This is a genomic window from Amphritea sp. GJ51-11 (genome assembly GCF_055808735.1).
In genome coordinates, this window is record NZ_CM147881.1 from 2,219,175 (window position 1) to 2,276,845 (window position 57,671).

The following is a 57,671-nucleotide window of genomic DNA, read 5'->3' on the forward strand; positions in this document are numbered from 1 at the left end:
CGGGTAGCGGCACCGACCTGTATTCGGGTCTGTCACTGGGGTTAAAGAATATCGATGCAGATCGCAGTACCGCCATGATTTTAGTAACCGACGGCGTCGCCAATGTCGGTGTCACCGAGAAGAAACGCTTTCTTGATCTCATGGAAGCCGCCGATATCCGCTTATTTACCTTTGTCATGGGTAACAGCGCCAACCGCCCCCTACTGAACAGCATGACCGAAGCATCCAATGGTTTTGCCATCAGTGTCTCTAATGCCGATGATATTGTTGGCCAATTAATGCTGGCCACCAGCAAGATGACCCACCAAGCACTGCGTGATGTGCAACTGAAGATAGACGGAGGAAACGTCACCGACCTCACTCCGGATCAGATCGGCTCACTCTATCGCGGCGAGCAGCTAACTGTTTTAGGCCACTACCGCACCCCTGGGCCGGTGAAACTGACCCTCACCGCTAAAGTCGGCGGGCAAAGCCGTCACTACAACACCGAAATAACGCTGCCACAACAAAGCCTGTTACATCCCGAACTGGAACGGATCTGGGCCTTCGCCAGTATCGAAAACATACAGGCAGCGATGGATTATCTTGGCGAAAGCGAAGCGGCCAATGCCGATAGTATTCAAGCGATTACCGATCTCGCAATTCAGTATGACCTTGTCACCGAATACACCTCGATGCTGGTTGTTAGAGACGAAGTGTTTAAGCAATTGAATATTGAGCGTAATAACCAGCAACGGATCGCAACCGAGCAACAGGCGAGACAACAACGTCTGCAGCCCTCAGCGCAAACAGCAGCACAACCCCTGGCCAACAGCCATCGTGCAGACAAGCAGAAGCCAATGTTTAACCCGTCACAAAACAGAGCATCGTTAGGTAGTGGGTCAGGCGCCATCGGTCACTGGGTGTTGCTATTAATCGGTGCGTTACTGCTGGTACATGTTGGCAACCAACGTAAACGTCAATCTGCCTGAGGTCGTTATGATTCAGCGATTAACACAGATACTGAAGCCACAAGAGCCTCCCGTTAACGCGGGAGGTGCATTTAACGGGCCCTGGATTACTTTAATCATCATCCTACTGAGTCTCCCCCTTAGCTTAGTGCCTTCATTTTTTGAGCTGGGCTATTTTGATCAACAATTGATTCAACAGGGGCAGCTGTGGCGCTTACTTACCGGCCATCTCAGCCATACCTCTCTCAGCCACCTCCAATGGGATCTGCTCGCCTTTGCGATCGCTGCAGGTTATTTGGAATTGCACTCACGTCGGTTACTGCTAGCCACCCTATTAACCGGTTTAATCATGCTAGACACTCACCTGCTCTCACCAGCGGCAGGCATCAGTCAGTATGCCGGTCTGTCAGGGCTATTGTTTGCCCCACTGCTGATCAGCTTGGTGATTTTTGCCCGTAAACAGTCGGCAATTAACGGCTGGTTACCGTTGTTAATCTGTTTGGGTAAGTTGATCTGGGAACAATTTAGTCAGCAAGCCCTGTTAAGCCAAAGCGCTTGGCCAGCCTATCCGGTTGCCCATCTATTAGGCGCACTGGCGGGGCTTATGGTGTTGATAGCGGTTTTACTTTATCCCGCCCAAAGAGGAGATCACCAAGACCGGTTTTGATAGGCGCCGTCTCAAGGTAACTGTTAAGTGCAGCCATTGAGGTCAGTGCCATTGGGGTGATGTGTAAGGTTAACGATAATTCAAAACAGCGCAATCTCAGCTGCCGTTAACGCTCGAAACTCACCCGGAAGCAAGCTAGGGTCGAGGTTAAGATCACCCACTTTTTCCCGGTGAAGCTCAGTCACCTCATTATCGAAATAACCAAACATTCGTTTGACCTGATGATAGCGCCCTTCATAAAGCGTCAAGCGGGAGTGATGGCTATCGAGGCGTTCGAATTCGGCTGGCTGAGTGGTAATGTCTTCATAACCAAAGTAGATCCCCTGACGAAACACCTCGGCGGTATTAGCCGCCACTGCGTCTTGAGTCGTCACCCGATAAACTTTGGCAATCTTCGAGGTCGGCTGAGTGATACGGCGCGACCAGTTGCCATCATTGGTTAGCAACATTAGCCCGGTTGTTTTCAAATCCAACCGACCGGCAAGGTGCAACCCTGGACGTAACGCCGGCGGTAACAGATCGATAACGGTTTGATGTTCAGGATGAGTTGTCGCACTCACGACCCCTGCGGGCTTGTGCAACATCAGATAGTAACCTTGGCACTCTTGTAGCAACTGATCATCTAATTCAATCCGCACAAAGCGATCCACCGATAAGCGACCATCGGTGACCGTGTTACCGGCCACCCTCACCCGCCCTTCAGCCAGCAGCCGCTTAACCCGGCTCCGACTATAGGGGGTGTTGAGCTGAATAAATCGATCCAGTTGCATTAGCTAACAGTGCACTCAGCCGTGCAATCATAAAACAGAAGGCTGCCACATAGATAACGGTATAAAATCAAAGTGATTTATTATCTTCGTTAGCGAGGAAGAACCAGGTTTCCAACACCGTATCGGGGTTTAACGAAACCGAGTTAATACCCTGCTCCATCAGCCAGTTGGCGAAGTCTGGGTGATCCGAAGGCCCCTGGCCACAGATACCAACATATTTGCCCTGCGCCCGGCACGCTTGAATGGCCATCTCCAGCAACTTGCGTACCGCTTCATTACGCTCATCAAACAGATGGGCGATAACGCCGGAATCTCGATCTAGCCCCAAGGTCAGTTGGGTTAGGTCGTTTGAGCCAATAGAGAAACCATCAAAGTACTCGAGGAATTGATCAGCCAACAATGCATTGGACGGGATCTCACACATCATAATCACCCGCAAACCATTCTCGCCGCGCATTAAGCCATTTTCAGCCAGTAACTCAACGACCTGCCGAGCCTCGCCGACGGTGCGTACAAAGGGAATCATCACTTCAATATTGGTGAGTTTCATCACATCGCGCACATATTTCAGCGCCCGGCACTCTAAATCAAAGCACTGACGAAAGGATTCAGATATATAACGACTCGCTCCACGGAAACCCAACATCGGGTTTTCTTCATGGGCTTCATAGGCATCACCGCCAATGAGATGGCCATACTCGTTGGATTTGAAATCCGACATCCGCACAATCACCTTCTTGGGATAGAAAGCAGCGGCTAGCGTTGAGATACCTTCCACCAGCTTAGCCACATAAAACTCAATGGGGCTATCATAGCCAGCGATACGTCGCGCGATGGTGTTTTGAATAGCGCCGTCTTGCTGATCGAACTCAATCAACGCTTTCGGGTGAATACCGATCATACGGTTAATAATAAATTCGAGCCGCGCCAGACCGACACCGGCATTCGGCAGCGCTTGAAAATCAAAGGCTCGGTCGGGGTTACCCACGTTCATCATAATATCGAGCGGCAGCGGTGGCATCGAATCGACTTTATTCGTTTGATGTTCGAAGTCCAGGTGGCCCTCATAGGCTCGCCCGGTATCTCCTTCTGCACAGGAGACAGTGACTTCCTGGCCATCATGTAACCGCTCGGTCGCATCACCACAGCCAACAATCGCGGGAATACCCAACTCACGGGCAATAATCGCCGCGTGGCAGGTACGGCCACCGCGGTTGGTAATAATCGCCGAAGAACGTTTCATCACCGGCTCCCAGTCGGGGTCGGTCATATCCGTCACCAACACGTCACCCGGCTGAATCTTATCCATATCACTGAGGCTATCAACAATACGCACCGGGCCACTGCCAATACGGTGGCCAATCGAGCGCCCTTCCAATAACACCTTACCGGTTTCAGTCAGCAGATAGCGTTCAATAACCGCCGTCTTATCCCGGCTTTTGACCGTTTCAGGACGGGCCTGAACGATATACAGTTCGCCATCATCACCATCTTTAGCCCACTCTATATCCATAGGCCGACCGTAGTGTTGCTCAATCGTCATGGCGATCTCTGCCAACTTCTGCACATCATCGTCATTGATCGAGAACTGTAACCGCTGCTCCAGCGGCACCTTAACAGTTTCAACAGCACCCGCAGTGGTGCCATCGGCGCCGTAGACCATCTTGATCGCTTTAGTGCCTAAACTACGGCGTAGAATCGCCGGTGCGCCCTGACGCAAGGTGGGTTTATACACATAGAATTCATCGGGGTTAACGGCACCCTGCACCACCGTTTCGCCCAAGCCATACGCGGCGGTGATAAACACCACATGCTTAAAACCAGATTCCGTATCGAGGGTAAACATCACACCACTGGCACCGGTTTCACTGCGCACCATGCGTTGAATACCCGCAGACAGTGCAACCTCATGGTGTTCAAAGCCGTGATGTACCCGGTAAGAGATCGCCCGGTCGTTATAGAGTGACGCAAACACTTCATGGATAGCAGCCTTAATATTAGCCAAACCACGAATATTCAAAAAGGTTTCTTGCTGACCGGCAAAGGATGCATCCGGAAGATCCTCAGCGGTGGCAGAGGAGCGAATCGCAACCGCCTGCTCTTCATCGCCGCCCATATCAGCAAACGCCTGCTCAATAGCAGTATCGAGCGCTTCAGGAAAAGGCGTATCGAGGATCCACTGACGTACTTGAGTTCCCGTAGCCGCCAACGCATTAACATCTTCAGGATCAAGCTGAGCCAGAATATCGCTGATCTTTTGATCCAGTTGATTATGTTTTAAGAAGTCTCGGAATGCAGTGGCGGTGGTGGCAAATCCGCCAGGCACCTTAACACCTGCATCCGACAGCTCTGTGATCATCTCGCCGAGTGAAGCGTTTTTGCCGCCCACTTGCTCAATGTCATCCATACCCACCTGATCCAGACGAACGATATATTCCTGCAAAACCGTACACTCCTTAAATAATGTGTGATGGCGCTAATCATACTGCAATTCTGCACGTAAGTTCAGTGGCTTAGCCAACTTCCTGTTTTATACGATAGTTTCCTATACAGTACGCCCCAATATCGTAATAATAACCACCTTCTAATACACTTCGATGACGCAGGACAGCCTAAGCTTATGAAACGAACAGCTTTTTTTATATCCGATGGCACCGGCATTACCGCTGAAGCACTGGGTAATAGCTTGTTGGCACAGTTCGGTTCGATTCAATTCAATAAAATCACGCTGCCCTATATCGACACCATTGAGAAAGCCGTAGAGGCGGTCGACACCATTGATCAAGCCGGCAAAGAAGACGGTTATCGCCCTATCGTATTCGACACCGTGGTGGATGAAGCCATTCGTGAAGTCATCAGCACCAGTAGCGCTTATAAAATCGATGTTTTCTCGGCATTTCTCAAACCGCTGGAATTAGAGCTGGGCAGTCACTCATCGTATAGCGTCGGCAAATCCCACTCGATCAATGAAGTAAACACCTATATGGATCGTATTGAATCGGTCAACTTTGCCATTGCAAATGATGATGGTGGAAAAACGCAGCATTACGATAAAGCCGATATTATTCTGACCGGCGTATCCCGGTGCGGTAAAACCCCTACCTGCCTCTATATGGCACTGCAGTTTGGTATTCGTGCCGCTAACTATCCGCTCACCGATGATGATCTTAATCGCACCCATCTGCCGGACTCACTGGAAGCCTATCGGGATAAACTGTTTGGCCTAACCATCGACCCGTTTCAGTTAGCCTCTATCCGCCATGAACGTCGCGCTAACAGTCGTTATGCCTCACTGGATCAGTGTGAAGATGAAGTTCAATCGGTCGAGCGAATGTTCCGCCAACAGCAACTGCCCTTCATCAACACTACCCACTTTTCCATCGAGGAGATTGCCACTCGTATCATTGCTCAAAAAGGCCTGCAAAGGCGGATCAAATAAACCGGCCTCGATAGCAAAGCCGAATGATCCCCGATAGCCCTAACTACAGCCCTTAACGGGTCACCTTACCCCGACTATATGAGAACCATGCCGCGACGAAGCTATACGCACAGGCGCTGGCAAAGCCTAGTTTCACCACTAACAACAGATCGGGATAACGTTCCGGGCGAATCTGTTCGCTGTGTAACAACTGGCTCATCAGCAACATAATCACCGCCATGCTAAACATATTGCCACTCGTGCGTGAGAGATTGAGCAGAGCCGAGGCAATACTCAAGCGGTCTTTAGGCACGGAGCCAAGTGCCGCATTGTTGTTTGGCGTAGAGAATAAGCCAAAGCCAACCCCGAGTAGCGACAACGCGATAATCACAAGATTCAGTGGGCTATCGGATTCCAAGAACACCAACACGGCAAATCCCGAGCTGAAAAATAGACAGCCAATGGTGGCGATCAAACGCGGTTCATAGCGATCAGAGAGACGACCAGCAATCGGCGCAAGAATCGCCATAATAAAAGCCTGCAACAAAATCATCTGCCCTGCCTCACTCGGCGACAAGCCCTGTAAATATTGCAAATAGAGGCTCAGCAGGAACAGCACCGGATAATGGGCCGCATACATCAAGAAGCTGGCCATCAATGAGCGACTCATGACCCGGTTAGACGCCAGCAAACTAAAGCGCACTAAAGGATAGGCACTGCGGTTCTGGTAACGGACAAACACAAATACCAGCGCGATGCCGGCCAACAGCATCAAGATATTATAAAGATTAGGTAAGCCTGAAAGACCAAACAGCAGCAGCGTCGCGATAGCCACAAAGATCAACGAACCGATCCAATCGAGGGGCTGAGCCGGTTGACCTGACTGACCATCATTACGGATATAGATAACCGCCAACACAATGGCAATCAACGCTAACAGCACTGGCCCCCAAAACACGCTTTGCCAACCCAAGTGCTCAGTTAACCAACCACCGATTAGAGGCCCACAGGTCAGCCCAAGGTAGACCGAGGTCGCGGTAAAGCCCAATGCCGAACCACGATTACTATCGCTAAACACCGTGGCGATAATGGCCATTGCGGTGGCAAACACCAGACTACTGAACAGTCCCTGTAACACCCGCACTAACAGCAATACTTCAACCGATTGCACCACAAACACCAGCAAAGAAGCCAGCGAGAACCCTATAACCCCTAATAGGAAGATCGGCTTACGACCAACAGTATCCGCCACCCGGCCCGCCGGCAGTAATAGCACGATACTGCCCCAGAGGGTCGCGGTTGGAATCCAACTCAGCCATACCGCATCCGCCTGCAGCGCATCGGCAATGGCGGGCAAGGCCATGTTCACGCCGGACATCGACATCGGTACAATGAATAACGTGATACAGATACTCACCAGCACAAACCAGCGTGCCCGTGGGTTTACTTGATAGAATGTCGCTTCCGTGGAGGCAAGAGCGGCAGATGTAGAAGAGTCAGTCACGGCGATACCTTTTTAATTAAGGCGAACGAGTATAGCAGGAGAAACTTCATACATTCACTACTTTAGTCGCGTGCCACTTACCCGGATAATCACATTCGCTCATGCATCAATAACGACAAAGGTTAGGGTTATTTGACCTCGACGCAGTTAATTTCGGCATCAAAGGCCCAGTCTTATCGTCCCATACTGATTTTCGCCTAGCATCATGATCCATCCCCGCCAATAACCCGTACACCTCAGCTTGGTGATGCGGATTATGCTCAAGGAGTTTAAGCAACCGCGGCATCCGGTTACCGTGATGAAAGCACCGTGTTTAACTATCCAATGACAACCGCCTATGAGTTTTAGGCGATCAAAGGAATATACCCATGCGTACTAAGCTAATAACCAGAAACGCCGCTTCACTGCAGCACCCTAATAAAGCCACCGACCCGCGACGATAGGCAAATCCAGCGGTCAAAATGTAGCGGGTTATTACAAATCTGTGTAATATCCCTGTTCCAGAATCTGGCAGAAAAAATAAGCGTTCAACGCTGTTATGACGCCAGCTCTGCACTGCCACCCTTTCAGGTCAATGCTGTGGTTCTGGAACGTTATTATTAATCTATTTTTGAGATACAGGACAAAGTGCAATGAGTCTTGCTGATAAGGTTTTGGCAGTAAACAATGATCTGCCGATTCGTACCGACCTACCGGTACACAGTGGAAAAGTACGTTCCGTTTACTGGTTGACCGAAGCCGATAGTCGCCGTCTGATTCAAGAGAAAGGCTATGATGTGGCCGCCGATGCGCCGTTGGCCATTATGGTTATCAGCGATCGTATCTCAGCGTTCGAATGCATCTGGCATGGTGAAGGCGGTATGAATGGCGTGCCCGGTAAAGGCGCGGCACTGAATGCCATCTCTAATCACTGGTTTAAACTGTTCCGTGATAACGGACTAGCCGATAGCCACATTCTGGATATCCCTCACCCGTTTGTGTGGATCGTCCAGAAAGCTAAACCGGTTATGATTGAAGCGATCTGCCGCCAGTATATTACCGGCTCCATGTGGCGTTCATACGCCAAAGGCGAACGTGAATTCTGTGGCATTCAGATTGCCGATGACCTGCAAAAAGATCAAAAACTGCCCGAGTTGCTGATCACCCCATCAACCAAAGGTATTCTCAGCGGTATTCCCGGCGTGCCTGAAGTGGATGATGTCAACATCACCCGTGAAGATATCAGCAATAACTACCAAGCCTTCCACTTCCGTTCTAAGGACGATATCGCGGTTTACGAAAAACTGCTGAAAGAAGGTTTTGATGTTATTAGCAGCGAACTTGAAAAAATCGACCAAGTATTTGTCGATACTAAATTTGAGTTTGGCTATGTGACCGATGCTGCTGGCAATGAAAAGCTGATCTATATGGATGAAGTCGGTACACCTGACTCATCACGGATATGGGACGGCCCGTCTTACCGCGAAGGCAAGGTCGTTGAAAACTCAAAAGAGGTGTTCCGTCAGGAGCTGCTTAACTTCTTCCCTGATCCCGATATCCTGATCAATAAAGATCGCATGGAAGAGCGCTATGCGTTGGCAAAGGATAACGCCCTGCCCGCCGCGCTGTTGCAAAAAGTCTCTGATACCTATGTGGGAATTGCCGAAAAAATTATCGGTAAAAAACTGCCCTTATCAGAGAATCCAAAAGCGGAAATCATCGATATTCTGCGCAACGATTACGGCCTGATCGACTAAACAGTCGGGCTACCCCCTCGACGAAGCAAAGGCGCTATCAAGCCGCCCTTGCCGCAAACAACGTCGCATGACCTCATGCGGCGTTTTTTATACCTCATTTTCGGTTTTAAGCAACACCTCAGGTTCACTGCCATCGAGCTTCAGCTCAACGGTGATCGGTTTACAGCAAACCTGACAGTCTTCGATATATTGTTGATCACCGGCACTACAATCCACGAGTAACACGATTGGCTCGCCGCAATAGGGGCAAGATTGGGAAATCGTTTCGATACTTTGCATAATTGAAACCTCTCGATTGAAGTGTACAACGTCACTCGACACTTGCTTGCGTGGCACTTAAAACAGCCACACGGACTACCACAGCACGGCTTGCCCTCTGGTTCCTGCCGTATCGCTGTAATATAATTCACTTATCAGCTTAGGTGCATTTTACCAATCGTGCCGAATTCATAAGCAACTGCCATTTTCACACATCCTTGCTAGAGACACCCCATGACCTTAACTGCTTGGTTCTCATTACTTGCTATCTGCTGCCTTGGGGCGATGTCGCCCGGCCCTAGCCTCGCCGTCGTCCTTAAACAAACCGTCAGTAACAGTCGTAGCCACGGTTTAGCTGCTAGCTGGTTTCACGCTGCCGGTGTTGGCTTATGGGCCTTTGCCACCATCTCCGGGCTGGCCATTCTGGTAGCCGAATCACAACTGGCATTTCAGGTGATTACTTGGTTAGGTGCAGCCTATCTGGCGTGGATCGGCGTTAAAGCGATTCGTGCCGGTAAAAACTCGGCCTTTGGTGTGAATGAAGGTCAAAAGGTATCCATACTGACAGCCGGTGTTGAAGGCGCAACCATTTCATTGCTCAACCCAAAATTAGCGATCTTCTTTATCGCCCTGTTCTCACAATTTGTCAGCCCCGATGCCAGCGCCACTGATCATCTGATTATGACCGCCACCGCCGCACTGGTCGACGGCCTCTGGTATACCCTAATGGTGTTCTTGCTCTCCCACGGCCCAGTCTTAAAAACCCTACAGAAACGCAGCCAACTGGTTAACCGCCTCACCGGTGGCGTTCTAATCGCACTGGCCGCTCGGGTTGTCACGCTGTAAGGTGCTGGTGAGCTTTGCGAACCGCACCGTTCACCGCATACCAAAAGCAACATTTGTCACGCCATAATCGCAAGGTGCTGGTGAGCCTGCGAACCGTACCTATATTGACACGGCAGTTGTAATGAAAGCTGTAATGAAAGTTCTGGGGAATAATGGATGCCCATGGTGCGGTTCATTCTTCACCGCGCCCTACTCATCGACAATCCATGCACCCAACCGCACCAAAAACGCGGCAATCCGTAAAGTGCCCGGTGAGGAACGAACCGCACCGCTCTCCTAAGGAACAGCAAGTACAGCACAGTTACATAAATCATCGCTTTCGAAAACAGTTAAATCACCGGCATTTAGTTTAGGGACTGGAAATAAACGAACAGTCAACGGCTTATCTAAACGAAAGGCCATTGTTCCTGTATCCCTCATAAAAGCACTTATTTTTTCTATTGATGTATCCCCAGGGATAGGAACAGTGTCCAGACCAATGCCACAAACTGCACTATAGGTTAATAGGGAACGAATATCATAATTTGATTTAAGTGTACCAGCCGCGAGCCCAGCATCTTCTGTTAATGCAAGCATGAGCCCTGAAAAACCAACTAAATCAACACCTTGTAATGACTTAAATACTTTTGTTAATAACGAAGACGCTTCAACTGTCCCAGATGCGCCAAAATACTCAACCCCCATTTTTTCATAAACAGTCGTCATACTCTCGCAGTCTTTTGATGGAGCGGCGGAACTATCAAACCCCGAAAATTTAAAATGGTTACCTAAATCTGCAAGATCAATAATGCTATTGATGGCAGAAACATGATATTGAAGTGCTTCACTCATTACAGTGTAGTAATGATTATATTGTTCATTATGATTAGTAAAATGAGTATTTTTATTGGTTTCAGATAAGACGTTAACAAGTAAATCCGGTGTTTCTAAGCCAATAACAAAACGATTCCCTAACTCTGTTTGGTGGTAGCTTGCAGGAAAATATGGGATAAGCGGATCGCAGTTAAAGTTAACAGTGAAATTAAAATTACCTTCCCCTCTTGGGGTTATTTCACTGATTGTCTTTACAGCTTCAGCAGATTTAGTGATTTTTTCATTATCAAGCATTCCATTTTTGTCAAGACCAACATTTACACAGACATTGCATAGATCACCAAACTCTTTGATTAATTCGGGGACAAGTGATATTTCATGGTTTGTTTGAGCCTCTCCAACAGCGAACCTTATACGTATATCAGAAGACTTTAAGTTATGAAGAATATTATTAAGGTAACTTAAATCATCTCTTGCACTTTCTATACTCTCTGTATTTAAATATTTACCAAAAGGGTTTGTTACGATTCTATTTGTTTGAACCTTATAACCATACTTTTGAAAGATAGATGTTAATTTACCACAGAAAAAAGCGGCGCTTTCAATTTGTTCTTTCCAACGATGACGATCACCACTCAGTGATATAAAAGTGGTTATCGTTCTTATTTTACAGAGATTTTTATCTTCAAAAATTATGGACATAACTAATACTCAATTCATATTTACCTAACACACACTAAGCATACAAAACAGAGGATTAAAATTTTTAGAAAAATCTAATCCACTGCTTTTCCTGTTTAAGTGTTTGTTATATTTACGCTGGAAAACCTGGCACTTTAGTTACTTGCAACCCCTGTTGATGCCACGCAGTCTGCTCTGAGCAAAATATTTGAGCATCCAATGCTATTGATGGCTCTCCATTTAAACTACCTGCCGGCACAATTAATGATTTACCACTTTGCGATATAAACGGTAACCCAGAGCCACAATTCTCACAGAAAGCTTTAGAAAAAGTACGCTCTTGATGATCATAGCGTTTTACTTTTTCAGCACCCTTAACCCAATTGATATTATCAGGTGATGTGAATAAATTAGAGGCATGTGCAGTACCCGTTAATTTTCTACATTGTTCACAGTGACAAAAGTAAAAATTACTAACGTTATCTGCCAGCGTGAATTCTACGTCTCCACAGCAACAGCTACCTGAAATCATATTAGCCATAGTGGCCTCCGGTGAATAATTGATGGTAAACTTAACGCCTTGCTATGCAACTTTAAGCCTATTTGCGCCCTTGTTTGAACTTGAGTAAATCATCTTGTAAATTACACCAATTGGCTTTGTCATCAGTAAAGATATGCGCATCGATTACAACAGGAATATCGCTATCAAACGTTGAAATTGCCAATTCAATGTCTTTTAAAAAGCCCCCTTCACACGAAAACCTAAACTAGAACCACACTCAGAACAAAAAGTACGAACAGTGCCATTTCGCGCGATGAACTCTTTTAGGTAACCTTTACCCGAAATCCATTTCAACCCTGATACGCCTACTAATGTCCCATATGCAGCACCATGAAACTTACGGCACATAGTGCAATGGCAATTCGCAGCTTGCCCGCTAAAACCCTCAACAGCGAAAGTAACAGCACCACACAAACAACTACCTTTATATAGATCACTCATAGAAACTATCACTCGTTGCAAAAAACCCGCGATAAACGATGGTTTTGTTATAGCTTTGGATATGCCCAAATCTTCATACTACCCATTACTGCTTTGCCAGTAAGGATATATGGTAGCTCCAGTAAAACCGGCTTTTACACATAATCTAACAACCTAAAACGCTGCTTTACTGGCAAGCTGACTTTAAAAACTAGCTGCTTGACAGAGCTCCTAACTCTTCATCAAGTCAGCATACTTCAAATTCACCCCCTCTTGAACCATTGTGAAGACGCACTGTAAATAGTCAGCGTTGAGAGGAAAGATGAAGGGTAACCTCAGGGGCAGTCGCTTTCATTAACCATGAACCTGCTAAATATCAAATAAAAGAGCCCAAAGCTAGAATCCGTAACCGAGATCAACGCTGCTGATAACGTCCGTTAATACAAAAAAAGGCCGATGTTTACACACCAGCCCTTTTTATTCAGCTAACCTGCGCAGTAATTACTCGTCAGGCATCTCAACGTTATGGTAAACCTCCTGAACGTCTTCTACATCGTTCAGCATCTCTAAAAAGGTCTCGAACTGTTCAAGGTCTTCACCGGCCAGCTCAACATAGGTTTGAGGGATAAAGGTGATCTCTTCGACCTCGACCACAAGATCGGGATAGGCTTCATGCAAAGCGGTCTTGGTTTTAAAAAACTCGGTGTGCGGTGCGTAAACAGTGATGTTGCCATCTTCGCTTTCGACTTCCGTTACATCAACATCCGCTTCCATCAATGTTTCGAGAATTTCATCTTCATCGTCATGGGGAAAGACAAAGACGGCCTGATGGTCAAACATATGGGCAACCGTGCCCTGGCCACCCAGTTTAGCTTTACCCTTGTTGAACGCTACCCGAACATCACCGAAAGTACGGTTGTTGTTATCGGTCAGACAATCGGCGATAACCATGCAGCCACCGGGACCAAAACCTTCATAACGGGTTGGTAGGAAGTCTTCACCACCGCCGCCTGCAGCCTTGTCGATCGCTTTTTCAATAACGTGGGCCGGCACTTGATCTTTTTTGGCCTTCTCGATGAGGCGACGCAGCGATAGGTTGCCCTCGGGGTCGACGCCACCATTTTTGGCAACGACATAGATCTCTTTGCCATACTTGGCATATACCTTGGATTTAGCTCCCTGAGTCTTAGCCATGGAAGCCTTACGTACTTCAAACTTTCTTCCCATTGGAAAATCTCTTTCTTACATTAAGGCAGGGGCCATTTTAATTGCTCACCCGCCTAAGCTCTAGTGTGTGCATCCTATTTATTCGCCCAATGGCGCTTAACATAGAATTATTGGTGCAGCATACAAAAAACGCGCCGGGGGCGCGTTTTCATAATGGTGACAGCTTCAATCTTCTGAAGCCGCTTTTGGCGCATCTTGATTTTCGTAGATTAGGATAGGATCAGAGTCTCCTGTGATCACACCCTCATCAATGACAACCTTAGAGATGCCTTTCTGAGATGGCAGACTGTACATAATATCCAGCAGATGCTCTTCGAGGATAGACCGCAACCCCCGGGCACCGGTTTTACGCTCCAACGCCTTCGTAGCAACAGCCTTGAGCGCATCTTCACGGAAATCCAGCTCAGCGCCTTCCATACCGAACAAAGCAGCATACTGCTTAGTCAGTGAGTTTTTAGGCTCGGTCAGGATCTGAATCAGGGCATCTTCATCCAGTTCTGTCAGCGTTGCAATCATCGGCAAACGGCCCACAAACTCAGGAATCAGACCATATTTAACCAGGTCTTCAGATTCTAAATCAGCCAACACATCGGTGATCTTCTTGGTTTCTTCTTTGCTGACAACCGCCGCATTGAAGCCAATCGAACTCTTTTCACTACGATGCTTGATGACTTGATCAAGCCCGGCAAAGGCACCGCCACAGATAAACAGAATATTCGAGGTATCAACCTGTAAAAATTCTTGCTGCGGATGCTTACGCCCACCCTGGGGTGGCACAGAAGCAACAGTCCCTTCAATCAGCTTCAACAGCGCTTGCTGTACACCTTCACCGCTAACATCACGAGTGATCGATGGATTGTCTGATTTACGTGAGATCTTATCGATCTCATCGATGTAGACAATGCCCAGCTGCGCTTTCTCAACATCATAATCGCACTTCTGTAGCAACTTCTGGATGATGTTTTCAACATCCTCACCCACATAACCGGCTTCGGTCAGAGTGGTTGCATCTGCAATCGTGAAAGGCACATTTAACATGCGCGCCAATGTTTGAGCCAACAGGGTCTTACCACTACCGGTTGGGCCGATTAAGAGAATGTTACTCTTACCCAGCTCGACATCGGTGTCGCCTGCGGTTTGTTGAAAGCGCAGTCGCTTGTAATGGTTATAGACGGCAACAGACAGTACTTTCTTAGCCCGTTCCTGACCAATAACGTAGGCATCCAGATTATCTTTGATCTCAGCCGGAGTCGGCAGGTGATCCCCTTCTTCTTGGGGCTCTTCCGCGTCTTGAATCTCTTCTTTGATGATGTCGTTACACAGATCGACACATTCATCACAGATAAAAACAGACGGACCTGCAATCAGTTTTTTAACTTCTGTCCTGGCTTTTACCACAGAAAGAGCAATACAGCAGTTTGCTGTCATCGCCTCCCTCTTTACCGTTGATATCGTCGGACATTCAACTTCCTCTATTTGTCCCAACCATGCCTGGCCAGGCCCTTTAATTTCTTTATCGCGTTAGCCACATTATAGCGAACAATGTGCCCCGCTTTACAGCAAACTTCAAGTGGGTGTCCGATCGAAACACTCGCATAAAATATCGAAGCGACACCGACACAGCGCGGTACGCGTATTAACGGCTAGTCATTACCTTATCGATCAGACCGTACTCAACCGCTTGTTCCGGAGACATGAAGTTATCACGATCAGTATCTTTACTGATGGTATCCATATCTTGACCGGTGTGATGCGACATAATGCTGTTCAATTTGTCACGAATACTCAGAATTTCTTGAGTATGAATCTCGATATCGGTTGCTTGGCCCTGATAACCACCCAACGGCTGATGAATCATCATCCGAGAATGTGGCAGACAGAAACGCTTACCTGCGGCACCACCGGTTAACAACAACGCACCCATGCTCGCCGCTTGACCGATACACATGGTGCTAACGTCAGGCTTGATGAACTGCATGGTGTCGTAGATAGACAGACCCGCTGTCACCGAACCGCCGGGGGAATTGATATACAGGTGAATATCTTTATCGGGATTTTCAGACTCAAGAAACAACAACTGAGCAACCACCAGATTAGCCATATGATCTTCTACCTGGCCAATCATGAAAATAACCCGTTCTTTCAATAATCGAGAGTAGATGTCGTAAGAACGCTCACCACGTGCTGTTTGTTCAACAACCATGGGTACCAGACCACTGCTAGTAATTACGGTAGGGCCATTATAAAAATCCGACATTGAATTCTCTCCTAAATCCTTAACAACGTGTTTGCCACACGTCCAGAAAAAAACGGCGGCCGACCTTAAGCCGACAACCGTTCTTTTATAAACGCAATTAAGGCGAAGGGCAATTACGCCTCTTCTGCTTCTTCAGCAACAGGTGCTGCTGCAGGCTTGATTGCGTCTTCGTAGCTTAGTTCGGTTTCGCTAACCTTAGCAGAATCGAGCAGCAGGTCCAAAACCTGATCTTCCAGAACGAGGTTCTGAATCTGGTTCAGCATCTCTTGATTGCTGTAGTACCAGTCGATCACTTCTTGTGGCTCTTGATAAGTCGCTGCCAGCTCTTCAACGGTAGTGCGAACACGATCGTCGTCCACTTTCAGTTCGTTAGCTTTAACAACCTCAGACACCAACAGGCCGACTTTAACACGCTTCTCAGCTTGCTCAGAGAACATCTCTTTAGGCAGCATGTTAGGGTCGATATTGGCATCAGCACCACCGAACTGCTGAATAGCTTGACGACGCATCGCATCGATCTCACCATCAATCAGTGCAGTTGGCACGTCAATCGCGTTAACTTCAACCAATTTACCGAAGACCGCTTCTTTCAGCTTAGACTTCAGCGCTTGGTTCAGTTCACGCTCCATGTTTTTGCGTACTTCAACTTTGAAGCTTTCAACGCTCTTCTCTTCGATACCGAATTTAGCGAAGAACTCTTCGTTCAATTCTGGCAATACTTGAGCAGATACTGTGTTCACCTTAACGTTGAACTTAGCGTCTTTACCTTTCAGGTTTTCAGCATGGTACTCTTCTGGGAAAGTAACGTTAACTTCTTTCTCATCACCGGCTTTAGCACCTTCAAGTGCAGTTTCAAAGCCAGGAATCATTGTATTAGAGCCTAATACCAGATCCATACCGGTTGCAGTACCACCGTCAAATGCTTCACCATCGATGAAACCTTCGAAATCGATGTTCAGCTGGTCGCCTTCGGCAGCCGCTTTGTCAGCTTCTTCAAAAGCAGCTTGCTGCTTCTGTAGAGTATCAACCATCTGATCAAGATCAGCATCTTTTACTTCAGCGGAATTCTTTTCGATTTCAACGCCGGAAAAGTCAGCCAGTGTAATTTCTGGGTACACTTCAAAAGTTGCAGTGTAAGAGAAATCTTCACCCTCTTTGTCGGTTTTGAATTCAACATTTGGGCCACCAGCAGGTGTCAGGCTTTCTTGCTGTATCGCTTCATAGAAGCTCTGCTGCACAACTTCACCGATGACTTCCTGGCGAATGCCTTGGCCGTAGCGCTTTTTAACCACTTTAACTGGCACTTTACCGGGACGGAAACCGTCCAGACGAACGGTACGAGCCGTCTCTTGAACACGCTTGGCTACATCGCTATCAACACGATCAGCAGGTACAACAACAGTCAGTTGACGCTCAAGACCAGTAGTGGTTTCTACGGATACTTGCATGGAATTCCTCACAAAATTATTTGTATCGTAACAAATCTGAAAATTGACCTGTCGCTCACCCTCTTACGTTAGTAGAGGCCTATCACTACAGGTGCCAGAATTTCTAAAGGCGGAAATTGTCCGGGAAGCGGTGCTATTAGTCAAGCAAAAGCGTTGAATATCAACGTATGCAGCATAAATGCACGGATCACTGACAAAAGGATTAAAAAAGAGATAAATAAAGGGAATAAGAAGAATTAAGAAATGGGGTGGACGATGGGGTTTGAACCCACGACCGCCGGAATCACAATCCGGAGCTCTACCAACTGAGCTACGCCCACCACAGGCGTACTTCCGAGGAAGTTAATGGTGCGAGTGGGGAGACTCGAACTCCCACACCGTAAGATACTGGTACCTAAAACCAGCGCGTCTACCAATTCCGCCACACTCGCATAAAACATGGTAAGTTATCGTTGCAATGACATTAGAATATCATATTCAGATAACGATGTATTGGGGTGGACGATGGGGTTTGAACCCACGACCGCCGGAATCACAATCCGGAGCTCTACCAACTGAGCTACGCCCACCATAACAATACATTTAACTCTTTGACACTTTTTTGTCAGACCTTACTGGCGCGCCCGGCAGGGGTCGAACCTGCAACCGCTCGCTTAGAAGGCGAGTGCTCTATCCATTGAGCTACGGGCGCCTGACACTGCCCGATCTCGTTGAAGTTCAATTCACACTTAGGTGCTTCGTGCCCCTCTTCAAGATGGAGCGCATAATATATATCGCTTTATATTCCGTCAACACCCTTTTTAAAATTTAAGCAAAATAAACCACTTAGATGTCGATAACCGCACTAACCGATCACTTTTTATACATAACTAAGGATATCGGCTGAGTGAGTCGACGTAGTAACGTTCATGCTTAGCTAATCCCCTCACCTATTTATCAATCGATGCCTTGCCTTTAGTTACCGTCTTTCCTCTATCTAGCCTAAAAACCAAAACCACCTATATATAGGACATCCATTAAGCATTTAGCACCCCACGTGCTCTAAAGCACTCTCATCCCATAGCGAGCCGCGATAGCCCTTGGAGGAATAGCGCAACCATGAGACAATCCGCGCCATCAAAATTAATGACTGGGGAAGACATTCGTAAGATGAGCGCTCAGATAATTGACGGCAAGCAGATTGCCCAAAATGTTCGCGAACAGGTAGCCGTGGGTGTTAAAGCCCGCCTTGATGCGGGTAAACGCGCCCCATGCTTGGCTGTTATCCTCGTTGGCTTCGATCCCGCCTCGCAGGTATATGTCCGAAACAAGAAAAATGCCTGTAAAGAGGTTGGCATTGAATCGGTTTCTTATGACCTACCGGCAGATACCGGCCAGCAACAGCTGCTAGATCTGGTCGATAGCCTTAACAGTAATGACCAGATCGATGGCATTTTAGTGCAGCTACCCCTGCCCGCCCACCTCGAAGCGAACGAGATTCTTGAGCGCATCCGCCCAGAAAAAGATGTTGATGGTTTCCACCCCTTCAACTTGGGCCGTCTGGCGCAACGCTTACCCGCACTGCGTCCTTGCACCCCCAAAGGGGTTATGACATTGCTGGAATCGACCGGCGAAGCGATTCGCGGTAAAGATGCGGTCATCGTTGGGGCGTCCAACATTGTTGGCCGCCCAATGACACTCGAACTACTACTGGCGGGCTGCACAACTACTACCACCCACCGCTTCACGAAGGACCTCGCTGCCCATGTACAGCGCGCCGATATCGTGGTAGTCGGTGTTGGCAGACCCGGACTGGTTAAAGGGGAATGGATTAAGCCCGGCGCTATCGTTATCGATGTGGGCATTAACCGTCTTGAAGATGGCCGCTTAGTGGGTGATGTGGATTACGCCGTTGCCGCCGAACGGGCCGGTTGGATCACCCCTGTTCCCGGAGGTGTCGGCCCAATGACCGTTGCGACACTGATGGAAAATACCCTGGAAGCGGCCAACAACAATAGCTAAGTCGCTACACTTCAACGCTGTTCCACCAAACAAGCCTTTTTCTCTCTGCCTGAGCGATAAAGGCTTTTTATGCCTAGCCAGCCGAACACCCACCATCTAACCGCCCATACTCTAACCCACTGCTGTAAAATAAACTGAACCACCCCCCGCTGAAACAATCAGTCTTTCAGGATATTTTCAGTTTACTGTGCGATTATCCCTAGCACTTACCCCACTCTTGCCAAGCAGAGCTGTTTATGAATAGTAAAAAAATCATCTTAATCGTTGTTATTGCCGCATTAATAGGTGCTTTCTTCCTGTTAGATCTCGGTAGTTACCTCAATCTAGAATATATAAAAACGCAACAAGACAGCCTGCAAAGCTGGGTCGCGGCCAATAAAGTATTAGCCATCGCGGCCTTTGTCGTGTTCTACGTACTGGTTACCGCACTGTCATTACCCGGCGCCGTCATTATGACGCTGGTCGGCGGCGCTATCTTTGGCCTCGCGACGGGCTTGATTCTGGTCTCCTTTGCTAGCGCGACCGGTGCCACCCTCGCCTTCCTGATGGCTCGCTACCTATTACGGGCACCACTGACGAATAAATTCTCTAATTACATTGACCCGATTAACCGCGGCATCGAGAAAGATGGTATCTCCTATCTCTTTACCCTGCGCTTAGTACCGCTGTTTCCGTTCTTTGTCATCAACGCGGTCATGGGCCTGACTCGCATGAAGGCAACCACCTTCTACTGGGTAAGCCAACTGGGCATGTTGCCGGGTACTGCGATCTTCGTAAACGCCGGTACACAGCTGGCCCTGATCGAACAGCCTAGCGATATCCTGTCACCAGGGCTGATTCTCTCCTTCTGCTTGCTAGGCATCTTCCCTTGGATCGCCAAGGCTATTGTCGATAAAGTGAAACAACGTAAGGTTTACAGCGGTTATACCAAGCCGAAAAAATTTGACACCAACATGGTCGTTATTGGTGCCGGTGCCGGCGGTTTGGTTACCTCTTATATCGCAGCGGCCACCAAGGCCAAAGTCACACTGATCGAGCGCCATAAAATGGGCGGCGATTGCCTTAACACCGGCTGCGTACCTTCTAAAGCCTTGATTCGTACCACCCACTTCCTTGCCGATGTCCGCGACGCGAAAGATCTGGGTATTCGCAACGCCGCTGTCGAATATGAATTTTCAGAAGTCATGGATCGGGTTCAGCGGGTTATCGAAACGATTGAGCCACACGACTCCATCGCCCGCTATGAATCCCTCGGCGTCGATTGCGTTACCGGTGATGCCTTTATTCGTAGCCCGTGGGAGGTCGAGGTCAACGGCAAAACCATTACCACGCAAAATATTGTTATCGCCACCGGCGCACGGCCTACGCTGCCAAGCATCCCCGGCATAGAACAAGTAGAGCCACTCACTTCCGATACTATTTGGGGCCTACGTCAGCGTCCTGAACGCTTACTGGTACTCGGTGCCGGCGCGATCGGCTGTGAACTGGGCCAATGTTTTGCCCGCCTCGGCAGCCAAGTCTCTATCCTCTTTCGTGGCACCCAGGTGCTGACCAAGGAAGATCAGGATGCTGCTGCGGTAGTTGAAAAACGCCTACAACAAGACGGCATCCAGATCTGCGCCAGTCATACCCCTGTGCGCTTTGAAGTCACAGACGCCGGTTTTGAGCTTGTCTGTCGCCATAACGATCAAGAAAAACGTATCGGGTTCGACAAACTACTGGTTGCCACTGGCCGTACCGCCAATGTGACCGGCTTCGGTCTCGAAGCGATGGGCATCACAGCTAAACCGGGCGGCACAATCCAAGTCGACCCTTACCTACGCACTCGCATGCCAAACATCTTAGCCTGCGGTGATGTCATTGGGCCTTTTCAGTTCACCCATGCCGCGGCTCATCAAGCGTGGTTTGCTTCAGTTAACGCGCTATTCGGCCAACTGAAGAAGTTTAAAGTAGACTACTCCCTCATTCCTTTTACCACTTACACCAGTCCAGAGGTTGCGCGTATTGGCCTGAATGAGAAGCAAGCGATTGATGAGGGTATTGCCTATGAAGCGGTGCGCTACAATCTCGAAGAGCTGGACCGAGCCATCACCGATGAAGCCGCCTACGGTTTTGTTAAAGTCTTGCTTAAACCCGGCAGCGATAAAATTATTGGTGTCACTCTTGTCGGCGAGCATGCCGCAGAGATGCTGCCAGAATTCGCCTTAGCGATGAAAAACAAACTGGGCTTAAATAAGATTCTCGGTACTATTCATGCCTACCCAACGCTCAACGAAGCCAACCGTTTTGTTGCCGGAGAGTGGAAGAAAAAACATGCGCCACAAAAGATTCTCGCCTGGTTAGAAATCTTCCATCGCTGGAAGCGCGGTTAACTTAGAGACCACAACCTAGATACTGAAAGCGCCGCTAAACGGCGGCTTATATTGGCTTATCAAAGACTGATATTCGGACTGATAGAAACGCTGATGCGAGGGCTGTCACAAAGGCCTAGAAAGGGGCCTAGATCAGCACAAAAAAGCAGGTGTATTAAATGTTGTATTAAAAATACACCCGTATCGAACCTTACTGTTGACCAAAGCAACGGTATTAAAAAAGCCCTGCCGTTATGACAGGGCTTTTTATTTTTAAGCACTTAATTATTATATATCAGAAGGTTATCTATATAACCTAACAAAATTAATGAGCTTTAAAGTTGGCTTTTTTCGTTGGTTTCATTCACCAAAATCACTTTCCGATGGGGGAATGGAATCTCGATATCATGTTCATCCAAGGCTTTCTTGATCTGCTCTGGTACTGAGTACAGCACATCAAAATAGTGCTCACCCTGACAGAAAGGTCGTACCAGAAAATCAACCGAACTGTTATTCAATGTCTCCACTTCAACAAAGGGTACTGGTGTTTTCAACACATGGGGATGGTTAGCCAAAACCGTTTCGATTACAGCCCGGGCAGCATCGATACTTTCGCCATAAGCCACCCCAAAATGCATATCCACACCACGCACATCATAGTGCGAATGATTGATAATCTGATCACCCCAGATCTGTGAATTAGGCACAATAATTTGCTGGTTATCGAATGTTTGCAGCACCGTGGTAAACATATCGATCTCCGTCACTTTACCAAACCGCCCTGCCGCATCGATAAAATCATTCACCTTGTAAGGTCGAAAAATCAGCAACATGACACCGGCGGCCAGATTCGACATCGCCCCCTGAAGCGCTAAACCAATCGCTAAACCGGCGGCACCGAGCAAGGCAACAATCGATGCGGTTTGTACGCCAAACCGATTAAGCACGGCAATCATGACAAAAGCGATAATGATATAGCGCGCCATGCTGCCTAGAAAACGAAACAGCGTATCATCGAGATGCTGATTTTTCTGACTACCAGCAACAATCATTTTGTTAACCTTGCCGGCAAACCATAATCCCAATAGCAAAATAATGATAGCCAGCAGAACATTGCTGGCCCAATCAAGCGCCACCGGAAAGTATTGGTTAATATCTAATTCATCAAGCATTTTTGACATCTTGTTATTGCCTCTAGTCATTAGTGTGTACAGCTGATGCTATTATTGCGTGATTGCGCCATCTGCAAGCCCAAAATAGCGAATAACCCACGCAATAGCGAGTTAGGTCAATAAAACCCTGCGCCTGACGCTTTTCTTACCAAAATAGCTAGGCGTATAATTAACTTGTTAACTGCTTTGCTTAACGATGACGCTAGCGACTTTACCTAGCACTACCCTGAGCGGTAACACCTTGGTGTTATCTTGACCCAAAGATTCAAGCATGACGCTCGACTAGGGTTAAACAATACCCTATGTAAACACCTTGAATCGGGGCCGCTATCAGACGGTGACTTAATTACCTTATCCAGCCTTCAGGAACGCCATTGAATAACAACGCCCCACTATCCCGACTTTACAACAGCATTAAGCCACTACTTGAGCTAAGCGATCATAAGCGACCGATTGGCTTTATACTGATCTCGGCACTGGCGGTGGGGCTACCGGGTTTGTTTGGCGCCTGGGTCGGCGATTTCCCTACCTCTATGCTGGCCTGTATGGGTGGGCTATCGGTTTTGTATATGCGGCAGACCAATATTCCCCGCCGAATGATGACTCTAGCCACCTGCGCGTTTGGCTTTGCCGTTAGTTTTGCATTAGGCGTGTTAACCAGCTTTGACCCTTACCTATCCGCCGCGACACTGACGCTGAACGTGTTTATGGTCACGGTGATCTGCCGCTTTTATTCTGTGCCGCCACCCGGAACACTGTTTTTTGTAGTCGTCGCATGCTTGGCCAGAACACTTCCCTATGATCTCTCACTGGCAGCAGAACGGGTCGGCATACTGATGTTCGGCGCGATGGGCGGGTGTTTTCTCGCGCTAATCTACAGCGTCTATCAGGTTTATATATCGAAAACGTTTGTTGACCGCCCTACCGAAGCCATTGACCATCACATTCTGGCTATCAGTATCGAATCATTAGTGATCAGTCTGTTTGTGGGTGGTGGTTATTGCTTAGCCCTATTTCTACAGCTGGATAACCCCTACTGGGTTCCCATCTCCACCACTGCGATTATGCAAGGCGCGACATTCAGGGCGATCTGGCACCGCAATGTGCACCGCATCTTCGGCACGACGCTGGGCATGGGGATCGCTTGGATGATCTTTTCGCTGTCGCCCGGCCCATGGGAAACCGCTGTATTGATTTTACTACTGAGCTTTTTTATTGAGGTACTCATTACCCGTAACTACGGCCTAGCCGTACTGTTTATCACACCACTGACCGTAATCTTCGCTGATATCAATGTCCCGGCCAGTGAAACCGATCAGCTAATGCTCGCTCGCCTATTCGATATCGTTCTTGGCTGCCTCATTGGCTACCTTGGCGGCTGGGTGATACATCACCCTAAGTTTGTCGCGGCAGTAAAAAAACGGCTATCACAACGATAACCATTGCAAGGTTTACACTGGAGAACAGATTGCCCCGAAGGGGCTCTAGTCTTACTTAATCGGCAAAGATCCCTTAATCTGTCTGGCAATCCCGGGCATGAAACCCTAAAGTTATAACTAACCGGCATGCTGACACCTCCTCTTTGGTGTCATTGAATCGCTAAAGAGACCGGTTTGCGCCAAGCCCCATTGCCATTGCAGCGCGGGCTGACGTTAGGGAGTTAAGATTAGGAGTTAAGATGAAACATTTTCTCGACACCATTTCCTCTTCTAAGCAACTCGAACGCTTTCTTAACCAACCGCAGATTCAAGCGGCACTTCAGCGATCCCAGTCCGTGCTGGTGCAGGTCTTCACTGCAAGTACCGATATCGATTGGATTAACCTACTCAGCACACAGATCAAAATCCTGATCCCCCATGCCACTGTTGTCGGCACCTCCTCCGGAGGCGAGATTGCCGCCGGTAAAATCGTTGTCGAATCGACCCTGTTATCGTTGCTGTGCTTTAGCGATACAGACCTACACCTCGAACTCGTTAGCCAACCGAGTAATGAATACAGCAGCGGCGCCGATGTTGGTTCACGCCTGAGCCAGCTAGCTAACCTAAAAGGCGTCTTGCTGATGGCCACACCCACCAGCCTAGATTGTGCCCGACTGTTAGAGGGGCTAGACGACAAGCTACCGGATATCCCCGTTTTCGGCGGTGGTGCAGGCTCGGAAGGAGCCAAGGCTGAAGCCTTTATTTTTACCACTGAGGGGATCTTCAAATCGGGTTTATTAGCGGTTGGACTGCAAAGCACCTCGCTGCACCTTAAAGTCACATTACAGTTTGGCTGGGAAGCGCTAGGCCCACGCATGACCCTCACGAAGGTTGAACACAACATCATACATACCATTGATCGCAAGCCTGCTTTTAAGGTCTATAGCCAACATTTCAATATCACCTCCGATGATGAGTTATTCCTGCTAGAGTTCCCATTACTCATCGAGCGCAATGGCCATACCTTGGCACGCAACCCCACCGCCACCAATCGATCTGGCGAGGTGTCGATGATCGCCGATGTTAAACAGGGTGAAACGGCACGGTTAGGTTATCTTAATGTCGATACTGTCATAACAGACACCGAAACCACACTCAATGTGCTCCACCTGTTTCAACCGGATGCGATTCTGCTCTATTCCTGCGTCTGTCGGCGCTTCTTTTTGCAACAAGAAACCGAGCTAGAAACCCGCCCCTTTCAGCATCTAGCCCCTACTGCCGGTTTATTTACCTACGGCGAATTCATCCGCCTAAGCGGTAAAATTCAATTACTCAACTCTAGCCAAGTCGCCGTGGCCTTGCGTGAGGATGATGACTCCCTGCCTATGAAGGCCCCGAGCGCCCTGAAGCACAAAACCATGAATCAAAGCAGAACGCGACATGCTCGCATCACCAGTCGATTACTGCAGTTCGTCAACACCTTGACCGAAGAAGTCGATGAGGCGAATCGTTTACTCAAACACCAAGCGGAGCACGACCCGCTCACCGGCGCGTTTAACCGCCAGGGCTTACTCGGCAAACAACTTGAAGAGATGTCGAGAGCCGTGCGTCATGGACACTCACTGTCCATCCTGATGCTCGATATCGACCACTTTAAACGGATTAATGATCAGTTTGGCCATATTACCGGTGACTTTGTACTGAAGAAGGTCGTGGACACCCTGCATAACAATTTGCGCAAACACGATCTGCTGTTCCGCTACGGAGGCGAGGAGTTCGTTATTCTGCTTCCTGAGATCGATCTTAGCTGTGCTTTGATGGCCGCCGAAAAACTGCGCAGTAAAATTGAGGACCTATCGCTGACCTATAATGACCAATGCCTGCCCCCCGTGACTGTCTCTATCGGCGTAGTCTCTACACCCCAAGATGGCACTGTGTTACCGGATTTAATGGAAGCCGTCGATAGCGCCCTCTATCGCGCTAAGGAGAACGGTCGCAACCGCGTTGAACATATCGACTAAATTGCCCTGCCAATAGGCAGAGCAAAAGAAGCTTTCACACATACGAGGCACAAAAAAAGGGGCGTATCGGCACGCCCCTTTAATCATCTAACTATCACCGTAACCGGGTTGAATCAGTTCCAACCACTGACCGCTTTAACTTCAAGGAAGTCTTCAAGCCCCCAAACACCGCCCTCACGACCGTTGCCTGATTGCTTATAACCACCAAAGGGTGAGCCAGCACCTAAGAATGTGCCATTGATCTGCACCATACCGGCACGCAATTTACGCGCCACACGATTGGCTTTTTCACTATCCTGTGACTGCACATAGTGAGTCAGGCCATAAGGGCTGTCATTGGCAATGCTGATCGCTTCCTCTTCGGTATCAAAAGGAATCAGCACCAAGACAGGCCCAAACACCTCTTCACGGGCGATGGTCATCTGGTTATGAATATCCGCAAACACGGTTGGTCTAACGTAATAGCCCTTTTCTAGCCCTTCAGGCTTACCCAGACCGCCCGCTACCAGCCGGCCGCCTTCATTAATACCCTGCTCAATCAAACCTTGGATCTTGTCATACTGTATCTGTGAGACCACCGGACCAATATGGTGTCCTTCCAGTGATGCGGTATTCACAGCGGTTTTATTCGCCGTTTCTGCAGCAATAGCAACCGCTTGCTCGTAAAGGCTACGCTCCACCAGCATACGGGTCGGCGCATTACAGGATTGTCCACTGTTATTAAAGCAGTGACGCACGCCCCGCATAACCGCCTTCTCATCAGCATCGGCAAAAATAATATTAGCGCCCTTACCGCCCAACTCTAACGCTACCCGCTTAACGGTATCGGCAGCGTTTTTAGTAATGGCGATGCCCGCCCGAGTCGATCCAGTAAAGGACACCATATCCACTTCAGGATGGCCCGACAGCTGCGAACCCACACCCAGTCCATCACCGTTTACTAAATTAAAAACACCCGCAGGGAAACCGGCCTGATCGATCATCTCAGCAAACAGCAGCGATGACAGTGGCGCAATTTCAGAGGGTTTTAATACCATAGTGCAACCGGCAGCGAGTGCCGCCACAACTTTCAATGTCACCTGATTCATCGGCCAGTTCCACGGCGTAATCAGGGCACACACACCGATCGCTTCGTGCAAGATACGGTTATCCGGCGCATGATCACCCAACGGCTGATCAAATTCATACCCTTTCAGCGCACGAATCAGGTTTTTAATATGGGAAGAACCAGCGCCACACTGGGAAGTACTCGCCAGCGCAATTGGTGCACCCATTTCGGTAGAAATAGCACGCGCCATCTCGTCGGCACGCTCGTTGTAAATCGTCTGTAATTTTTCTAACAGTACCAGTCGCTCGGCCTTGCTCGTTTGGCTCCAGCTATCGAATGCCTGACGCGCAGCAGCAACAGCGGTGTTGGTATCAGCCTCGTCCCCTAAAGAGATCACCGCACACACTTCTTCGGTGGATGGATCAATCACATCAAAATCATGGCTCGCCTGCGGAGCAACCCACTGACCATCAATATAAAACTGACGTTTATCTAACATCTTTGTTCTTCCTTATTGCGACACAACCAAAAATTAACGCTTAAACATCAACTAGCTAGACAATATTTTAGCCAATTTAACTCAATACTCTATTCACACAACCGAGTTAGACACCCTGAATCGACAAACGTTACCCTGCGGCGGAACGAGCTAAACAATCACGTACCAAAATCACCATCACAGCAACCTAAAACGGCCACTACGGTTTAACGGATATTTCCGCGCTACGCAAGTAAATACCGACCAAAGGTCCTATAAAGCGTTCTAAAAGTCGTAATCCCTATTTTCTTATCCCCTAGAACGTTTTATCTATTGTATTGACCTCCTACAAAAGTACAAAATAGCCGCCTTATAAAATTTAAACGTGGGACTAACAATGCATTCTCTGCTATTGGGCCTGATTATCCTCGCCTTTGTGCTGATCGTTTTTGAAGATGTTGTCCATCTGAATAAAGCAAAATCAACACTTTTTATCGGCACCCTGGTCTGGATCCTTGCCTTTGTCTTCCCTGAAAAATCGCCCCAAGCGATACAGGAAGCACTCAACGAACAACTGCTTGATATTGCCATTCTCTGGCTTTTCTTAATGGCTGCGATGACCTTCGTCGCCTACCTTAACGAAAAAGGCCTGATTACCCAGTTGGTTTACCGACTCCTGCCCAGTGAACTTAAGCTCAGCACCCTAATGATTCTGATCGCCTTGCTAGGCTTGATGTTTTCATCCTTGGCGGACAACATCACCGCCTCGCTGATCATGCTATCGCTGTTGGCATCACTGAAGCTAGAAACCAAAGATACTCTCAAGTTTGCCGCACTGATTGTCTTTGCGGTTAACTCCGGTGGCGTCTCACTGATTACCGGTGACGTCACCACGCTGATGATATTCCTTAACGGCAAGGTCTCCATTCTTAATCTGCTACTGCTAATACTGCCAGCCATCACCGGTGTGGCGATTCTGGCATTGATATTGATGCGTGGCTGTAATGAAGTAATCACCCTGCCGAAATTTAAACGGCCGATCTCCGCCGGTGACAAACTGATTGCGGCGCTATTTCTACTGACTATTATCAGCACACTCGCCTTTAGCGTACTATTTTCAGTACCGCCGGTGCTGACCTTCCTGTTCGGTTTGGCGCTGATGTTTATCGTCCATCAGGTGATTTTCCGTAAGGAGCAAAACCCCAACGTTCTAGAATATGTCCGCGAGATCGAGTTTGATACCCTGCTGTTCTTCCTTGGGGTGCTGCTACTCGTGGGAATGCTCAAAGAGCTGTCGGTGCTGGAGTTACTGCCAGAACTCTACACCATGATGCCGGCGATCTATGCCAACTATATTATCGGTATACTGTCAGCCTTCGTTGATAACGTGCCACTCACTGCAGCGATTCTGCAATCGGATATTCCGATGACCAAAGGCGAATGGTTAGGATTGACCTATGCCGTGGGGGTTGGTGGTTCTATTCTGATCGTCGGGTCGGCGGCCGGTGTTATCGCCCTCAGTAAGCTACAAGAGTTGTCGTTTATCAGCTACCTACGCTTTATTCACTGGCTGCTGGTGGCTTACACCTGTGGTTATCTGGCGGTGATGTTCCTGACGAACCTCGTGCTCTGATACAGCCGATAAAATAGAGTAGCACCTTGATAAGACGATCCCTGTTTTATCAGGCAAAAAAAACAGCGGCTAACACCGCTGTTTTTTTTGTTTATACCTCAGCCAACAGGCAAGCAGTCAGACCCGCTAATCGATCAGATGGCGATACCGGCCTTATCTGCCCGTAAACGGTGCAGTTTTTGATAGCTCTCAATCAGTTTTAGGTGACGATCCAAACCGCTTAGTTTGGTATCCGTTGGCGTCAAGCCAAAGAAACGCACGTCTCCGGCGACGGACCCCACCACATTCTCCATCACCTCAGCACCAAACATACGACGCAGATTCAACAGGTAATCGTCCAGCGCGAGATCTTCATCCAGCACAATCACTAGCACCGCATTCATCGCCTGATAGAACAACCCGCGTTCAACGGTATTGTCGTTATATTGTAGGAAGCTTTCCACCAGCTCTAACGCGGCTTCATGCTCGCCCAGTGCGAGATAGATAAGAATCTTCAGCTCCAGAATCGTCAACTGACCCCACACGGTGTTCTCATCAAACTCGATGCCGATCAGGGTTTTAATATCGGTGTAGTTATCTTCTTCGCTGTCTTCAAGACGTTCGACCAAATCAGCCAGCTGCTCGTCATCCAAGCGATGTAGATTAAGAATATCTGTGCGAAACTGAATCGCTTTGTTGGTGTTATCCCAAACCAAGTCTTCTACCGGATAGACCTCAGAATAGCCCGGCACCAGAATCCGACAAGCCGAAGCGCCGAGATCATCAAAGGTAGCGATATAGACCTCTTTTTCGAGTTCTTCGAGAATCGCCATTAAGCGGTTGCTCTCTTCTTCATTGGTGCCCGAGAAATCCCACTCGCAAAACTCATAATCGTGGCAAGCACTGAAGAAACGCCAAGAGATAACCCCTGTTGAATCAATAAAGTGTTCGACAAAGTTATTCGGCTCAGTCACCGCTAGACTGTTAAAAGTCGGCGGCGGCACATCATTTAGACCCTCGAAGCTGCGGCCCTGTAATAATTCGGTCAAACTGCGCTCGAGTGCCACTTCAAAGCTTGGGTGGGCACCAAAGGAAGCAAAGACGCCGCCAGTGCGCGGATTCATCAGAGTGACGCACATGACTGGGAACTGACCGCCCAAAGACGCATCTTTCACCAGTACCGGGAACCCCTGCTCTTCCAGCCCTTTAATACCGGCGATGATCTGTGGGTACTGAGCCAATACCACTTCAGGCACATCGGGAAGGACAATTTCTTCCTCAATAATCTGCCGCTTAACCGCCCGCTCAAAAATCTCAGACAGACACTGAACCTGAGCTTCATGGATATTATTACCCGCACTCATACCATTACTAAGGAACAGGTTCTCTAACAGGTTTGACGGAAAATAAACCGTTTGCTGATCGGACTGACGTACATAGGGCAAGGCACAGATACCCCGCGCCACGTTACCTGAGTTGGTATCGATTAAGTTAGAGCCACGCAGCTCATCATCCGGGTTATAAATCGCCAGACAGTAATCATCCAACAAGCCATCGGGAATGCTGTCATCCTCGGTCAGTTTGAACCACTGCTCATTGGGATAGTGAACAAATGCACTGTTAGCGATCTCTTCACCGAAATACTGATCGTTGTAGAAGAAGTTACAGCTGGCTCGCTCGATAAACTCACCGAGAGCAGAACAGAGTGCGCTCTCTTTGGTTGCCCCTTTACCGTTGGTAAAACACATCGGCGACGAAGCATCCCGTATATGCAATGACCAGACATTAGGCACGATATTACGCCATGAAGAGATCTCAATCTTCATCCCTAAGCGCTCGAGGATACCGGTCATATTGGCGATGGTTTTTTCCAACGGTAGGTCTTTACCCAAGATCATGGTGTTGGCGGTATCATCAGCAACGCCCATCGCCATGATCGAGGCATCAGCATCGAGATTTTCAACTGTCTCGATTCTAAATTCAGGCCCCTGCTGCACCACTTTCTTGACGGTACAACGATCGATCGAACGGATAATACCGGTGCGATCCCGCTCTGAAATCGTATCTGGCAGCTCTACCTTAATCTGAAAAATCTGGTTATAACGGTTTTCAGGATCAACAATATTATTCTGCGACAGACGGATATCGTCCGTTGGAATATCCCGAGACTGGCAGTAAACCTTAACGAAATACGCTGCACACAGGGCAGAGGATGCCAAAAAGTAATCAAATGGACCGGGCGCAGAACCATCCCCTTTATAGCGAATCGGCTGATCGGCGGTGACGGTGAAATCATCAAACTTCGCTTCAAGCCTGAGATTGTCTAAAAAATTAACTTTGATTTCCATCTGAATACTATTTCCGGGATCGTTTAAGCAAAATGGTAGGTCTGTCGATGTTTTAACGAAAGCTTAAAACACAAAACAGTTCAGCCCGGCAGGCTGCCTCTAATTGGCGGGCATTTTAACACTAATTAAGAAGTGAAAACGAAGACAATCTCAACACGCCTTATCCCGCCCTGTTGCAGCCCTTAATCCGCTTGTCGTCCACGATTGCGATACTGTGCTGGTGCCATACCAAACTGCTCTCTAAACATATAGATAAAGGGCGAAGGTGAGCTGTAACCAAGTTCCAGTGCGATCTGAGTCACACTGTGGCCCGCATTCAACAATTCAAGCGCCTGCATCAAGCGTAACTGTAAGCGCCACTGTTTTAATGACATACCGGTTTCACGGCGAAAACGACGGTCTAGTGTACGTAGAGAAACGGCCAATGACGCGGCAAGCTGCTCTGATGTTTCCACCTGATCAGGCTCGCGATAAAGCCGATGACATAGAGCCGTTAAATCAGGACTTACCGGCCAAGGCAGATAACGATCATCCCGTTCGAGACGACCTAACGCTTGCAACAGCAACTGCATCAGGTCATTTTCATAAGAATCTAAGGGGTATTCCGCGTCAAACTCAGCGGCTTCTAAGATCAACTCGCGAATCAGCGGCGTTATATGCAGCACCGTGGCCCGGTCGGCAATCCCTTGGTAGTCCTTATCAACATACAGACTTTTTAGATCCGCACCATATTCAGTAAACACCCGATGCTGACAACCACAAGGCAACCAGATCGCCTGCTCCGGCGGTATAAAGTAACGCTCACCGGTTAGATCAACCACCAGCACACCGGACACGGCATACAACAACTGATGCCAATGATGACGATGGGCAGGAAAGTAATGCCCAGCAGGCATCTCCTCCTGACGCACATACACGTCCCGAGGCAACGATTGCATACTGAGTAAGCTGAGTTCATGAGCGGAGCGACGATCCATACTAAATTGTCCAGTTTTATATATATTTTGTCATTTTATAGAAAGATAACAAAAACCACATGCGCTAACCTGTGTACTCTGCAAAAGTGAACAGCGATAGGAGAGCTAAAATGGCCGAGATTAGTAAAAACCGCATGTTACTCACCTGCGTGTTAGCCGTCGTCGCAACGATTGGCATCGCCCGTTTTGCCTACACGCCAATGATTCCCGAAATGGCTAAAGAGGTCGGCTTGAGTGAATCACTGGCCGGTTATCTGGCCGCCGCCAATTATGCGGGTTACCTTAGCGGCGCACTGCTCATCTCCTTTATCCATAATATCGCGCTAAAAGCCCGTCTGTTTCGGTTAGGATTATTCGTTGCCATCGTTACCAGCCTCGCCATGGGACTGACCACTCAAGAACCGCTTTGGTATCTGCTACGTTACCTCTCGGGGTTAAGCAGTTCGGCTGGTATGTTACTCGGTGGCGGTCTGCTGATGCATTGGCTGATGAAGCGGAACCATAAAGCCGAACTAGGGATCTTCTTCTCGGGGCTAGGGATCGGCATCGCCATCACAGCGGTATTATCTATCTTAATCAAAGATCACTTCAGTTGGGATCAACAATGGTTTATTTACGCCCTCGTCACACTGCTATTAATTGTGCCGGTGTGGCAGTGGCTACCGGATTTTAGTGCAGAACAATCTTTGGCGAAACACAGCCAACATCACATTCCGCTCCCTCGCAGCTTCATGCCAGTGCTGCAGCTGAGTTATTTCTGCGCGGGCTTTGGCTATGTTATCTCAGCGACTTTTTTGATCAGTATCGCCGAAAGCATCGACGCCCTCGCCGGACAAGGTTGGATTATTTGGCTGATAGCTGGCTTAAGCTGCGCCCCGGCCAGCGCCCTATGGGATAAAGTCGCTAACACCACCGGTCAGTGGCAAGCCATTTTTATCGCCTATCTACTTAACGCCCTGAGCATTCTGATACTGCTTTTAAGCCACCACCTCTTGGCGGTGATACTCAGTGCGATGATTTACGGTGCCAGCTTTATCGGTATCGTCAGCATGATGTTATCTATGGTGGGTCGCTTATTCCCAGACAACCCTTCGAAACCGATGAGCCGCTTAACCTTCAGCTACGGTGCGTCACAAATGCTCGCCCCCGCACTGGTTGGCTATCTAGCCGAAGCCGACGGCAATTTTGATAACGGTTTAATCATTACCCTATGCGTCATGATGATCGGCAGCGGGGCCATACTATTCGCGCGACATATTGAAAAAAACAAAGACCAAACCAGTGAGCCGGATAACAACCTCATGGGCGCCATTGACGCTAGCATCACCATCCCTATTTCTGATAAATAACATTAGTTTTATAAAATAAACTATTGATTAATAATATCTTAAACCGACAATGGCTTTTAAAAATGCGGCTTCAGCCCTTACCCTAAAGCTGCGACAATACCCTAGCAACATCGATATCAAAGGCATCAATCAAGCGCTCGGTTGTGCCGTTTTGGAGATAGCCCTTAAGTGCAAACAGTTCAACAGAGAGCAGCAAGCGGTTATTGCCATCCAACTGATTAAACAAAACCTCATCGATCACAACCCGCACATACACCTTAGTTGGCGGGCCTTGTTCGGCCTGCAGCGCAATACAAGAGAACCCCGCTTGAGTACGTTTGGTCACATCGAGTACATCATCAAAACACCGGGTGTAGTTAACCGAAAAGCCCTGTTCAACTAAGAAAGCATGAATAAAGCCCAACGCCAGCACATAATGTTTATCCGCTGCTTGGAATTGCTGATGATAGGCTCGCACGAGGGCTTTTGGCGGCTCACCCTTGACGCCAATCTCTTGATCGGCGGCCGGATACGGCTCTGAACAAGCCACCAAAAAAACGATCACCAATAGCATAAAAACACGTTTCATCACCACTCCAGTAAACATTCAGGCTACAAATTTCGTTTTAAATTGAACACTCTGTGCTGAACAACCTGAGCATAAAAACACCCAAAATATAACACGACCGGCAGGACTGTTTATCTAAGCCTGGCTTAGCCTTGTATTTTAAACCTATCAACGGCATTATTTCGCCGCTTCGATGAGGCTTATTTTCCTCTACTCAGAGGTGAATTATTCAACCAGCACCCCAAAAAGAACCTGTTTGATTGCTATTGATATGATTTCCATCGCCACTTAAGACTAATATGAAACAAACACCGCCCTTCTTTGCCCAACGTCTATTTTTCTCATCACTAAGGAGACCGCTATGAAAGGCACAGAGATCAAAGTAGTTCCTGGCCTGTTCGCAATTGCCATCATCCTTTTCCTCTGGTTTGCTATTGCTCCGCCACAAGGGGTATCAGCCAACGCATGGCATCTATTGGCACTGTTCGTCGGTACGGTAGTCGCCATCATTGGTAAAGCAATGCCCATTGGTGCTATCGCTATTTTAGCCATCACCTCGGTCGCACTGACAGGCGTCACCAACGACAGCCCTTCAGGGGCGATCAAAGATGCCCTGAGTGGCTTTTCTAACTCATTAATCTGGCTGATTGGTATTGCTATTATTATCTCTCGCGGCTTAGCGAAAACCGGCTTAGGCAATCGTATTGGCTATTACTTCATATCCCTATTCGGCCGAAAAACCATTGGTATTGGCTATGCGTTGGCACTTTCTGAGCTGGTCATTGCACCGGTAACTCCCAGTAATACAGCGCGGGGTGGCGGTATTATTCATCCCATAATGAAGTCTATCGCGACCAGTTTTGGCTCCACTCCTGAAGCCGGTACATCACGCAAAATTGGTCACTACCTTGCGTTGGTTAACTATCATATCAACCCAATAACATCAGCAATGTTCATTACCGCTACTGCACCAAACCCTTTAATCGTCAAATTCATTGCCGATGCCACCGGCGCCAATATCAGCATTACATGGAGCACTTGGGCGCTGGCAACACTCCTTCCGGGACTAGTTTGTATTGCGTTGGTGCCGTTAGTCGTCTATGCCATTTACCCTCCCGAAATCAAAAGTACCCCCGACGCCCGCACTTATGCGAAAGCAAAGCTGACCGAAATGGGACCAATGAGTTACGGTGAAAAAGTCATGATCAGCGTATTTGCCCTGCTATTACTCTTGTGGGCCAGTGTGCCTGCAATGATTTTTGGTGATGCCTATGCAGTTAATACCACCGCCGTGGCATTTTTAGGTCTTTCTATTTTGCTGGTGAGCGGGGTTTTAAGCTGGCAGGATGTGCTTACAGAGAAATCGGCTTGGGATACCGTTGTCTGGTTCTCGGCACTGGTGATGATGGCAACTTTTCTTAATAAACTAGGCCTAGTCGCTTGGTTTTCTGGCGTGATCGAAACTAATATAGCTCAACTCGGTCTTGACTGGACGCTCTCTGCAATCATCTTAGTCGCTGTTTATTTTTACGCACACTATTTCTTTGCCAGCACAACTGCCCACATTACCGCGATGTTTGCCGCCTTCTATGCCGCAGGGTTAGCACTCGGTGCACCACCCCTCTATCTAGGCTTATTACTCGCCGGTGCATCTTCGTTAATGATGTCACTCACCCATTACGCCACCGGCACCTCGCCAATTATATTTGGCTCAGGTTATGTCTCAATGGAAAACTGGTGGCTAATGGGCTTTATTATGAGTGTGGTCAATCTAGCCGTCTGGGGAATCGTCGGCGGCCTGTGGTGGAAATTATTAGGCTACTGGTAAAGAAAGCGGCTTAATCAAGGACTCAATTAACGCATGGCTAACACGGCTATGCGTTAATCATTACGTCTCATTCACACTCCGCTAAGCAACATGAAAACAGATAAACCAGCCTTAATGTAATAAGGGCATTTAAAAAATTAGACAACATGAAACATCCGTATTACGGGGCCTCTAGGCTATCTCGCATAAGTATAAATAGGAGCGTCGATCATACTGACTACAGACAAAACAGCCTCATGTTGAGCTAAACATGACACATTGATTTACAGTAACAGCATGATAGCAACTCTTCACATGACACTGCGAGCAGCCACAATAGGCTAATATCAGCGCCAAACCTTAAGCGAAATATCCTAGGCAACATAACACTGATGATAAGCACCGTCCCAACCGGAGCGTCCGGTGGCAGTCGTAGATTGGAACGAACTTAAATTGACGAGCTTGATTGAGAGGTTAAGTGGCTGGAAATTCACCATCCAGAGTATCGGTTAGCCCACTAGCGAATTCACTGGGCGCCGAGAAGGCTTTTTTGAACAAGAAAGCGTCGGCGGTTGGGCCCTGTTTTCGCAAAGTGTTCAGTTTTTGCGCGGCCTCTTCGACTGACGGTATGTGACCGGCTGGCACCCACCAAAGCACCATATAGGCTTCGCCCATTCTGCTAAACCACTCTTTCTTGCGGCGCATGATCTCGACGTGGGCAGTCCGGTAAACGTAATTATGTAAATCCTCGACCGAATCCCAGAGAGAAAGATTCACAATTTGATCAGAACCGAAGTAATCAATACCGGTGGCATCACCCTCTTCGGTTTGCAGCCTCCAAACAAACCCTGGAGACTCCTCTGCCAACGCGTTGATCCTGTTCAGATTCGCAACAAAATCTGAAAGCTGCGGAGAATCAACCGGCGCCAAAAGCTTGGCGATGTTGAGTTGCGCAATATGATACTGACTCACACCTTTCTCCCTAAAAACACTTAAGACCTCAACTAACTGCGCACGTTAGCACGTCCAGCGACGAAGTGATGCTACTATAACTAGTTATACCTTCAAAACAACAACAGCCAAGCATTCTAGTTTCCCAAGACCCTGTGGATCGTCATAAATATCTTTGAAAAGCGCCAAGGCAATTAAATCATTCTTTTCAGGCCATGAAAAACTATGTTTAGGTTCTAAATACCACATATCACGCAACAGGAAGTATATTTGTAAAAGATCAGCCTGAAGCCGTACTTTTCTGAAATTTCCTTCAAGATCACCTTTATGTGCTTGCTGTAAATTTTTCTTAAGAGTTATGAGCGTATCATTATTACCCTTTGGGAATTTTAGACAAACACCCCCTGTTTAAACTTTAAATACCCTGACACTCTTTATACAACACTAGACCGCCTGTCCCGCCGCAAAACCGGAAGCCCAGGCCCAATTGAAATTGTGCCCTCCCAGATGGCCAGTAACATCGAGGCATTCACCGATAAAATAGAGTCCCTCTACCTTTTTCGCCTGCATGGTTTTCTGGTTGATCTCATCGGTGTCGATACCACCCAAGGTGACTTCGGCGGTGCGATAGCCTTCGGTGCCGGAGGGTTTGATGCGCCAATGACAGAAGGCCGTATTGATCGCTTCTAACTGTTTATTGGACAGATTGCCCAGCGCACCGGTTAGCTCAAACTTTCCGCAGAGGATTTGTGCCATCCGCTTGCTCATCTGTTGTGCCATGAGGGTGGTGATATCGGCTTTGGGGCGACTGTCTCGCTGTTCTTTCAACCATGCCAGTAGATCAAATCCGGGGAATAGATCGATCTCCACCTCCTCTCCCGGCTGCCAATAGTTGGATATCTGCAAGATCGCTGGGCCACTTAAGCCACGATGGGTAAACAGCATCATTTCAACAAAACTGGTGGAGCCAATACTCGCTCTCACTTGATGAGAGACACCCGACAGCTCGCTTAACACCTCTTTATCTTTCGGTTGCAGGGTGAACGGCACCAATGACGCGCTACGGGGTAACAGGGCCAAACTATACTCGGTGGCGATGTCATAGGCGAAGCTGGTGGCACCACCATTGGGAATCGACAAACCTCCGGTAGCGATAACCACCGAAGTTGCACTGATATTGCCATGACTGGTTTGCAGCTGAAAACCGCTTGGGGTTTGTTTGAGCTGATGCACTTCAGTATTGGTTTTAATCTCAACCCCCGCCCATTCACATTCGGTCATTAAAACCCGTAATATCTCTTTACTGGAGTCATTACAGAACAACTGACCGAGTGTTTTCTCGTGATATTCAACACCATGACGATCAACGAGATCGATGAAATCCTGCGCTGAGTAACGACTTAACGCTGATTTACAGAAGTGCGGGTTTTGTGAAATGAAATTCGCGGGGGAGTTATGGATATTGGCGAAGTTACAGCGTCCACCACCAGACATCAGGATTTTGCGCCCAATTTTTGCGGTATGTTCCAACACTAGCACCGACCGGCCGCGATAGCCCGCCGTGGCCGCACACATTAAACCGGACGCACCGGCACCCACGATCACCACATCAACCTGTTGCAAGGGACATATTTCCTGCTAAAAAAAGAGAAACATTGTACCTAGTCAGATCGACTCTAGCGAGCGCTACCGGCGCTTATTCTCACGACTTATGGCTACCATCACACCGTGGTGGGTTGAGGGTTTGTTTACAGGTACACAGAAATACCGTTTCAGTTTTACTGGCAACAAAAACCACCGGCGCTAAGCCTGTACCTTGATGAGAACCATCACAGAAGGGTTGGGCCGCTGAACGACCGCAGGCGCACCAATAATAGGTTTCGCCCTGTTGTAAATCGACTTTAGCTGGCCCGTCGCCTGCTCGATGAACTTCCGCCTGAGTCATATTTGATCTCCATGATTCGCCTACCGTTTATCGGCGCTACCCATAAACGTAGATGAGACTCGTCAGGAGATCAAATAAGCACGGTTATTATTCTGCCTCGCTATTCGCTTGCACGTTCGCTTTACGGGCTTCTTCCGCACGTTTCAGTCGGCGAATTTTATCGGCCAGAGGCGTATTTCTCTGAGACTGACTAGATTCTTCCGCCTGTTCCGCTTCGCGAGCTTTTTCATACACAGATTTATGTTTCTTTTTCTGTTCTAGATTACGGCGCTTACGGCTCTCATAGCTATCAGGATCGGCCAGTTTTTCACTCCGGCGAGGGATATCCAGAAAGATAGGCTTGGGTGAGGTGCGCTTTTTCTTTATACGTGACATTTCAATTACCTTTTATGGCGGTGAGCCGAGCGATCACTCTGTGACTCTGCGTCTAACCGTTCCTGTTCTATGCGTTCAAGCTCAAGACGTTCGGCCTCAAGCTTCTGTTGTTCCCATTTCTCCAGCCACTCAGCGACGGTTTCATAGGTAATCTGCCCTACTTGCCCACCGCGCAGCTCATTCAACAATATCTCTGAAGCTTTATGGATATCAATAACACCGCCGGGCCTTAAACCGCCCCGCTTGCGGCCAATGGCTTCCAGTACGAGATCACCACGTTCTGGCAGCGCCTTAAGCTTATAACGGCTCATCAGTAGCTCAGGATAATCCTTACGTAAGAACTCTGCGGCATAGAGCGCAATATCTTCATATTCAATGGCGGTATTCTTAATGGCACCACTGGCCGCCAAGCGATAGCCGGAATCAATATCTTCGATCTTAGGCCAAAGCATTCCCGGCGTATCGGATAACGCCATACCGTTTTTAAGAGTAAACCGCGTTTGCCCTTTGGTCACCGCCGGCTCATTACCCACTTTCGCGATACGCTTACCGAGTAAAGCATTGATCATGGTCGATTTACCCACATTGGGAATCCCCATGATCATCGCCCGTACCTGACGGTTGTTATTGCTCCGCGCCGGCACTAGCTTACTGCACATATCCGGAATGGTGCTGATCAGCTTCTTTTGTTGATAATCAATAATCAGCGCTTGAGTGTCCGGCAAACTATTGTAATAGTCGGCCCACTCTTGGGTGCGCTGCGGGTCTGCTAGATCACTTTTGTTGAGCAATTTAATGACTGGCGTCCCCTTGCGCAACTGAGACACCATCGGATTTTCGCTGGACACAGGCAAACGGGCATCGAGTACTTCGATAACCACATCAATCTCATCCATCACCTTGGCGATCTCTTTACGGGCCTTATGCATGTGGCCAGGAAACCAGTTAATCGTACTCATAATCTCAGTCTGCTAAATCAGGGAGCAACATTATACCTGTCGCATAGAAAACAGCGACTTCTTTCGCCCAATATCAGAATATCGCGCTACCTGTATTGGTGAGTTAAGCGGCTGACATTTCACTCGGCTGTATATATGCTTAAATACAACACAGCTTAATATGGAATGAGACACCCATGGACACTTCATCAGGCGGGCAAATTCTGATGGCACGGCAGCCGATATTTGATCGCAGCCAGCGGGTTATTGCCTATCAACTGTTGTATCAAGACACGCAACAGTCCGGCAGCACCCTGTTCAGTGATTCCGGGGCTTCCAGCGAAGTTCTGCTAAACTCCTATACCAGTATTTCCGATCAAGGCGAGCTGAAACGCGTGCCGGCATTCATCAATTTAAGCCGGACATTATTACTCTCTGATAATATCCCCGACCTGCCGCGCAAGAATGTGGTGCTTGAAATCCACCAAGATGTGCAAGTCGATCGCAGTGTCATCGTGGCGATTTATCGTTTAGTCAAAGCAGGCTATCGGATTGCGCTGGACCATTTTACCTACAAAGCCGAGTACGAACCCTTGTTTAAAATGGCCCAAATCGTCAAACTCGATGTAAAAGATATGAGCTTTGAACAGATTGCCGAACAGGTCCGTCTGTTATCCCCTTTTAAAGTGACCCTGCTGGCTGAAAAAATTCAGACCGTCGAGATGCTAGAAGAGTGTAATAAACTCGGTTTTAAACTCTTCCAAGGCCACTTTCTCAGCAAGCCGAAGTTAATAAAGGGTAAAAAGGTTGAGCCTAACCATGCCGCCCTATTTGAACTGGTACAGGAACTACAAAACCCCAATACCACACCGGAGCGTCTCGAAGGACTGATTATTCGTGACCCGGTACTTACTTACAAACTACTGCGCATCATTAATTCCGCTGCTTATTCACTGGTACGTAAAGTCGAATCACTGACCGAAGCCATTGTGATGCTCGGCATGGCGCAGATTAGAAAGTGGGCTACTCTCATCGCGCTCAACAACCAAAGCGGCAAACCTGAAGAGTTATGCCGCGGCCTGCTGGTACGCGGACGCATGTGTGAAGAGATTGCTTTGGCGACTAAGCGGAGCAATCCCGGCAGCTATTTCATGACCGGCATGATGTCTAACATCCATCTATTGCTGGATATTGATCGCGAATCGATGCTCCAAGAGGTACCACTGAGCGAGGAGATTAAAAATGCGATCCTGCTGAACGAAGGTGAGATGGGTGAAACACTGATGTATGTCGGTAATTATGAAGCCGGTGACTGGGATCTACTACCCACCAACTTCGATTCTAACCTGTATGAAAGCTGTTATCGAAATGCGCTAGAGTGGAGTAAAGAGGCGATGCAAGCGCTGAATGATATCGATTAAAAAACCACGTTAGACCGCATCAGCAAGCCAAAACATCGGCCTGCCAAGCGGTCATTCCTTAGCCAACGTTAGCAACACCCCGACTAGCTCGTTGATATTAACTAGGCGCATGCTGATCTGGATGCGCATCGGCAAAGGCTTTCAACTTGATACAGTTATCATTCACCCGGTTAATATTGGGATAACGGCTCATATCACAGTTAAAGCGGTGGGCGTTATAGACCTGTGGGACGAGAAACACATCAGCCAAGCTCAACTGATCCGCAAAACTAAACTCCCCAGCGTTCTGAGCCAATATCTCTTCTAGGGCATCAAATCCTTGATAGATCCAGTGTTGATACCACTGATTTTTCTGCATGTCATTAACGTCCAATTCTGCCGCTAAGTACTTAAGCACCCGCAGATTATTCACCGGATGAATATCACAGGCGACCAGCATCGCCATCGCGCGAACCTTAGCGCGATCCCCTACTGATGTGGGTAGCAAAGGTGTTACTTGCGGATAGCGCTCATCGAGGTATTCACAAATCGCCAGTGACTGGGTTAACAGCAACTCGCCATCGAGCAAGGCGGGGACAAATCCCTGCGGATTACGCGCTAAATGCTCAGCAGAACGCTGTTCACCATCCACTAAACTCACCGGCACCTGCTGATAGTCTAGCGCCTTCAAATTCAGCGCAATACGCACACGGTAGGCCGCTGATGAGCGAAAGTAGTCATACAAAATCATTGAATTAACACCTAGATAGACATATTAATAGATCACCGGGCAATACCGGCAATAAAACCGCGAGTAACGAGATCACCGTTACTCTCAGCATTAGGATGAAAACGCCTGCTGTAGATTATCCCCTAACCATTGCTGAAAGAACTCAATAAACAGGCTCACCTTGGGAGCCATATATTGACGTTCAGGGTACACCGCATAGAGACTCAACCGTTCAGCCTGATAATCGGGCAATAACAGCTCGACTTTACCCTCAGCAACATAACGCTCAATAACAAAGGAGGCGAGATTAGCCACCCCGCGATCGGCCAACACCGATTGCAACACCAGTAGGCTGTTATTCGCTTTCAGATCACCACTTACCTGCACCACCTGACTGCCGCTGGCATCCGTCAGTGTCCACATATTGGTATTAGTGGCTAACATAAACACCAAGCAATTATGCTGTTTCAAATCTTCCGGTGTTTGTGGATGGCCATGCTCAGCCAGATAGCCCGGACTGGCGCAGAGAAACAACGGAATCGAAGCAATTTCACGAGCAATCAAGCTGGAATCAGGCAGTTTGGGGTTAGTGATGCGTAATGCAAGATCGAACCCCTCTCGCAGCAATTCAACATCACCATCATCAAGGGCCACTTCAAACTGTATATCCGGATAAAGCTTCATAAACTCAGGAATAGCTTTGGCTAGCAGCAACTGACCAAAGGTCATATTACAGTTGATCTTCAGCACACCACGGGGCTTACCCTGCAGTTGTGACACTAGATTTTCAGCCTCACTTACCTCGGCAAGAATCAACTGACACTTTTCATGATAGGCCGCACCGACCTCCGTAACATTAAGACGCCGGGTGGTGCGCTGTAACAATCGCGCACCGACATGCTGTTCTAAATGAGCTATCTGCTTACTGACAGAAGAGCTAGAAATCCCCAGCTCAGCCGCCGCCAGTGAAAAGCTTTTCAGATCAACCACACGGACAAATACGCCCATTGCTGATAACACATCCATTAGCCAACGTCTCCATTATAACGATCAAGCCTTACGCTATCAGGGCTTCCCTTAAGGCTCAACAAAAGAAGTGATATTCGTGCCATAAAGTGAATAATCAGGCGCGTGAAAACAAAAAAACGGCCACTGCTGGCCGCTTTTAGACTATACAACCAAGTAAACGCAAAGCGCTTATAACGGTACGATCAATATAGGACGCTTAGAGTTATGCATCACTTTGTTGGCCGTAGACCCCATTAAAAACTGACCCATTGCAGAATGAGTCCGGGTACCCATCACAATCACATCCGCATCAATCTCATCAGCAACACGCAGGATCGTTTTCCAAGGCGTTCCCTCTTCTACACGGGAGGTTAAGGAGCCTTCTTTCAGCACTTCACTCTCTTCGAGTTCAGCATCACAGAAACGCTCGATACGCTGCTGAATTTTAACCTTTAGATTTTGCAAGCTCTCGTCATGCAACTCTTTGAGAGAGGCTTCATTGATCATGGTTTCGACAATGCTCTGAGCCGACGCGCTTAAAGGCTCAATCACATGCAGGTAGGTAATCTCTGAATGATAATGTCCACAAAGGCTGATCGCTGCTCGAAACGCAGGACGAGACCCCTTATCAATATCAGAAGCGTAAAGAATCTTTTTTACATCAGGCAGCATAGGTAAAACCCTCAGACAAAAAAGGCCCCGAGGGGGCCTTAGATAATAAACAACCGATTAACGATACAGCAGCTCCGGCAGGAACAGTGAAATCGATGAAAACAGTGTAATCAATGCTAGACGAATAATATCAGCACACCAGAATGGAGTAACCCCTTTGAAGATAGTGCTCGCTTTAACATCTTTCAATACGGCACTTAATACAAAGACATTCATCCCCACAGGTGGTGTTATCAGACTGATCTCAGTCACCACCACGACCACGATACCAAACCATACTAGGTCGAAACCTAAGCTTTGCACCAATGGGAAGAAGATAGGCACCGTGAGCAGCAACATCGACAGGCTTTCAAACACCATACCCAGCACAATGTAGATCGCCAAGATCACGAGAATGACCACCATCGGAGCCACGTCCATACTGTTAACCATCTCTAACAGATCGGCTGGCAGTCCGGCACGGTTGATGAAGTTTGAGAAGATCAGCGCACCAATCAATACTGAGAAAAGCATCGCTGATGTTCGCGCGGTATCCGTCAGAATATCAAACAGGCTGCCCAAACTCAGCGAACGACGATAGAGTGCGATCAAAAACGCACCACCAGCACCAATACCTGCCGCTTCAGTCGGTGTGAAGATACCTAGATAGATCCCCCCCATCACCACGGAGAATAAGATCAGTACACCCCAAACACCGTTGAGTGCCTGTAAACGCTCTGGCCATTCCATTTTATCGCCACAAGGACCCGCTTCAGGTGTACGCCATACCACATAACGCACCGCTGCAAGATACAGCAGAATGCCGAGAAAACCCGGGATAAAGCCGGCAGCAAAAAGCTCTCGAATACTGGTTTCAGTTAACAAACCGTAGATAACCAGAATAACGGAAGGCGGAATCAAAATACCCAGTGTACCACCCGCCGCAATAGAGGCAGTCGCGAGGGAATCGGCATAGCCATACTTGCGCATTGGCGGCATCGCTACCTTAGCCATCGTTGCAGAGGTTGCCAGACTCGAACCGCAGATCGCGGAGAATCCACCACAAGCCACCACAGTCGCCATGGATAGACCACCCTTACGGTGACCTAAAAAGGCATAAGATGCGCGATACAGCTCATGGGACAGCCCGGACTTGGTCACCAGATTGCCCATCAATATAAACAGAGGAATAACCGATAAACCGTATTCCTGTGATGTATCTATTACTCGCTTGGCGGCCATTGATAAAGCGCCATTCCAGCGAAATTCCATAAAGTTGTCAAAACCAAGACCTTGCATATATGCAAAGCCAAAAAAGCCTACCAGCCCCATTGCAAAAGCAATCGGTACCCGGATGACCACGATAATCAGCAGCAATATTGCAAAGCCAGTTAATGCAGTAATCATTCTGAACACACCTGTAACGTTATCAGCGTATTTATAGTGGAGTAACCAGGATCAGTCACGGGACAGGAACAACAAACGGTACACACCGTAGCTGATCATCAGGCCGGCTGTTATCCAGCTCATAATAGCGATATATTCGACCACATAGCCTACTGGAAACTGCAGAAATTCAGTCACTTCAGAACGACGCAATGAGCGCTCTGCTAACTCGAAAATTCTGACTGCCAGAAAATACAAAGATGTCGACATCAAGAAAGCCGCGACTAGACCCAACACCTTAATCAGGGTATTACCCATCATACGGTCGAGAATATCAACAACCACATGACCACCACGCCAAGTGATCACAGGCATTTCGGCAAACACCATGATGGCAATCGCCATCTCAGTTAACTCTGTGGTGCCATCAACCGAATTACCTAGAAAGTAACGGCCAAAAACATCGGCACAGGTTAACAGCATCAATAAAAACAGTGTTACGGCAGCAATCAACTCTAGAAAAAAGGCCAGCCAAGCGACTGACCCCTTTTCCTCGTAGTGCGCTGTAAGCCAGGCACTAAAGGTCATAACGCGCTCCTTACTTATAGCTACGGGCAATTTGACGCAATTCAGTCAGTGCTGCTTTTGCATCAATGCCACGATCGGCGACAGATTCATAGAAAGCTTCATCCATGCCCTTAGTTAGCGCAACGAACTCATTATCCAAGGCATCGCCCTTCTTAACCATGGTGATGTTCACGCCGGCTTCTTGAGCAGCCTTAAGGCCATCAACATCGCCTTGGTCCCATGCACGGCCTGCCATTGCAGACAGTTTTTCACCAGAGACACTTAGAATCGCTTCGCGATCTTTCGGATCCAGATCAGCCAAGAAGTCAGGGTTCATAAAGATACCAAAGCTACCCATATACATGCCGCCTGGTAAGACAATCATGTTTCTAGCCACTTCTTTTAAACGCAATGATTTCTGCTCACCCATTGGGATGAATACACCATCAATAACGCCTTGCTGCATCATTTCATACACTTTAGGAGCGGGTGCGCCGACGGCGGTAACACCAAGACGCTCACCAATTTCACCCTGAACACCACCACCTAAGCGAATTTTCTTACCTTCCAATTCAGATAGTGAAGTAATAGGTTGTGATAAATGGATCTGACCTGGGCCATGGGTAAACAGACCAATCACTTCAAGGCCTTCATGCTCATTCGCTTTAGCGAAGTATTTCTGATGTACACGCCAGTGTGCAACGGACGCCGCTTCTGCACTGGCGCCCAATAGAGGCTGCTCAACAGCTTGCGTCAGCTTAAAGCGACCGGGTACATAACCGTGGTAGCTCCAAGACACATCAACAACGCCATCTTCAACGAGTTCGAACATCGTTTTAGGATGTCCCATACCATATTCAATCTCAACTTTAACGCGACCGTCAGTCGCATCTTCTACCCATTTAGACCAGGTAGGCCAAACAATAGCATTCTGAGGATGAGTCGGTGGCAACCAGCTAGCAACACGCAAGGTCGTTTCAGCCATCGCACTCGCTGAAAGGGTCAAACCCAGGCTTACTGCCGCTGCCGTCTTAAAGAGGTTCATATTTGTCATTCGTTTATCTCCTGGCTTTCTCTCGCATACTCTATGTACGCCATTTTATTGTTATAGAGAACTCATAGGGCTAGGCCCTTTTATTATTATCTATCCGCTTCAATCTAACTGATTGAAGCTGAACAAAAGCATAACCGACAAAGTGATACATTACTATAAAATATCGATATATAGATTGTATCAGAACGGCTTTGCGTATCCCTTATCTCATTCCAAGACAGCGAGGTCAATGCGCCCTATGGCTAGTACCACCAGCGCAACGAACTCCATCAAAATTAAGACACCTTAAATTTCCAGTGCAGCAACTCAATTTTAGACTGCTTGGTCTGCATGTCCTTTTATTTAGTTAACATGTTAATAGAATATTCTTTTCCCGTAAACAAATTCCGTTTTTTTCTTACATGCAACGCGACTGTTATTACTGCAATCACCGCTGCTGACAACAAAAATCAAAGGCTTACTGATCACCCGCCTTGATTAGGCGTCTCAAGTAATAAACTTAATTTAGAGATCAATGACCGCTCCTCAGTAAACATTTTCAAAAAACACTGATCACTAAGCTACATGCAAAGCGTAGCACTCTGTATTCAATACTGCCTTCACCCCTCGACTGTTTATTAAAAAACTCAGCCTTACCGCCTTTCTGTTCAGCCACTCAATGACGCTCTGCCACTGCCATCTTGAGCCACAGCCGGAGCCATGCTGGTTGATGGGTTGGTCATTTACACATAGAATTAACTTTTAAATCCTGAAAGTTAGCCGACTAATATCGGATAACACCCTCACCTGATGCTATGAGAGCTCGATGAATAGACTTCGCTGTATAGAAGAGTTGGTTGATGATTTTAAGAACCAGCGGCCCATTCGTGGCGGCTCACTCATTATTACCATCTATGGGGACGCCATATCACCGAGGGGCGGTACGGTGTGGCTCGGCAGTCTTATTAAACTCCTCGAACCCCTCGGCCTGAATCAGCGACTGGTAAGAACATCTATCTTTCGGCTGACCAAAGATGGCTGGCTAAGTTCATCCCAGGTGGGCCGCAAAAGCTTCTATAGCCTAACGGATACCGGCCGACGACGTTTTGAAAGCGCCTTTCGCCGTATCTATGCTGAGCTCTATCCTGAATGGGATGGTAAATGGGATATGGTGGTCACCACCCAGTTAGATATCGAGCTGCGTAAAGTTGTCAAAAAAGAGCTCGAATGGCTCGGTTTTGGTAACATTGCCCCCAGTGTAATGGCACATCCAATGGCCGACATGACCGAAGTTAATGGCACCCTGCAGGAGCTTTGCGTCCAAAATGATGTAATTCATATGAAATCGGAACTAGTGGGAGGACAAACCTCTGCCCCACTGAAAGAACTGGTTAATGAGTGCTGGAACCTCAACCAACTCGCCGATGACTATCAGGAATTTCTCGAACGCTTCCGGCCAATTTTAAGAGCGGTCGAAAGCCAGCCAATACTCGATCCAGAGCAATGCTTTCAACTGCGCATCTTACTGATTCACCACTACCGCCGAATTCTTTTGAAAGACCCGCAACTACCGGAAAAACTATTACCCGCTGACTGGTCTGGTACTTCCGCACGCGTGCTGTGTCGCAACATCTACCGACTTATTTTCCAAGGGGCCGAGAACTTCTTATCTGACACCCAAGAAACCGCGGATGGTCGATTACCAGAACCCGGCCCACGTTTTTATAAACGTTTCGGCGGTTTGTAAACCATTCCTCGGCCCAGCATTCATTGTTGCACTGCGGAACAGTTTGTGGGATAAATGAAACGCTAATAAGCCACTGTTGGCTATACCATAATTTATTATAAAGTAACGATTCTATGCCATTACCTTCCCCGACTGAACGCAACTTGCAACACACCCGCACTGTCACGTGCCAAGGTTTTAAACGCGCTGACGGACTCTGGGATATCGAAGGCCACCTCAGCGATATCAAAACCGTGCCCATCGAAATTAAAGAGCGCAACAACGGTATCGTCGAAGCAGGAGAGCCGATTCACCTGTTAGCTATTCGCCTAACCGTTGATTTGGAACTAAACATCCACGCGGCCATTGCCAGCATGGATAACACCCCATTTCGCCTGTGTCCCTCAATCGCCGATCGTTATTCTCTGTTAACAGGGCTTCAGATTGCACCGGGCTTTACCAAAAAGTGCAAAGAACTCTTTAGCGGCATCAACGGCTGTACCCATCTGCTTGAATTGCTCGGCCCAATCGCCACCACGGCTTACCAAGCCACTCATCAGGAACGGCTCGAACAAGCCCGTCAAGATGAAAATCATAAGCCATTTAACCTCAACACCTGCCACACCTTTGATAGCGCAGGTGAAGTGGTTAAAAAATACTGGCCCAATGCTTACGAACCCGCCGAACTGATTGATGTCAGCGAGATCGGTTAACTGGCATTTCAGCAACCCGCGCTAAGATAAACTCAATAAACAACCTCACTTTACCCGGAATATATTTACGCTCTGGGTAAAGCATATTCACTTCCCGCGAGTGGGGCTGCCAACTGGGCATCAGCCTTTTTAACCGCCCTGCAGCCAAAGAGTTTTGCACCACATAATCGGGCAAATTAACGATTCCCAAGCCATTTTCCGCCGCCCGAGCCGCGAGACTTAACTCGTCGACTTTCAATCGCGCCTCCCCCTCTATGGTTACCTGCTCACCACTCGTCCCTGTAAAGTTCCACACCTGTGTGCGGCGCGCCACAATGAGAGTGTGCTGGTAAAGATCTTCCGGATGCTTGGGTGATCCACGCCGAGCGAGATAGTCATCACTGGCACAGACACTGAAGCGCGATTCTAGGAGAGGTCTTGAGATCCAGTTTTGCAGACGCACTTCGCCGATACGAAACGCTACATCAATACCCTCTTCGACGAGATCAATATTGCGGTTAGCGACGATCAGTTCGAGATTAATGCGCGGAAACTGCTCCATAAAGAGGAAAAACCAATCCATCATCAGATCATTGGTTAAGCTAACCGGCGCGGTCACCCGCAGCAATCCCGACGGTTCGGCCAACTCATCGTCTAGCTCTTTTGCGGTAAATTCCAGTTCGGTAAATAACGGCTGACAGCGATTATAAAACTTTACACCCGCCTCGGTGAGAACCAACTTACGAGCACTCCGGTGCATCAACTTATAACCGAGATCCCTTTCTAACTGCTGCACCTTGCGACTCACGGTCGAGGTCGGTACGCCTAGGGCTTGCGAGGCCGAGAGAAAACTACCTCGCTCGATCACTTTGATAAATATATATAGATCTTGATAATTCATATCACCACCATAATCCCATATTTGGGATTATATATTACAAACCGCGACTAAGCTTTTAAATAAGCAATCATATATGATGATTTCATCTCATTAATGATAATGACTCAGAGTGCAGAATATGAACATTGCGGCGGATCTTACTCGGACCAATGGCCCGAACATGCAACAACTCTCGCAACAGGTCAGATTTCAAAAAAGCGACGGTACCGTCTGGTTTGGTGAACAGAGGATGCTGCTTATGCAACTCACCTCGCTAACCAATTTCAGAAAGGAGCAGATTCTCACTGTCGGCCTTGAACGCGCCAAAGGTTTCTTTATGCGTCTAGGCTACAGCCTAGGCCAACAAGATGCTGAATTGGTAAAACGACTGGCGGGAGACCTCCCCCATCGAACTGATCCGCACAGGTTTTATTCTAGACTCACTCAAAGGTTCGATGCGGGTTGAAGAGCTGAAGTTGGAAGTAAGTACCAAAAACGAGCATTTCTACGCCCTTCTGCAGATGCATGATTCCTATGAAGCGGAGATGTTTATCTCCGAGCTTGGCCTGACCGATGGCCCTGTCTGTTGGGCACTCGCGGGTCATGCTAGTAGCTTTGCCTCCACGCTCTTAGGTCAGGAAATCATTTTTAAAGAGAAGCAGTGTCGTGGCTGCGGAGATCACCAATGCCTCCTCGAAGGTCGCCCGGCAACAGAGTGGGAAGATTACTCAACCTATCGCAACTACTTTAAGTCCGCACCGATCATAGACGAGCTCTATGAACTGCAGGATCAGATCTCGGTTCTACGGCACAAAATTGATAACAGTCCTAGCCTTGGTAACTTTATCGGGGTATCGGAAGGCTTTCAAACCGTCTGCAAACTCGCCAACAAGGCGTCAGCCGGTAAAGTATCCGTGTTATTACTGGGCGAAACCGGCGTAGGCAAAGAACTCGTTGCCAAGGGGATTCATGATAACTCCCCCCGGGCAGAGCAACCATTTATTGCTATCAACTGCGCAGCTATTCCACCAGACCTAATTGAAGCGGAACTCTTTGGCGTGGTTAAAGGCGCTTACACAGGCGCAACTCAATCACGGGAAGGTCGCTTCGAACGCGCCAATAAGGGCACCATCTTCCTAGATGAGGTAATTGAACTCAGCCCCCGTGCTCAGGCGACGCTGTTACGCGCCCTGCAGGAAGGTGAAATAGAGCGAGTGGGCGATAATCAAACCCGCAAGGTCGATGTCCGAGTCATCGCCGCCACCAACGAATCACTATTGCAGGCCGTTGAAGAGGGCCGATTTCGAGCCGACCTCTATTACCGCCTAAATGTCTATCCCATCGATATTCCCCCGCTGCGTCAGCGGCGCGAGGATATCCCGATGCTGACCGATCACTTCCTGAAAAAATATGAGGCGTTTTACAACAAAAAAACCCTCGGGCTCTCGGATCTAGCCTCCAAGGCACTGATTAACTATCAATGGCCGGGTAATGTGCGAGAACTGGAAAATGTTATTGAGCGCGGGCTGATCCTCGCTGAAAATGGCGAAACCATTGATGCACAGTATCTTTTTCCGAGCATGTCCATCGGCCTCGACAGCCAAGTGATCTCCGCCGAAGGCGGGTTAATCGACGCGCCCTCTCAGCTAATGCAAAAGCCAACAGCCACCGCGGGGCAACAGAGCAGTTCTTGGATGGAACAAGCACTTGAGCAATCAGGATCGATGGCCTCGATCGAAAAAACCTTACTACAACATGCCCTCGCAAAGGCAGACAATAACGTTGCCGAAGCCGCCCGCATGCTAGATATGACCCGGCCAACGCTGGCCTATCGACTGAAAAAACTCAATATTGAGGTGGCCTAATGTCTTTTATCCGCATCCACCACTCACCCATTAATCAACCGGCAGCGCCGATTAACAGCCGCACAGCTGCCAACCATCCGGGAGCGGACAATGTCTTTTAAACTCAGCGTGATCGATCAGTCCCCTGCCCATAATCATCAATCGCAATCCGCAGGGCTGCAGTATTCCACCCGACTGGCACAGCTGTGTGAAACATTAGGCTATCATCGTTTTTGGATTGCCGAACATCACGACACCCCTAGCTACTCAAGTGCCTGTCCAGAAATATTGATCGCCCATATCGCCCAAAACACTCAGGAAATTCGTGTTGGCAGCGGCGGTGTGATGCTTTCCCACTACAGCCCACTGAAAGTGGCTGAAGTCTTTCGCACACTGGAAGCACTCAATCCAAGCAGAATCGATTTAGGGGTTGGCCGGGCACCAGGCGGTACCGATTTAACCAGCCAAGCACTGGCTTTCCCCCATACGCCCAACACCCCGGCGCTATACCCGCAACTGCTCAGCGATCTGAGCGGCTTTTTGCATGACACACTATCCACCGACCACCCCTTTGCAGGCGTCCATGCAAGCCCGCAACAGGGCGCGGCACCGCAATTATGGACCCTCGGCTCGAGCAGCGGCAGCGTTGATCTGGCAGCAGAACTAGGGCTTGGCTTCGTATTAGCCCTATTTATCGGCACCCATGAGCGATCTACAGAGATTTTTGCTCGCTATAAAGCCAAGTTCCGCCCCAATGGTCAGGGCTTTGAGCAACCTCAAACAATTCTCTCGGCAGCCTGCCTCTGTGCCGATAGCCAAGAGGAAGCCGCTTACCTCGCCGCTCCCAATATGTTGTGGAAAGTAATGGCCTTCCGTCACGGTATTCGCGAACATATCCGCAGCCCGGAAGAAGCTCTCAGCTTGTATGAGAAGTTATCGTTATCGGATCAGGCTTACTACCAAGAAACCCTCAGCTCCGTTATCACCGGCTCTGCTAACGAGTGCCGAGAAGCGCTCGAACAACTGGCTGATCACTATCAGGCACAAGAGCTGATGTTGGTGAATGTCACCCATGATTTTGAAGATCGCTGCAATAGTTACCGCAAACTGATGGCGGCCTTTAAAGCATAATGCCGGGCAAACCTAACCTTAATGCAGGCGGCACGACAATTTCGACCGCCTCCCCATCGATCATTAACGTCAATGCAGCACACTGCAATAAATGGTGCTTAGACCCCAATATAGTGAAGTCAGCGTCAGCCAATCCCTGCTCGATGCGCTTCAAATAAAAGCGCCCCTGATGGCCATAGATTTTATCTCCCACCAACGGATACCCAAGGTAACTTAACTGCGCTCGAATCTGATGCTTTCGCCCACTCAATAACTGACAGGACAACAAGCTTTTACCGGCTACCCTCGCCAACACCTCAAAACATGTTTTGCTTGAACGGGGCTTGAGGTAAGTCTGCCCCGCGGCCAAAGCCGCATCATCAACAACATACATCTGACTACGAATAACACTGCCCAGCCGCTCAGCTAAATCACAGGTTAATCGCTTCGATCGCCACTGCGGCACACCATCAACCCAGGCGTGATAAAACTTTTTAATCAATAATTGGTCCAGTTGCGGTTTCCAGCGACGATCCGCCGCGCCATCCTTCGCCAACAGAATAATACCCGCCGTTTCGCTATCCAGTCGATGCAGCAGCCGAGCATCGGCATAGACTGTTTGCCGCCGTACTAATGAGATCAGTGTGTTATATAAATTACGGGTAGTACGACTTACAGGAAGACAATGTGGTTTAAAAACAGCCATTAACTCACTGTTTTCCCATAATAAAAACCACTGATCATCAACTTCATCTTCTAAGTGACCCGGCAGATCAATTGTTAGCTGCGAAGCATCATCGAGTCGCGTATCAAGCTCGACAGCACGGCAATCAAGGCGAATATAACCTGCCACACTAAGCTCTGGCAAACGTGCAATATCCGCAGCCGTTAAGCGCTGCTGTAAAAATTCAGCCACTGAAAACTGGCGACCATCACCTGAAGAGCAACAATCGTCAAGCCGAAAACAGAGCGTGAAGGGTTCAGACACAAGAGTCCACCTTGATTATTTTAACCGCATAAAAAAAGCCTCATCAGAGGCTTGTTAAACAATCTAGACTATTACAGATCGGGTAGAACCTGATGCGCAAACAGCTCTTCAATCTCAGCCCGATTACCACAGGCTTGAACTTTTCTCACCACCTCAGGGGTCAGGTGCGGGGCAAACTGCTGAATGAAGTCATACATATAGCCTCGCAGAAATGTACCCTTACGGAAGCCGATTTTAGTCGTGCTGTAATCAAATAGATGACTGGCATCGAGCACCACCAAATCATGATCCTGCCGTTCGTCAAAGGCCATCGTGGCAATAATGCCCACCCCAAGACCTAAGCGCACATAGGTCTTAATCACATCGGAGTCCACGGCCGTAAACACCACCTTAGGCTCTAACCCTTCCTTACTGAACGCATCATCGAGCTTTGAGCGCCCAGTAAAGCCAAACACATAGGTAACGATCGGGTATTGGGCAATGTCTTGCAAAGTTAGCTTAGATACCTGTGCCAACGGATGATCCTTCGGCACTACGACAGAACGGTTCCAGCGATAGCAAGGCATCATAATCAGATCATTAAAATGCGACATCGCTTCCGTGGCAATGGCAAAATCGACGGTGCCATTGGCGGCCATCTCAGCAATCTGCATTGGCGTTCCCTGATGCATATGCAATGACACATCGGGATAGCTCTGCATAAAGCCATGAATCGTCTCAGGCAAGGCATAACGCGCTTGGGTATGGGTGGTGGCTACTTCCAGACTACCCATCTTTTCATTACTGAACTCCTGCGCTACCTGTTTGATACTTTCCACTTTACGTAGAATATCGCCAGCCACTTCAAGTATGGCCTCACCCGCCGGTGTCACCCGAGTCAGATGCTTGCCGCTACGAGCAAACACTTCAACACCTAACTCATCTTCCAACAAACGTATCTGCTTACTAATACCCGGTTGAGATGTATAAAGACTCTGCGCCGTTGCTGAAACATTCAAATCATGTCGGGCTACTTCCCATATATAACGCAACTGCTGCAACTTCATTTATACCTCCGGAAACGATAAAGCTTACTTTTAATAACTAATAATTATAACACCAATAACCTGTCCGGAAATCAATGATCCGCTATACAAGCACACATCCGATCAGGATAAACGACTACGCAGTTTACGAATCTCTTCGTCATAACTGGTGATCTTTTTCTCCATTGTTGCGAGTCGGGCACTGGCGCGCATCGCTTCTTCCGTTTTATCTTTCACCTGACCACGCAACATATTTTCACGCCGTGAAGCATCATTCAACGCCAATACGTGCTTCTGATTCGTACGCTTGAGTTCGTCTTTAATTTCATTGACCTTACCCTCAAGACGCTTGCAGCGGTTCTGCTCAGAGAGCAGCGCCGCACTCAGCTGACTTTTCTCACGGTCGCGCTGACTGTCTTCGCTTTTATAGCGCTTAAGTTCGGCATCAAGGGTTTTAATTTGGGTATTACTGGTGTCAAGTTTGACATCTTTTTTCGCCAGTAACGCTTGCAGGTTATGGATATCTTTCGTCAATGCAGACTCTTTACGGCCACACTCATCACGAAACTTTTCCAGTGCATTACGATAGTAGCGAGTATCGGCTTCCGCTTTCGCCACCTGATCAATACCACGGCGCTGCTCTTCGATAATGCGTTGATCAAAGGTACGCTTAGCATCATCCATTTTTTTCTGCAGCAGATTCAGCTCCTGCTCGACATTCAGACGTCGCTGCTCTTCTGACTTTTGCCCAGTTGTCGCGGCCACTAAATTGATTTTGAGTACCGCAATCTCTGCATCCAACGCCTGAATCTGATGCTTCTCTTGCTCCAACTGCTGTTTCAGGTCGCGAAAGTGCTGATCCATCTCAGCTTGCTGACTCTGCACCTTAAACAACTCGGTTTCAGAGTGGCGACGGGCATCCTCGCTGGCTAGCTGCTGAAACTGTTTATCCGTAGACATAGCAGACTGCGCTTCCTGTACCGCGTGCTGCCATAAGGACTCAAAACTATGTACTAAGGATTCCGGCAACCCAGGAATTTTGACCGTGGTATCACCCAGCATTCGCATCCGATCAGGCAACACATGCCACCACTGCTCGAGTAGTGCAGCCACCTGAGCTTCATCGACATCAAAGATATTGGCTAACTCTGTGACATTCGGCGCCTTGCCACTTTTGAGCATGGCATCCGCTTCTTTATTAAACTCTTCAGTATTAATCTGTTGACTCATTAATAACGCCTTACCGGGCTGTTTATTGCCCGTCAATGTTTTTCAATTGTTTCAGACTCTTTTCCAACTCATCCCCCAGAGGGGCATGGAAAATCTTTCGGCCGCCGGATGGCAGTGGTACACGCAGCTCTGCTGCATGCAGAAACAAACGCCGAATACCATAACTTTTCATTTCTCGGTTAACCGGATCAGTACCATATTTATCATCACCAATGATGGGATGACCGGCAAACTGACAGTGTACGCGAATCTGATGTGTTCGACCGGTAATAGGCCGCGCTTCAACTAGGGTGACAAAATTACCAAAGCGTTGTAACACTTTAAACTCGGTCAACGAAGGCTTACCTAACGGATGCGCTTTTACGACGCGCTCTCCCGACTTAAGTTCATTTTTTTGCAGCGGCGCATCCACTTTGGTTTTACGCGCCGACCACTTACCCTCAACCAAGGCATGATAAATCTTGGTAATCTGCTTAGCCTGCAATGCAGCATGAAGAAAACGCAGC

At 48.3% G+C, this 57,671-nt stretch carries 49 protein-coding genes, 4 tRNA genes and 1 pseudogene (2 of these 54 cut by a window edge); 18 read left to right on the forward strand and 36 right to left on the reverse strand.

The features are described 5' to 3' along the window. Together AC0L4K_RS09790 and rrtA are read left to right on the forward strand one after the other, a co-directional pair. Window positions 1-971, forward strand: partial view of a VIT and vWA domain-containing protein gene (locus AC0L4K_RS09790; protein ID WP_473269117.1) — the final stretch only. It extends 1,171 nt beyond the left edge of the window; only the last 971 of its 2,142 coding nucleotides appear in the window; the start codon falls outside the window, past its left edge; it ends in the stop codon at window positions 969-971. A 7-nt stretch (window positions 972-978) separates the two neighbouring features. Next, complete coding sequence (rrtA, locus tag AC0L4K_RS09795; protein ID WP_473269118.1) at window positions 979-1,617, forward strand: rhombosortase; 639 nt, start codon at window positions 979-981, stop codon at window positions 1,615-1,617. Window positions 1,618-1,697: 80 nt separating this feature from the next. Here rrtA and AC0L4K_RS09800 read toward each other — a convergent pair whose 3' ends face one another. Beyond that, a complete protein-coding gene (locus AC0L4K_RS09800) occupies window positions 1,698-2,387 on the reverse strand; it encodes a pseudouridine synthase (protein WP_473269119.1) in 690 nt (229 codons plus the stop codon). A 67-nt stretch (window positions 2,388-2,454) separates the two neighbouring features. Then, window positions 2,455-4,830, reverse strand: a complete 2,376-nt coding sequence (ppsA, locus tag AC0L4K_RS09805) for a phosphoenolpyruvate synthase (RefSeq protein ID WP_473269121.1) — start codon at window positions 4,828-4,830, stop codon at window positions 2,455-2,457. A 177-nt stretch (window positions 4,831-5,007) separates the two neighbouring features. On the opposite strand from ppsA, the gene ppsR reads away from it, so the two are divergent. Next, window positions 5,008-5,826, forward strand: coding sequence for a posphoenolpyruvate synthetase regulatory kinase/phosphorylase PpsR (gene ppsR / locus AC0L4K_RS09810; protein ID WP_473269122.1), 819 nt, complete (start codon window positions 5,008-5,010; stop codon window positions 5,824-5,826). Between the two features lie 52 nt (window positions 5,827-5,878). Here the strand turns inward: ppsR and AC0L4K_RS09815 are convergent, their stop codons facing one another. Beyond that, entirely contained in the window at window positions 5,879-7,309 is a 1,431-nt protein-coding gene (locus AC0L4K_RS09815) for an MFS transporter (protein WP_473269123.1), read from the reverse strand. Window positions 7,310-7,941: 632 nt separating this feature from the next. Here AC0L4K_RS09815 and AC0L4K_RS09820 point away from each other — a divergent pair. Then, window positions 7,942-9,045 carry a phosphoribosylaminoimidazolesuccinocarboxamide synthase gene (locus AC0L4K_RS09820; RefSeq protein ID WP_417222931.1) on the forward strand — a complete coding sequence of 368 codons (1,104 nt, stop codon included), beginning with the start codon at window positions 7,942-7,944 and terminating at the stop codon, window positions 9,043-9,045. Between the two features lie 87 nt (window positions 9,046-9,132). Here the strand turns inward: AC0L4K_RS09820 and AC0L4K_RS09825 are convergent, their stop codons facing one another. After that, window positions 9,133-9,324 carry a CPXCG motif-containing cysteine-rich protein gene (locus AC0L4K_RS09825; RefSeq protein WP_417222928.1) on the reverse strand — a complete coding sequence of 64 codons (192 nt, stop codon included), beginning with the start codon at window positions 9,322-9,324 and terminating at the stop codon, window positions 9,133-9,135. A 213-nt stretch (window positions 9,325-9,537) separates the two neighbouring features. Between AC0L4K_RS09825 and AC0L4K_RS09830 the strand changes: the two genes are divergently transcribed. Then, the gene (locus AC0L4K_RS09830) at window positions 9,538-10,149 is read left to right on the forward strand and encodes a LysE family translocator (protein WP_473269125.1); all 612 of its coding nucleotides are present in this window, start codon (window positions 9,538-9,540) and stop codon (window positions 10,147-10,149) included. A 276-nt stretch (window positions 10,150-10,425) separates the two neighbouring features. On the opposite strand, the gene AC0L4K_RS09835 is transcribed toward AC0L4K_RS09830, so the two are convergent. The 11 genes and pseudogenes from AC0L4K_RS09835 to AC0L4K_RS09885 form a co-directional block, all read right to left on the reverse strand. Next, entirely contained in the window at window positions 10,426-11,664 is a 1,239-nt protein-coding gene (locus AC0L4K_RS09835) for a DUF711 family protein (protein WP_473269126.1), read from the reverse strand. 112 nt (window positions 11,665-11,776) lie between these two features. After that, the gene (locus tag AC0L4K_RS09840) at window positions 11,777-12,184 is read right to left on the reverse strand and encodes a GFA family protein (protein WP_473269127.1); all 408 of its coding nucleotides are present in this window, start codon (window positions 12,182-12,184) and stop codon (window positions 11,777-11,779) included. A 195-nt stretch (window positions 12,185-12,379) separates the two neighbouring features. Next, window positions 12,380-12,646: a GFA family protein gene (locus AC0L4K_RS09845; protein WP_473269128.1), complete on the reverse strand. Its 267-nt coding sequence runs from the start codon at window positions 12,644-12,646 to the stop codon at window positions 12,380-12,382. Window positions 12,647-13,126: 480 nt separating this feature from the next. Then, on the reverse strand, window positions 13,127-13,852 hold the full coding sequence (locus AC0L4K_RS09850) for a YebC/PmpR family DNA-binding transcriptional regulator (RefSeq protein WP_303579801.1): 726 nt from the start codon (window positions 13,850-13,852) through the stop codon (window positions 13,127-13,129). A gap of 165 nt (window positions 13,853-14,017) precedes the next feature. Beyond that, window positions 14,018-15,314: pseudogene (gene clpX / locus AC0L4K_RS09855) on the reverse strand (ATP-dependent protease ATP-binding subunit ClpX). 174 nt (window positions 15,315-15,488) lie between these two features. Next, window positions 15,489-16,109, reverse strand: a complete 621-nt coding sequence (clpP, locus tag AC0L4K_RS09860) for an ATP-dependent Clp endopeptidase proteolytic subunit ClpP (RefSeq protein WP_473269129.1) — start codon at window positions 16,107-16,109, stop codon at window positions 15,489-15,491. A 113-nt stretch (window positions 16,110-16,222) separates the two neighbouring features. Continuing rightward, window positions 16,223-17,557: a trigger factor gene (tig, locus tag AC0L4K_RS09865; RefSeq protein WP_417222909.1), complete on the reverse strand. Its 1,335-nt coding sequence runs from the start codon at window positions 17,555-17,557 to the stop codon at window positions 16,223-16,225. A 244-nt stretch (window positions 17,558-17,801) separates the two neighbouring features. Next, window positions 17,802-17,877: transfer RNA gene (locus tag AC0L4K_RS09870), tRNA-His, on the reverse strand. Window positions 17,878-17,903: 26 nt separating this feature from the next. Then, window positions 17,904-17,988, reverse strand: a tRNA-Leu gene (locus AC0L4K_RS09875). 62 nt (window positions 17,989-18,050) lie between these two features. Beyond that, window positions 18,051-18,126 (reverse strand) — tRNA-His (locus AC0L4K_RS09880). Window positions 18,127-18,172: 46 nt separating this feature from the next. Then, window positions 18,173-18,248 (reverse strand) — tRNA-Arg (locus tag AC0L4K_RS09885). A 458-nt stretch (window positions 18,249-18,706) separates the two neighbouring features. Here AC0L4K_RS09885 and folD point away from each other — a divergent pair. Continuing rightward, window positions 18,707-19,558, forward strand: a complete 852-nt coding sequence (gene folD / locus AC0L4K_RS09890; protein WP_417223386.1) for a bifunctional methylenetetrahydrofolate dehydrogenase/methenyltetrahydrofolate cyclohydrolase FolD — start codon at window positions 18,707-18,709, stop codon at window positions 19,556-19,558. A gap of 236 nt (window positions 19,559-19,794) precedes the next feature. Further along, a complete protein-coding gene (locus AC0L4K_RS09895; RefSeq protein ID WP_473269130.1) occupies window positions 19,795-21,930 on the forward strand; it encodes an FAD-dependent oxidoreductase in 2,136 nt (711 codons plus the stop codon). 314 nt (window positions 21,931-22,244) lie between these two features. Here the strand turns inward: AC0L4K_RS09895 and AC0L4K_RS09900 are convergent, their stop codons facing one another. Then, window positions 22,245-23,090 carry a mechanosensitive ion channel family protein gene (locus tag AC0L4K_RS09900; protein WP_417222904.1) on the reverse strand — a complete coding sequence of 282 codons (846 nt, stop codon included), beginning with the start codon at window positions 23,088-23,090 and terminating at the stop codon, window positions 22,245-22,247. Between the two features lie 365 nt (window positions 23,091-23,455). On the opposite strand from AC0L4K_RS09900, the gene AC0L4K_RS09905 reads away from it, so the two are divergent. Next, window positions 23,456-24,520 carry an FUSC family protein gene (locus tag AC0L4K_RS09905; RefSeq protein WP_473269132.1) on the forward strand — a complete coding sequence of 355 codons (1,065 nt, stop codon included), beginning with the start codon at window positions 23,456-23,458 and terminating at the stop codon, window positions 24,518-24,520. A 239-nt stretch (window positions 24,521-24,759) separates the two neighbouring features. Then, window positions 24,760-26,520, forward strand: a complete 1,761-nt coding sequence (locus AC0L4K_RS09910; RefSeq protein WP_473269134.1) for a sensor domain-containing diguanylate cyclase — start codon at window positions 24,760-24,762, stop codon at window positions 26,518-26,520. Between the two features lie 113 nt (window positions 26,521-26,633). Here AC0L4K_RS09910 and AC0L4K_RS09915 read toward each other — a convergent pair whose 3' ends face one another. Then, the gene (locus AC0L4K_RS09915; RefSeq protein WP_473269135.1) at window positions 26,634-28,067 is read right to left on the reverse strand and encodes an aldehyde dehydrogenase family protein; all 1,434 of its coding nucleotides are present in this window, start codon (window positions 28,065-28,067) and stop codon (window positions 26,634-26,636) included. A gap of 376 nt (window positions 28,068-28,443) precedes the next feature. Here AC0L4K_RS09915 and nhaD point away from each other — a divergent pair, with 376 nt between their 5' ends. Next, complete coding sequence (nhaD, locus tag AC0L4K_RS09920) at window positions 28,444-29,679, forward strand: sodium:proton antiporter NhaD (protein WP_417222892.1); 1,236 nt, start codon at window positions 28,444-28,446, stop codon at window positions 29,677-29,679. A gap of 134 nt (window positions 29,680-29,813) precedes the next feature. Here nhaD and AC0L4K_RS09925 read toward each other — a convergent pair whose 3' ends face one another. Together AC0L4K_RS09925 and AC0L4K_RS09930 are read right to left on the reverse strand one after the other, a co-directional pair. After that, window positions 29,814-32,006, reverse strand: coding sequence for an OsmC domain/YcaO domain-containing protein (locus AC0L4K_RS09925; RefSeq protein WP_473269136.1), 2,193 nt, complete (start codon window positions 32,004-32,006; stop codon window positions 29,814-29,816). A 182-nt stretch (window positions 32,007-32,188) separates the two neighbouring features. After that, entirely contained in the window at window positions 32,189-32,983 is a 795-nt protein-coding gene (locus tag AC0L4K_RS09930) for an AraC family transcriptional regulator (protein WP_473269137.1), read from the reverse strand. Window positions 32,984-33,093: 110 nt separating this feature from the next. Between AC0L4K_RS09930 and AC0L4K_RS09935 the strand changes: the two genes are divergently transcribed. Beyond that, window positions 33,094-34,332, forward strand: coding sequence for a YbfB/YjiJ family MFS transporter (locus AC0L4K_RS09935; protein WP_473269138.1), 1,239 nt, complete (start codon window positions 33,094-33,096; stop codon window positions 34,330-34,332). Between the two features lie 82 nt (window positions 34,333-34,414). On the opposite strand, the gene AC0L4K_RS09940 is transcribed toward AC0L4K_RS09935, so the two are convergent. Continuing rightward, the gene (locus AC0L4K_RS09940) at window positions 34,415-34,900 is read right to left on the reverse strand and encodes a hypothetical protein (RefSeq protein WP_473269140.1); all 486 of its coding nucleotides are present in this window, start codon (window positions 34,898-34,900) and stop codon (window positions 34,415-34,417) included. Window positions 34,901-35,240: 340 nt separating this feature from the next. Here AC0L4K_RS09940 and AC0L4K_RS09945 point away from each other — a divergent pair, with 340 nt between their 5' ends. Continuing rightward, complete coding sequence (locus tag AC0L4K_RS09945; protein ID WP_473269142.1) at window positions 35,241-36,707, forward strand: DASS family sodium-coupled anion symporter; 1,467 nt, start codon at window positions 35,241-35,243, stop codon at window positions 36,705-36,707. 453 nt (window positions 36,708-37,160) lie between these two features. On the opposite strand, the gene AC0L4K_RS09950 is transcribed toward AC0L4K_RS09945, so the two are convergent. From AC0L4K_RS09950 to ylqF, 5 genes are all read right to left on the reverse strand, one after another. Beyond that, entirely contained in the window at window positions 37,161-37,658 is a 498-nt protein-coding gene (locus tag AC0L4K_RS09950) for a DUF3291 domain-containing protein (protein WP_417222876.1), read from the reverse strand. Between the two features lie 423 nt (window positions 37,659-38,081). Then, window positions 38,082-39,260 carry a BaiN/RdsA family NAD(P)/FAD-dependent oxidoreductase gene (locus AC0L4K_RS09955; protein WP_473269143.1) on the reverse strand — a complete coding sequence of 393 codons (1,179 nt, stop codon included), beginning with the start codon at window positions 39,258-39,260 and terminating at the stop codon, window positions 38,082-38,084. Window positions 39,261-39,339: 79 nt separating this feature from the next. After that, window positions 39,340-39,582: a CDGSH iron-sulfur domain-containing protein gene (locus tag AC0L4K_RS09960; protein ID WP_473269144.1), complete on the reverse strand. Its 243-nt coding sequence runs from the start codon at window positions 39,580-39,582 to the stop codon at window positions 39,340-39,342. An 87-nt stretch (window positions 39,583-39,669) separates the two neighbouring features. Beyond that, a complete protein-coding gene (locus AC0L4K_RS09965; protein WP_473269145.1) occupies window positions 39,670-39,957 on the reverse strand; it encodes a hypothetical protein in 288 nt (95 codons plus the stop codon). Between the two features lie 5 nt (window positions 39,958-39,962). Then, the gene (ylqF, locus tag AC0L4K_RS09970; protein WP_473269146.1) at window positions 39,963-40,916 is read right to left on the reverse strand and encodes a ribosome biogenesis GTPase YlqF; all 954 of its coding nucleotides are present in this window, start codon (window positions 40,914-40,916) and stop codon (window positions 39,963-39,965) included. A 176-nt stretch (window positions 40,917-41,092) separates the two neighbouring features. Here ylqF and AC0L4K_RS09975 point away from each other — a divergent pair, with 176 nt between their 5' ends. Further along, window positions 41,093-42,316, forward strand: a complete 1,224-nt coding sequence (locus AC0L4K_RS09975; protein WP_417222863.1) for an EAL and HDOD domain-containing protein — start codon at window positions 41,093-41,095, stop codon at window positions 42,314-42,316. A gap of 97 nt (window positions 42,317-42,413) precedes the next feature. Here the strand turns inward: AC0L4K_RS09975 and maiA are convergent, their stop codons facing one another. From maiA to AC0L4K_RS10005, 6 genes are all read right to left on the reverse strand, one after another. Further along, on the reverse strand, window positions 42,414-43,046 hold the full coding sequence (gene maiA / locus AC0L4K_RS09980; protein WP_417222860.1) for a maleylacetoacetate isomerase: 633 nt from the start codon (window positions 43,044-43,046) through the stop codon (window positions 42,414-42,416). Between the two features lie 90 nt (window positions 43,047-43,136). After that, the gene (locus AC0L4K_RS09985) at window positions 43,137-44,051 is read right to left on the reverse strand and encodes a LysR family transcriptional regulator (protein ID WP_473269148.1); all 915 of its coding nucleotides are present in this window, start codon (window positions 44,049-44,051) and stop codon (window positions 43,137-43,139) included. 171 nt (window positions 44,052-44,222) lie between these two features. After that, window positions 44,223-44,705 (reverse strand): universal stress protein, encoded by a 483-nt coding sequence (locus AC0L4K_RS09990; RefSeq protein ID WP_417222855.1) that lies wholly within the window; start codon window positions 44,703-44,705, stop codon window positions 44,223-44,225. Between the two features lie 57 nt (window positions 44,706-44,762). After that, complete coding sequence (locus AC0L4K_RS09995) at window positions 44,763-46,091, reverse strand: TRAP transporter large permease (RefSeq protein ID WP_417222853.1); 1,329 nt, start codon at window positions 46,089-46,091, stop codon at window positions 44,763-44,765. Window positions 46,092-46,142: 51 nt separating this feature from the next. Next, entirely contained in the window at window positions 46,143-46,658 is a 516-nt protein-coding gene (locus tag AC0L4K_RS10000; RefSeq protein ID WP_417222851.1) for a TRAP transporter small permease, read from the reverse strand. A gap of 10 nt (window positions 46,659-46,668) precedes the next feature. After that, window positions 46,669-47,682: a TRAP transporter substrate-binding protein gene (locus AC0L4K_RS10005; protein WP_417223385.1), complete on the reverse strand. Its 1,014-nt coding sequence runs from the start codon at window positions 47,680-47,682 to the stop codon at window positions 46,669-46,671. An 814-nt stretch (window positions 47,683-48,496) separates the two neighbouring features. On the opposite strand from AC0L4K_RS10005, the gene paaX reads away from it, so the two are divergent. Both paaX and AC0L4K_RS10015 read left to right on the forward strand, forming a co-directional pair. After that, on the forward strand, window positions 48,497-49,417 hold the full coding sequence (gene paaX, locus AC0L4K_RS10010; protein WP_417222848.1) for a phenylacetic acid degradation operon negative regulatory protein PaaX: 921 nt from the start codon (window positions 48,497-48,499) through the stop codon (window positions 49,415-49,417). 113 nt (window positions 49,418-49,530) lie between these two features. Continuing rightward, window positions 49,531-50,109, forward strand: coding sequence for a DUF2889 domain-containing protein (locus AC0L4K_RS10015; protein WP_473269149.1), 579 nt, complete (start codon window positions 49,531-49,533; stop codon window positions 50,107-50,109). On the opposite strand, the gene AC0L4K_RS10020 is transcribed toward AC0L4K_RS10015, so the two are convergent. Continuing rightward, window positions 50,093-50,989 (reverse strand): LysR family transcriptional regulator, encoded by an 897-nt coding sequence (locus tag AC0L4K_RS10020; protein ID WP_417222842.1) that lies wholly within the window; start codon window positions 50,987-50,989, stop codon window positions 50,093-50,095. The genes AC0L4K_RS10015 and AC0L4K_RS10020 overlap by 17 nt on opposite strands. Before the next feature lie 118 nt (window positions 50,990-51,107). On the opposite strand from AC0L4K_RS10020, the gene AC0L4K_RS10025 reads away from it, so the two are divergent. From AC0L4K_RS10025 to AC0L4K_RS10035, 3 genes are all read left to right on the forward strand, one after another. Then, window positions 51,108-51,434 (forward strand): XylR N-terminal domain-containing protein, encoded by a 327-nt coding sequence (locus AC0L4K_RS10025; RefSeq protein WP_473269150.1) that lies wholly within the window; start codon window positions 51,108-51,110, stop codon window positions 51,432-51,434. 10 nt (window positions 51,435-51,444) lie between these two features. Beyond that, on the forward strand, window positions 51,445-52,833 hold the full coding sequence (locus AC0L4K_RS10030) for a sigma 54-interacting transcriptional regulator (protein ID WP_473269151.1): 1,389 nt from the start codon (window positions 51,445-51,447) through the stop codon (window positions 52,831-52,833). Between the two features lie 90 nt (window positions 52,834-52,923). After that, on the forward strand, window positions 52,924-53,943 hold the full coding sequence (locus tag AC0L4K_RS10035; protein ID WP_417222836.1) for an LLM class flavin-dependent oxidoreductase: 1,020 nt from the start codon (window positions 52,924-52,926) through the stop codon (window positions 53,941-53,943). Here AC0L4K_RS10035 and AC0L4K_RS10040 read toward each other — a convergent pair. The 4 genes from AC0L4K_RS10040 to rluC form a co-directional block, all read right to left on the reverse strand. Then, window positions 53,933-54,910, reverse strand: a complete 978-nt coding sequence (locus AC0L4K_RS10040) for an RluA family pseudouridine synthase (RefSeq protein ID WP_473269152.1) — start codon at window positions 54,908-54,910, stop codon at window positions 53,933-53,935. The genes AC0L4K_RS10035 and AC0L4K_RS10040 overlap by 11 nt on opposite strands. Window positions 54,911-54,981: 71 nt before the next feature. Then, complete coding sequence (gene cysB, locus AC0L4K_RS10045) at window positions 54,982-55,956, reverse strand: HTH-type transcriptional regulator CysB (protein ID WP_417222830.1); 975 nt, start codon at window positions 55,954-55,956, stop codon at window positions 54,982-54,984. 102 nt (window positions 55,957-56,058) lie between these two features. Then, window positions 56,059-57,165 carry a hypothetical protein gene (locus AC0L4K_RS10050; protein ID WP_417222828.1) on the reverse strand — a complete coding sequence of 369 codons (1,107 nt, stop codon included), beginning with the start codon at window positions 57,163-57,165 and terminating at the stop codon, window positions 56,059-56,061. 22 nt (window positions 57,166-57,187) lie between these two features. Further along, on the reverse strand, window positions 57,188-57,671 hold the 3' end of the coding sequence (gene rluC / locus AC0L4K_RS10055) for a 23S rRNA pseudouridine(955/2504/2580) synthase RluC (protein ID WP_473269153.1). Its footprint extends 485 nt past the window's final position; only the last 484 of its 969 coding nucleotides appear in the window; the start codon falls outside the window, past its right edge — the gene reads right to left on this strand; its stop codon occupies window positions 57,188-57,190.

Bases quoted from the DNA above. Each gene is read 5' to 3' on its own strand.
- rrtA (WP_473269118.1), top strand. From the start codon at position 979: ATGATTCAGCGATTAACACAGATACTGAAGCCACAAGAGCCTCCCGTT.
- AC0L4K_RS09800 (WP_473269119.1), bottom strand. From the start codon at position 2,387: ATGCAACTGGATCGATTTATTCAGCTCAACACCCCCTATAGTCGGAGC.
- ppsR (WP_473269122.1), top strand. From the start codon at position 5,008: ATGAAACGAACAGCTTTTTTTATATCCGATGGCACCGGCATTACCGCT.
- AC0L4K_RS09820 (WP_417222931.1), top strand. From the start codon at position 7,942: ATGAGTCTTGCTGATAAGGTTTTGGCAGTAAACAATGATCTGCCGATT.
- AC0L4K_RS09825 (WP_417222928.1), bottom strand. From the start codon at position 9,324: ATGCAAAGTATCGAAACGATTTCCCAATCTTGCCCCTATTGCGGCGAG.
- AC0L4K_RS09830 (WP_473269125.1), top strand. From the start codon at position 9,538: ATGACCTTAACTGCTTGGTTCTCATTACTTGCTATCTGCTGCCTTGGG.
- AC0L4K_RS09835 (WP_473269126.1), bottom strand. From the start codon at position 11,664: ATGTCCATAATTTTTGAAGATAAAAATCTCTGTAAAATAAGAACGATA.
- AC0L4K_RS09840 (WP_473269127.1), bottom strand. From the start codon at position 12,184: ATGGCTAATATGATTTCAGGTAGCTGTTGCTGTGGAGACGTAGAATTC.
- AC0L4K_RS09845 (WP_473269128.1), bottom strand. From the start codon at position 12,646: ATGAGTGATCTATATAAAGGTAGTTGTTTGTGTGGTGCTGTTACTTTC.
- AC0L4K_RS09850 (WP_303579801.1), bottom strand. From the start codon at position 13,852: ATGGGAAGAAAGTTTGAAGTACGTAAGGCTTCCATGGCTAAGACTCAG.
- clpP (WP_473269129.1), bottom strand. From the start codon at position 16,109: ATGTCGGATTTTTATAATGGCCCTACCGTAATTACTAGCAGTGGTCTG.
- tig (WP_417222909.1), bottom strand. From the start codon at position 17,557: ATGCAAGTATCCGTAGAAACCACTACTGGTCTTGAGCGTCAACTGACT.
- folD (WP_417223386.1), top strand. From the start codon at position 18,707: ATGAGCGCTCAGATAATTGACGGCAAGCAGATTGCCCAAAATGTTCGC.
- AC0L4K_RS09895 (WP_473269130.1), top strand. From the start codon at position 19,795: ATGAATAGTAAAAAAATCATCTTAATCGTTGTTATTGCCGCATTAATA.
- AC0L4K_RS09900 (WP_417222904.1), bottom strand. From the start codon at position 23,090: ATGTCAAAAATGCTTGATGAATTAGATATTAACCAATACTTTCCGGTG.
- AC0L4K_RS09910 (WP_473269134.1), top strand. From the start codon at position 24,760: ATGAAACATTTTCTCGACACCATTTCCTCTTCTAAGCAACTCGAACGC.
- AC0L4K_RS09915 (WP_473269135.1), bottom strand. From the start codon at position 28,067: ATGTTAGATAAACGTCAGTTTTATATTGATGGTCAGTGGGTTGCTCCG.
- nhaD (WP_417222892.1), top strand. From the start codon at position 28,444: ATGCATTCTCTGCTATTGGGCCTGATTATCCTCGCCTTTGTGCTGATC.
- AC0L4K_RS09925 (WP_473269136.1), bottom strand. From the start codon at position 32,006: ATGGAAATCAAAGTTAATTTTTTAGACAATCTCAGGCTTGAAGCGAAG.
- AC0L4K_RS09930 (WP_473269137.1), bottom strand. From the start codon at position 32,983: ATGGATCGTCGCTCCGCTCATGAACTCAGCTTACTCAGTATGCAATCG.
- AC0L4K_RS09935 (WP_473269138.1), top strand. From the start codon at position 33,094: ATGGCCGAGATTAGTAAAAACCGCATGTTACTCACCTGCGTGTTAGCC.
- AC0L4K_RS09940 (WP_473269140.1), bottom strand. From the start codon at position 34,900: ATGAAACGTGTTTTTATGCTATTGGTGATCGTTTTTTTGGTGGCTTGT.
- AC0L4K_RS09945 (WP_473269142.1), top strand. From the start codon at position 35,241: ATGAAAGGCACAGAGATCAAAGTAGTTCCTGGCCTGTTCGCAATTGCC.
- AC0L4K_RS09960 (WP_473269144.1), bottom strand. From the start codon at position 39,582: ATGACTCAGGCGGAAGTTCATCGAGCAGGCGACGGGCCAGCTAAAGTC.
- AC0L4K_RS09965 (WP_473269145.1), bottom strand. From the start codon at position 39,957: ATGTCACGTATAAAGAAAAAGCGCACCTCACCCAAGCCTATCTTTCTG.
- ylqF (WP_473269146.1), bottom strand. From the start codon at position 40,916: ATGAGTACGATTAACTGGTTTCCTGGCCACATGCATAAGGCCCGTAAA.
- AC0L4K_RS09975 (WP_417222863.1), top strand. From the start codon at position 41,093: ATGGACACTTCATCAGGCGGGCAAATTCTGATGGCACGGCAGCCGATA.
- maiA (WP_417222860.1), bottom strand. From the start codon at position 43,046: ATGATTTTGTATGACTACTTTCGCTCATCAGCGGCCTACCGTGTGCGT.
- AC0L4K_RS09985 (WP_473269148.1), bottom strand. From the start codon at position 44,051: ATGGATGTGTTATCAGCAATGGGCGTATTTGTCCGTGTGGTTGATCTG.
- AC0L4K_RS09990 (WP_417222855.1), bottom strand. From the start codon at position 44,705: ATGCTGCCTGATGTAAAAAAGATTCTTTACGCTTCTGATATTGATAAG.
- AC0L4K_RS09995 (WP_417222853.1), bottom strand. From the start codon at position 46,091: ATGATTACTGCATTAACTGGCTTTGCAATATTGCTGCTGATTATCGTG.
- AC0L4K_RS10000 (WP_417222851.1), bottom strand. From the start codon at position 46,658: ATGACCTTTAGTGCCTGGCTTACAGCGCACTACGAGGAAAAGGGGTCA.
- AC0L4K_RS10005 (WP_417223385.1), bottom strand. From the start codon at position 47,682: ATGAACCTCTTTAAGACGGCAGCGGCAGTAAGCCTGGGTTTGACCCTT.
- paaX (WP_417222848.1), top strand. From the start codon at position 48,497: ATGAATAGACTTCGCTGTATAGAAGAGTTGGTTGATGATTTTAAGAAC.
- AC0L4K_RS10015 (WP_473269149.1), top strand. From the start codon at position 49,531: ATGCCATTACCTTCCCCGACTGAACGCAACTTGCAACACACCCGCACT.
- AC0L4K_RS10020 (WP_417222842.1), bottom strand. From the start codon at position 50,989: ATGAATTATCAAGATCTATATATATTTATCAAAGTGATCGAGCGAGGT.
- AC0L4K_RS10025 (WP_473269150.1), top strand. From the start codon at position 51,108: ATGAACATTGCGGCGGATCTTACTCGGACCAATGGCCCGAACATGCAA.
- AC0L4K_RS10035 (WP_417222836.1), top strand. From the start codon at position 52,924: ATGTCTTTTAAACTCAGCGTGATCGATCAGTCCCCTGCCCATAATCAT.
- cysB (WP_417222830.1), bottom strand. From the start codon at position 55,956: ATGAAGTTGCAGCAGTTGCGTTATATATGGGAAGTAGCCCGACATGAT.
- AC0L4K_RS10050 (WP_417222828.1), bottom strand. From the start codon at position 57,165: ATGAGTCAACAGATTAATACTGAAGAGTTTAATAAAGAAGCGGATGCC.